Here is a 57,671-nt window from a genome sequence, read left to right as displayed (position 1 = left end):
CCTGCTTCATACGCGGGAACTTGCCCTTCGTATCCGCCAGACCGGCTTTATCCGTAACGCCAATCAGCGTACCGGAGGAGTCGAACAGGTTGACCAGCATGAATGAGAAAATCACCCCCGCCAGGCCAATATTAAACGAACCGGCCAGATCGACATGGCCAATAACGGACATCACGCTCGGTGGCGCAGAGACGATACCGTTGTAATGCACATCGCCCAGCATCCAGCCCAGTAACGTGGTCACAATGATGGAGATCAGCACCGCCGCATGAATGTTGCGTGACGCCAGAATCGCGATGATAAAGAAGCCCAGAATACCGAGCAGCACGCTGTGAGACGTCAGGTTGCCGATGGACACCAGCGTGTCTTTGTTCGCCACGATAACACCAGCGTTTTTCAGCCCCATCATGCCGATGAACAGACCAATACCGCTGGTGATCCCCACGCGCAGGCTAACCGGGATATTTGCAATCATCCAATAACGTACGCGGAAAATTGTCAGCAGCAGCAAACCTACCGCGCCCCAGAAGATAGCGCCCATACCAATCTGCCAGGAGAGGCCCATCGCGCCGACGACCACGAAAGCAAAGAATGCGTTCAGGCCCATAGCAGGCGCAAGTGCGACCGGCAGGTTGGCAAACAGGCCCATCAGGATGCTACCAAAAGCAGCAATAAGACAGGTGGTAACAAAGACGGCGCTGGTATCCATGCCAGCTACGCCAAGAATTTGCGGGTTAACAAAAACGATATACACCATCGTCAGGAAGGTCGTTAAACCGGCGATCACTTCGGTCCGTGCCGTCGTGCCATGTTCGCGCAGTTTGAACACGCGTTCCAGCATCCCCTGGCCAGAAGCCTGGGTTGTGTGTTGTTGACTCATTATCAATTTCCGAACAAGGAGGGAAAATTCGTCGCTATCCTATACCAAAATGCGACAATAGGGTTGGGTTATGAGCAACTTTTTTCATTGATTTTGCTTATACGGCAACGATTGCGTGGCCCAATAATGCATTTCGAAAACGTTAAACTTGTTAAAATGGAAATGACATGTCCCAGATAGAAGCCGTATTTTTTGACTGTGACGGTACCCTTGTCGACAGTGAAGTGATTTGTTCTCGCGCGTATGTCAGCATGTTCCAGGCGTTCGGCATTACGCTCGATCTTGAAGAAATTTTTAAACGCTTCAAAGGGGTAAAGCTGTACGAGATCATCGACATTATCAACGAAGAGCACGGTGTCGAACTGGCAAGAGCTGATTTAGAACCGGTTTACCGCGCTGAGGTCGCACGTCTGTTCGATACGGAACTGGAGGTGATCGCTGGCGCTAATGCGCTACTGGATAGTATGACAGTGCCCATGTGCGTAGTCTCTAACGGTCCGGTCAGTAAAATGCAGCATTCGCTGGGTAAGCTGGGCATGTTGCACCATTTTCCTGATTTATTGTTCAGCGGTTACGATATCCAACGCTGGAAGCCCGATCCGGACCTGATGTTCCATGCGGCAACAGCGATGGACGTCAACGTTGAGAACTGCATTCTGGTCGATGATTCCAGTGCTGGCGCGCAGGCGGGGATTGCGGCGGGAATGGAAGTATTCTATTTCTGCGCCGATCCGCACAACAAACCGATCGATCATCCAAAAGTGACGACTTTTACCGATTTGGCCCAGTTGCCGGAATTGTGGAAAGCGCGCGGATGGAATATTACGCGTTAACTGAAATGCCGGATGGCGCTGACGCTCATCCGGCCTGTTTTCTACGTTTTTATTACTCTTTCGGATCTTTCCCCGCCAGCAGCTTATCCAGCTCATCACCACCTACATGACGGAAATCTTGTCCCTTCACGAAGTAGAAAATGTATTCGCAGATATTCTGGCAACGGTCACCGATACGCTCGATGGAACGGGCGCAAAACAGCGCGGTAAGCACGCTTGGGATAGTACGCGGGTCTTCCATCATATAGGTCATCAGCTGACGCACGATGCCTTCATATTCCTGGTCAACTTTCTTATCTTCACGATAAATACGTACCGCTTCGTCCAGATCCATACGCGCAAACGCATCCAGCACGTCATGCAGCATCTGCACAGTGTGGCGGCCCAGTGATTCCAGGCTGACCAGCAGCGGCTGATGCTGATGCGAGAATTTCTCCAGCGCGGTGCGACAAATTTTGTCCGCCACGTCGCCAATACGCTCCAGCTCAGCGATGGTTTTGATAATCGCCATCACCAGGCGCAGGTCGCTGGCGGTCGGCTGACGTTTGGCAATAATACGCACGCAGGCTTCGTCGATCGCCACTTCCATCATGTTGACGTTCTTATCGCCTTCAATGACGCGCTTCGCCAGCTCGCTGTCCTGGTTATGCATGGCGGTAATCGCATCAGAAAGCTGCTGCTCCACCATGCCGCCCATGGTCATCACCTGGGTACGGATGCTTTCCAGTTCGGCGTTGAACTGGCCGGAAATATGTTTATTTAGGTTAAGGTTATCCACAACAAGCTCCTGAATCAGCCGTAACGACCGGTGATGTAGTCTTCAGTTTGTTTCTTCGCGGGCTTGGTGAACAGATCGTCCGTGTTGCTGAACTCAATCAACTCGCCCAGGTACATAAATGCCGTGTGATCGGAACAACGTGCCGCCTGCTGCATGTTGTGGGTCACGATAACAACGGTGTAATCCTCTTTCAGCTCGGTGATCAGCTCTTCGATACGCCCGGTAGAGATCGGGTCGAGCGCTGAACATGGCTCATCCAGCAGAAGCACTTCCGGGCGAATGGCGATGCCACGCGCAATGCACAGACGCTGCTGCTGACCACCAGAGAGAGAGTACCCACTCTGGTGTAATTTATCTTTGGTTTCGTTCCACAATGCGGCCTTAGTCAATGCCCACTGCACACGCTCGTCCATATCCGCACGAGAGAGTTTCTCAAACAGACGTACGCCAAACGCGATGTTGTCGTAGATGGACATCGGGAACGGCGTCGGCTTCTGGAATACCATCCCCACTTTGGCACGCAGCAGCGCGATATCCTGGGTATTGGTGAGAATATTGTCGCCATCCAGCAGGATTTCACCTTCCGCACGCTGTTCCGGGTACAGCTCAAACATTTTGTTGAACGTACGAAGCAGCGTCGATTTACCACAGCCTGACGGCCCGATAAACGCCGTAACCTGGTTTTTAGCAATATCCAGGTTGATGTTCTTCAGGGCATGGAATTTGCCATAGTAGAAGTTCAAATCACGAACCTGAATCTTACCCGGGGCAGTATCAACCATACTCATTTCAATCTATTCCTCATCCGGCGCCGCATCAGCCACGCCGTAAAAATTAACCGTGTTTCTTCTTCGCGAAAATAACGCGCGCCAGAATGTTCAGCAGCAGTACGCACAGGGTAATAATCAGTACCCCAGCCCAGGCCAGTTGCTGCCACTCAGCAAACGGGCTCATCGCAAACTTAAAGATAGTGACCGGCAGGTTGGCGATAGGCTGCATCATGTCGGTGCTCCAGAACTGATTCGAGAGCGATGTAAACAGCAGCGGAGCCGTTTCACCGGCAATACGCGCAATAGCCAGCAGGACACCTGTAATAATGCCCGAGACAGATGCCTTCAGGGTGATCGCAGAAATCATCTTCCACTTCGGCGTACCCAGCGCATAGGCAGCTTCACGCAGGCTGTCCGGCACCAGTTTGAGCATGTTCTCTGTAGTACGAATAACAATGGGCACCTGCAGCAGCGCCAGCGCGATAACGCCCGCCCAGCCGGAGAAGTGCTCCATTTTTGCTACCACAATGGTGTAAACGAACAGACCGACCACGATTGATGGCGCAGAAAGCAGGATGTCATTGATAAAGCGGATGACCTCAGCCAACCAGGACTTACGTCCGTACTCAGCCAGGTAGATGCCCGCCATAATACCCAGCGGGGTACCAAACACGGTCGCCCACAGGATCAACAGTCCGCTACCGGCCAGAGCATTCGCCAGACCACCACCAGCCGTATTCGGCGGCGGCGTCATTTCGGTGAATAGCGCCAGCGACATACCGTCGATACCACGGGTAATCGTGGACATCAGGATCCAGATAAGCCAGAACAGACCGAACGCCATGGTCGCCATAGAGAGCGTCAGGGCGATACGGTTCTTCAGGCGGCGGCGCGCCTGCATTTTACGGCGGGATTCCGCAAGCGCAGTGGTGTTTTGCATTTCAAGCGTAGCCATTAGCGTGCCCCCTCGTTCTTCGCAAGGCGCATGATCATGAACTTAGACGCAGCCAGTACGATGAAGGTGATCACAAACAGAATCAGGCCCAACTCCATCAACGCGGCAACGTGCAGACCTGATTCCGCTTCGGCAAATTCATTCGCCAACGCAGAGGTAATACTGTTGCCCGGCATATACAGCGATGCACTGTCGAGCTGATAGGTGTTACCGATGATAAAGGTCACCGCCATGGTCTCGCCAAGTGCGCGACCCAGACCCAACATCACGCCGCCGATCACGCCATTTTTGGTGAACGGGAGGACGATGCGCCAGATAACTTCCCAGGTGGTACAACCGATGCCGTAGGCTGACTCTTTCATCAGCACCGGCGTTTGTTCGAACACATCGCGCATAACCGCCGCAATGTAAGGAATAATCATAATGGCGAGGATCACGCCCGCAGCCAGAATCCCAATACCAAACGCCGGACCAGCAAACAACGCGCCAACAAACGGAATGTTGGAAAGGATGTTACCGACCGGTTCCTGGAAATAAGTCGCAAACAACGGAGCAAAGATAAACAGGCCCCACATGCCGTACACGATACTTGGAATTGCCGCCAGCAGCTCAATAGCGATACCCAGCGGGCGACGCAGCCAGCCGGGCGCAAGTTCAGTCAGGAACAAAGCAATGCCGAAACTCACCGGAACGGCAATCAGCAGTGCGATAAGCGAGGTGACCAGCGTACCGTAAATCGGGACTAATGCACCGTAGATATCGTTTGGCGCATCCCATTCTTTAGTCCACAGGAAGGAAAAACCAAATTTCTGAATGCTTGGCCAGGAGGAGATAACCAGAGAGACAATGATGCCACCCAACATCAATAGCACAATCAGCGCAGCCAGTTTTACCAGCGCGCTGAATATCATGTCACCCTTTTTACCCGGTGGGTTAAAAGCAGGCTTTGTTGCAGCCATAAATCACTCTTTAAGTTAAACGCGTTTACTAAGTTGCCCATGCCGGATGGCGCTACGCTTATCCGGCCTACACTCAGGGCCTACGGTAGAAACCGTAGGGCGGATAAGCGTAGCGCCATCCGCCAATTCGTCAAAGATATTCTATTAGTACAGCGCTTTACCGCTGCTGTCTTTCACGTTGGTTTTCCATGCAGCACGAACCTGCTCAACCACGCTGTCCGGCAGGCTGGCATAATCCAGGTCATTAGCCTGTTTGCCGCCATTTTTGTACGCCCAGTCGAAGAACTTCAGCACTTCAGCGCCCTGCTCAGGTTTCTTCTGCTCTTTATGCACCAGGATGAAGGTGGTGGAAGTGATTGGCCACGCATCGTCACCTTTCTGGTTGGTTAGATCCTGAGCGAAGGTTTTGCTCCAGTCAGCGCCTTTCGCGGCGTTAGCAAAGTTCTCTTCGGTCGGGCTTACCGGTTTGCCATCAGCAGAGACCAGCCTGGTGTACGCCAGATTGTTCTGTTTAGCGTAAGCGTACTCAACGTAGCCGATTGAACCAGGCAGACGTTGGACGAATGCGGCGATACCGTCGTTACCTTTACCGCCCAGACCGGTCGGCCAGTTAACGGTAGAACCGGAACCAATTTTAGATTTCCACTCTTCGTTCACTTTTGCCAGGTAGCTGGTGAAGACGAAGGAAGTACCGGAACCGTCAGCACGACGCACAACGGCGATGTTCTGCGAAGGCAGTTTCAGACCCGGATTCAGTTTGGTGATGGCTTCATCATCCCACTTCTTAATTTTACCCAGGTAGATGTCGCCCAGCGTTTTACCGTCAAGCACCAGCTCGCCGGATTTCAGGCCAGGGATATTCACCGCCAGCACCACACCGCCGATCACGGTCGGGAACTGGAACAAGCCTTCTTGATTGAGTTTTTCGTCAGACAGCGGCGCATCTGAGGCACCGAAATCAACGGTATTCGCAGTGATTTGTTTTACACCACCGGAGGAGCCGATACCCTGGTAGTTTACTTTGCTACCAGTCTCTTTCTGATAGGTATCTGCCCATTTGGCATACACTGGCGCAGGAAAAGTTGCACCTGCACCTGTCAGGCTCGCTGCGGCAAAGGCAGAGAACGCGCTCATGGATAAGGTCGCGGCGACAACAGTTGCGACAGTGGTACGCATAACTTTCATAATGTCTCCTGCACGGTTTTCGTAAATTGTTGTTTGAGTTGCTACTGTGAGCAAAATAGGACAAACAGGTGACAGTTAAATGTACGAAATATGACAGTTTTATGACAATGAAAAATAATGCGCCAGGAACAATTAAAAACAAAATAAAAACAAAAGGTTAACCGATTATGTGACAATCATATTTCGGCAAAATTTTCTTTTTATGACACTGAAAACAGTAGCTGAAGATGACGGTTTGTCACATAAAACAGGCGGGATAATTGATTAAAAACAGAACAAGCTTAAAAAAATGCCCCGCTTTAAGCAGGGCATTTTCAGTTCAGCGTGGTTCGGCTTATTCCACGGTAACCGACTTCGCCAGGTTACGCGGCTGGTCCACGTCGGTACCTTTAATCAGCGCCACGTGATACGCCAGCAGCTGCAGCGGAACGGTGTAGAAGATCGGTGCAATCACCTCTTCCACATGCGGCATCTCGATGATGTGCATGTTTTCGCTACTGGTAAAGCCAGCATCCTGATCGGCAAAGACGTACAGCTGACCGCCGCGGGCACGCACTTCTTCAATGTTGGATTTCAGTTTTTCCAGCAGTTCGTTGTTCGGTGCGACCACGATAACCGGCATATCGGCATCGATCAGCGCCAGCGGACCGTGCTTCAGTTCGCCTGCGGCATAAGCTTCAGCGTGAATATAAGAGATCTCTTTCAGCTTCAGCGCGCCTTCCAGCGCAATCGGATACTGATCGCCACGGCCCAGGAATAGCGCATGGTGCTTATCAGAGAAACCTTCCGCCAGAGCGGCAATGCGTTTGTCCTGGGAGAGCATCTGCTCAATACGGCTCGGCAGCGCCTGCAGACCATGAACGATCTCTTGCTCAATAGACGCATCCAGACCTTTCAGACGAGACAGCTTAGCCACCAGCATCAGCAGAACGGTCAACTGAGTGGTAAAGGCTTTCGTCGAGGCCACACCGATTTCGGTACCGGCATTGGTCATCATCGCCAGGTCGGATTCACGCACCAGAGAGGACCCCGGTACGTTACAGATAGCCAGCGAGCCCAGATAGCCCAGCTCTTTAGACAAACGCAGACCCGCCAGGGTATCCGCCGTTTCACCAGACTGGGAAAGGGTGATCATCAGGCTGTTACGACGCACGGCAGATTTGCGATAGCGGAATTCAGAAGCAATTTCGACATCACAAGGAATACCGGCCAGCGACTCAAACCAGTAGCGGGACACCATACCGGAGTTGTATGACGTGCCACAGGCGATAATCTGGATATGCTCAACCTGAGACAGCAGCTCATTAGCACGCGAACCCAGCTCGCTTAAATCCACTTCACCGTGGCTAATGCGCCCGGTCAGTGTATTTTTAATCGCATTCGGTTGTTCGTAGATCTCTTTCTGCATGTAGTGGCGATAAATACCTTTTTCGCCCGCGTCATATTGCAGATTCGATTCGATATCCTGACGTTTCACTTCCGCGCCAGACTTGTCGAAAATAGAGACCGAACGACGGGTCACTTCCGCGATGTCACCCTCTTCCAGGAAGATAAAGCGACGGGTTACCGGCAGCAGCGCCAGCTGATCGGAAGCAATAAAGTTTTCACCCATACCCAGACCAATCACCAGCGGGCTACCAGAACGAGCCGCCAGCAGCGTTTCCGGGCTACGGGTATCCATGATCACCGTCCCGTAGGCACCGCGCAGTTGCGGAATAGTACGCAGTACGGCTTCACGCAGCGTACCACCCTGTTCCAGCTCCCAGTGCACCAGGTGAGCAATCACTTCGGTATCGGTTTCAGAAACAAAGGTGTAACCACGCGTTTTCAGCAGTTCACGCAGCGGTTCATGGTTTTCAATGATGCCGTTATGCACCACGACAATGTGTTCAGAAACATGGGGATGCGCGTTCGCTTCTGAAGGTTCTCCGTGGGTCGCCCAACGGGTATGAGCGATACCGGTACCGCCATGCAGCGGATGTTCTTCCGCTGCAGCAGTCAGCATCTGCACTTTACCCAGACGACGCAGGCGAGTCATATTGCCTTCAGCATCGACAACGGCCAGACCAGCAGAGTCATAACCACGATATTCCAGACGACGTAAACCTTCGAGAAGGATTTCAGCTACATCACGCTGCGCGATAGCGCCAACAATTCCACACATATTTTTTGATTCCGAATTTAGGCATTGTGCCTGTCGTTGTCGCTGACCTGTATTTGCCCTTTCCGGGCGCCCCGAGCCTTGTAGAGAGTGGGGTTATTTTTATGGTACTGCCTGTTGAGCGGAGGATTATGTTATCCCCTCGTCTCTGGTCTGCCTGATGGCGCTCACGCTTATCAGGCCTACAGAACGTCACCGCACGCAGGCCGCCATCCGGCAAAAACTGAATTACTTTTTCTTCACCGGGCGCTGCCAGCCTTGTTTATGGACCTGAGGCACACGGCTTAATACCAGTTCGTTATCGGCAACATCGCGAGTTACGGTCGTCCCCGCCGCGATGGTGGCGCCTTTACCCACGGTGACAGGTGCCACCAGCTGAGTATCGGAACCGACAAACACATCATCGCCAATAATGGTTTTAAATTTATTCGCGCCATCGTAGTTGCAGGTGATCGTACCGGCGCCGATGTTTACGTTATCGCCAATTTCCGCATCGCCCAGATAGGTCAGGTGACCCGCTTTAGAGCCTTTACCCAGACGCGCTTTTTTCATTTCGACGAAGTTACCCACGTGTGCGCCTTCCTGCAGCTCTGCACCCGGGCGCAGACGCGCGAAAGGACCGATGGTGCATGCTGCTTCCAGATGCGCATCTTCCACCACGCTGTACGGACTTAGCTCACAACCATCACCAATCACGCTGTTTTTGATGATGCAGCCAGCGCCAATCTTGACGCGATCCCCAACGGTTACGTTACCTTCAATGATAACGTTAGTATCAATTTCGACATCGCGCCCGTGAATAAGCGTACCGCGAAGATCAAAACGTGCCGGATCGCGCAGCATCACGCCCGCCAGCAGCAGTTTTTCTGCCTGCTCGGACTGATAAACACGCTCCAGACGAGAGAGCTGAAGACGGTTGTTCACCCCTTCCGTTTCACTGATTCGTGCCGGATGTACCGCAGCAATTTCGCGCCCTTCCTGATATGCCATCGCAATGATATCGGTGATGTAGTATTCACCCTGCACGTTGTTGTTGGTCAGTTTGGACAGCCAGCGCTTCAGGTCTGCGCCATTGGCAATCAGGATGCCGGTGTTGATTTCCTGGATTTGACGCTGCTCGTCAGTGGCATCCTTATGTTCAACAATGCCTGTGACTTTACCGTTATCACGCGTAATTCGCCCATAACCCGATGGGTCGTCCAGGTTTACCGTTAACAAGCCGATTCCACCCTGCGGTTTAGCATCACGCAGGCGACGTAGTGTTTCGGTGGAGATCAGCGGCACATCGCCATAGAGCATTAAAATGTCTTCGTCATCACTAAAGAATGGTGCTGCCTGTTGCATTGCATGACCGGTACCCAACTGCTCGGCCTGCAGTACCCAGTTCAGGTTGCCATCTTTCAGCGTCTGCTTAAGCAAATCACCACCGTGTCCGTAGACCAGATGTACGTGAGTCGCGCCTAATTCATTAGCGGCATCAATGACATGCTGCACCATCGGTTTTCCTGCGAGGGTATGCAGCACTTTAGGGAGATCGGAATACATACGCGTGCCTTTGCCTGCGGCAAGGATCACGACGCTCATAGCATTATTCAACATACACGTCCTGACTGTAATTTGAGAACGAATTTATACCGTTTCACATTGAAAATACTACATTTTTTTCATCGTGAAATGGACCGAAGATAAAACGTTCAATCGGGGAAATTCCCCATCTGATAACTGTCTATTTTCGTCTATATCTACGTGTTTTGTCTCCCCAAAACCAGCTGTCTGCTCTTATTAAAGCCTTAGGTGGATGTTTTTGCTATTTTTTTGCCGCATAAATAAAGAATGACATTAGCGAAGGTATGATTTTAGGCATGCAATTCAGTGGGAAGCAGAAAAGGTAAACACGACAATACAATGTGAAAGAAAAGAGCAGGAGGGGGGGAATTTAACAAATGGCGCTAGCTGATAAACTGCATTACGCATCGCGCCACAGAACAGGCAGGGAAGACTAAAAACTCATATTGCTGAACAGGGCGATGATTTTGTTGATCAATTTCATGTTGGTATCTCTTTTTTATCTGAGTTTATTATGTGATATACATCACAAAAAAGAGTCTACGCCTCAATTTTTGACCAATCAATATTTTTTTGATCTAAATCACGAAATAATAAAACTGCTTTTTATTTCCATTTTTCCTGAAACAAAGCGAAAAAAAAGCCAGCCTGGAAACCAGACTGGCCTTGTGTTTTCAAGCCGGTGTTACATCGCTTTTTTGGTCAACTCGATAACGCGTAGTTTCGCGATCGCTTTGGCCAGTTCCGCAGATGCCTGAGCGTAATCCACGTCACCATGAGAGCTCTTGATATGCTCTTCAGCCTTACGCTTCGCTTCCAGGGCTCTCGCTTCATCGAGATCCTGTCCGCGAATCGCGGTGTCAGCCAGTACGGTCACGCTGCCAGGCTGCACTTCGAGAATGCCGCCGGACAGGTAGATAAACTCTTCATGACCGAACTGTTTAACGATGCGGATCATACCAGGCTTAATGGCGGTGAGCAGCGGAGCGTGACCCGGGAAAATACCCAGTTCACCTTCACTACCCGTTACCTGGATTTTTTCGACCAGACCAGAGAACATTTGTTGCTCTGCGCTGACGACGTCCAGGTGGTAAGTCATTGCCATATCACCCTCCGATTAAGGCGTTAAAGTTTTTTGGCTTTTTCCACAGCTTCTTCGATGGAACCAACCATGTAGAACGCCTGCTCTGGCAGGTGGTCGTATTCGCCTTCCATGATGCCTTTAAAGCCACGGATGGTGTCTTTCAGGGAAACGTATTTACCTGGAGAACCGGTGAATACTTCCGCAACGAAGAACGGCTGGGACAGGAAGCGCTGGATCTTACGCGCACGTGCTACCACCAGTTTATCTTCTTCAGACAATTCATCCATACCCAGGATGGCGATGATGTCTTTCAGTTCCTGATAACGCTGCAGCAGGGACTGTACGCCACGCGCGGTGTCGTAGTGTTCCTGACCAACAACCAGCGGATCCAGCTGACGGCTGGTGGAATCCAGCGGGTCAACGGCCGGGTAGATACCCAGGGATGCGATCTGACGGCTCAGTACCACGGTTGCATCCAGGTGAGCAAAGGTGGTTGCTGGGGATGGGTCAGTCAAGTCATCCGCAGGTACGTATACCGCCTGAACGGAGGTGATAGAACCGGTTTTGGTAGAGGTGATACGTTCCTGCAGAACACCCATCTCTTCCGCCAGGGTCGGCTGGTAGCCTACCGCTGATGGCATACGACCCAGCAGTGCAGATACTTCAGTACCGGCCAGGGTGTAACGGTAGATGTTATCAACGAACAGCAGAACGTCACGACCTTCGTCACGGAACTTCTCAGCCATGGTCAGACCGGTCAGAGCAACGCGCAGACGGTTTCCCGGCGGCTCGTTCATCTGGCCATATACCAGGGATACTTTGTCCAGAACGTTGGAGTCGGTCATTTCGTGATAGAAGTCGTTACCCTCACGAGTACGTTCACCAACGCCCGCAAACACTGAGTAACCGGAGTGTTCGATCGCGATGTTACGGATCAGCTCCATCATGTTTACGGTTTTACCTACACCCGCACCACCGAACAGACCAACTTTACCGCCCTTCGCGAACGGACACATCAGGTCGATAACTTTGATGCCGGTTTCCAGCAGTTCCTGAGAACTGGACAGTTCTTCATAGGTAGGCGCTGCGCGGTGGATAGCCCAACGCTCTTCTTCACCGATATCGCCTTTCATGTCGATCGGGTGACCCAGGACGTTCATGATACGACCCAGGGTTGCTTTACCTACCGGGACTTCGATCGGGTGCTCAAGGTCTTTAACTTCCAGACCACGACGCAGACCGTCGGAAGAACCCATGGCGATGGTACGTACGATACCGCCGCCGAGCTGCTGCTGAACTTCCAGCACCAGGCTCTCTTTACCATTCATAACCTCAAGAGCATCGTACACGCGCGGTACGGCATCCTGAGGGAATTCGACGTCAACCACGGCGCCGATTACCTGGACAATTTTTCCAGTAGCCATCTTGAATCCTCTACGAATTAACCTGGTTATACCGCGGATGCACCACCGACGATCTCGGTGAGTTCCTGAGTAATGCTGGCCTGACGAGCTTTGTTGTATACCAACTGCAGCTCTTTAATCAGGCTGCCGCCATTGTCGGTCGCGGCTTTCATCGCCACCATACGTGCGGCCTGCTCGCTGGCCAGGTTTTCTACCACGCCCTGATAAACCTGAGACTCGACATAACGACGCAGCAGGGTATCCAGCAGCGCTTTCGGGTCTGGCTCATACAGGTAATCCCAGGATTTACGCTTCAATTCATCATCATCTGATGCCGGCAGAGGCAGCAGTTGGGTGATGGTTGGCGTCTGAGACATGGTGTTAATAAATTTGTTGCTGACAACGTACAATTTGTCCAGACGACCTTCGTCGTAGGCCTGCAGCATCACTTTAACCGGACCGATCAGTTCGGACAGGGAAGGGTTATCCCCCATACCGGTTACCTGAGCAATCACATTACCGCCAACGGAGTTAAAGAAAGACACGCCCTTAGAGCCGATCATTGCGATATCGCACTGAACGCCTTTATCGGACCATGTTTTCATATCCGCCAGCAGCTTTTTGAACAGGTTAATGTTCAAGCCACCGCACAGACCACGGTCGGTCGACACCACCAGGTAGCCCACGCGTTTAACGTCGCGTTCTTCCAGGTAAGGGTGCTTATATTCCAGATTACCATTCGCAAGGTGACCAATCACTTTGCGCATGGTCTCTGCATAAGGACGGCTGGCCGCCATGCGATCCTGCGATTTACGCATTTTGGAAGCGGCGACCATCTCCATCGCTTTAGTGATCTTCTGCGTGTTCTGGACGCTTGCGATCTTACTACGTATCTCTTTTGCGCCGGCCATGAGCTTCTCCTCAATGCCTTGCGGTCCGTCCTAAGACAGACCGCCAGACGTTACCAGGACTGGGTTGCCTTGAAGGAATCGAGGATAGCTTTCAGCTTGCCTTCGATTTCATCGTTATAGCCACCGGACTGGTTGATCTCTTGCATCAGCGGAGCGTGGTCACGGTCGACGTAAGCCAGCAGAGCGGCTTCGAAGCTACCGATTTTCGCCAGTTCCACATCTTCGAGGTAACCGCGTTCAGCCGCAAACAGCACCACACCCTGCTGTGCAACAGACATTGGCGCATACTGTTTCTGCTTCAGCAGTTCAGTTACTTTCTGACCGTGGCTCAGCTGCTTACGCGTAGCTTCATCCAGGTCGGAAGCGAACTGAGAAAACGCGGCCAGTTCACGATACTGCGCCAGCGCGGTACGAATACCACCGGACAGTTTCTTGATGATCTTGGTCTGCGCTGCGCCACCTACACGAGATACGGAGATACCCGGGTTAACTGCCGGACGAATACCGGAGTTGAACAGGTTGGTTTCCAGGAAGATCTGACCATCGGTAATAGAAATTACGTTGGTCGGAACGAACGCAGAAACGTCACCCGCCTGGGTTTCGATAATCGGCAGAGCGGTCAGGGAGCCGGTTTTACCTTTAACTTCACCATTGGTGAACTTCTCTACGTATTCCGCGTTTACGCGGGATGCGCGTTCCAGCAGACGGGAGTGGAGGTAAAATACGTCGCCCGGGAATGCTTCACGTCCTGGCGGACGACGGAGCAGCAGGGAAACCTGACGGTAAGCAACAGCCTGTTTAGACAGGTCATCGTAAACGATCAGTGCATCTTCACCGCGGTCACGGAAGTATTCGCCCATTGCGCAACCGGCATATGGCGCCAGGTATTGCAGTGCAGCAGATTCAGATGCGGTCGCCACCACAACGATGGTGTTGGACAGTGCGCCGTGTTCTTCCAGTTTACGAACCACGTTAGAAATGGTGGACGCTTTCTGGCCGATAGCCACGTACACACATTTGATGCCGGAATCACGCTGGTTGATGATGGCATCGATAGCCATCGCGGTTTTACCGGTCTGACGGTCACCGATGATCAGCTCACGCTGGCCACGTCCGATTGGGATCATGGCATCAACAGATTTATAACCGGTCTGCACTGGCTGGTCGACGGACTGACGTTCGATTACGCCCGGTGCGATAACTTCGATTGGCGAGAAGCCATCGTTATCAACCGGACCTTTACCGTCAATCGGGGAACCCAGAGTGTTCACCACACGACCCAGCAGGCCACGGCCAACCGGAACTTCCAGAATACGACCCGTACACTTAACCTTCATGCCTTCGGCGAGGTCAGCGTATGGCCCCATCACAACAGCACCTACGGAGTCGCGCTCCAGGTTCAGTGCGATAGCGTAACGGTTACCCGGCAGGGAAATCATCTCACCCTGCATACAATCGGCCAGGCCGTGAATGCGGATAACACCGTCACTTACAGAAACAATAGTACCTTCGTTGTGAGCTTCGCTCACAACATTGAACTGAGCAATGCGCTGCTTGATCAGTTCGCTGATTTCGGTGGAATTCAGTTGCATGCTCCAGTCCCCTTAAGACTGCAAGACGTCTGCAAGGCGCTCAAGACGGCCGCGTACGCTGCCATCAATGACCATATCACCCGCTCGGATGATTACGCCTGCCATTACAGACTTATCGATTTTGCAATTCAGCTTAACTTTGCGTGACAGACGTTTTTCCATCGCTGCACTAATCTTCGTAAGCTGTTCATCACTCAGTGCATTGGCAGAAGTGACTTCTACCTCAGAGATAGCCTCACTGGCTGCACGCAGATGAATAAACTGCTCAAGAACATCCGGGAGCGCATTCAGACGGTTATTTTCAGCCATTACCCTAATCAGGTTTTGGCCGCTTTCGTCCAGCTGCTCACCGCACACGGCGATAAACGACTCAGCGAGCGTTTCTGGCGCCAATGCGCCAGAGAGAAGCTCTGCCATTTGTTCGTTTTTCGTCACCTCAGCGGCGAAAGTCAGCATATCCTGCCAACGGTCTACGCTTTGGTGCTCAACGGCAAAGTCAAAAGCTGCTTTGGCGTAGGGGCGAGCTACCGTAATAAATTCAGACATCAGCCCCTCCCTCCTTACAGTTCAGCGACAAGTTTGTCCACGATGTCGCTATTAGCAGCTTCATCCACGGAACGTTCGATGATCTTCTCGGCGCCAGCAACAGCCAGGATAGCAACTTGCTTACGCAGCTCTTCGCGAGCACGTTTACGCTCGGCTTCAATTTCCGCCTGCGCCTGTGCCACGATTTTAGTACGTTCCTGCTCTGCTTCAGTTTTAGCTTCGTCCAGGATCTGAGCACGACGTTTGTTCGCCTGCTCGATGATTACCTGAGCTTCCGCCTTCGCTTTTTTCAGCTGGTCGGTCGCGCTGGCCTTTGCAAGGTCAAGATCCTTATGTGCTCGTTCTGCAGAAGCAAGGCCGTCAGCAATTTCTTTTTGACGTTTTTCGATGGCAGCCATTAACGGCGGCCATACGTACTTCATGCAGAACAGAACGAACAGGACAAACGCGATGGCCTGGCCGAGGATTGTTGCGTTAAGATTCACAGCACAATGCCTCTATCTAGTTAACGTTCTGATATTGCTCTTAATTCAAGCAACGCTTACTACGCGACAGCAAACATCACGTACAGACCCAGACCTACAGCGATCATTGGGATTGCATCCACCAGACCCATAACGATAAAGAACTGAGTACGCAGCAGAGGAATCAGATCCGGTTGACGCGCTGCGCCTTCCAGGAATTTACCCCCGAGGATGCCGATACCGATCGCAGCACCGATTGCCGCCAGACCCATCATCACAGCGGCAGCAATGTACAGCAGATCCATATTCAGGTTTTCCATGACAGTCTCCAGTTTGTTTCAGTTAAAACGTAGTAGTGTTGGTAAATTAATGCTCTTCAGATGCCATCGACAGATAGACAATCGTCAGAACCATAAATATGAAGGCTTGCAGCGTGATAATCAGTATGTGGAAAATGGCCCACGGCACATTCAGAATCCACTGTGACCACCACGGCAACAGACCAGCAATCAGAATGAAAATCAGCTCACCAGCGTACATGTTACCGAACAGTCGCAGACCAAGAGAGATTGGTTTGGACAGCAGGCTTACCCCTTCAAGGATTAAGTTGATAGGGATGAACGCCCAGTGATTGAACGGCTGCAGCGTCAACTCTTTCGCGAAGCCACCGATGCCTTTCATTTTGATGCTGTAGAACAGAATGAGGATAAATACGCCCAGCGCCATCGACAGGGTGATGTTCACGTCAGCGGACGGAACCACACGCAGAGCCGGCAGACCAAAGATATGCTCACCGATGTACGGCAGCAGGTCGATAGGCAGCAAATCCATAAAGTTCATCAGGAATACCCAGACGAAAATCGTCAGGGCCAGCGGAGCAATCAGCTTGCTTTTGCCATGGTACATGTCTTTCACGCTGCCATGCACAAAGCCGATTACCAGCTCAATCGCGGTCTGAAATTTACCTGGAACGCCGCTGGTCGCCTTTTTGGCAACGCTACGGAACATTAACAGGAACAACAGACCCAGAACCACCGAGAAGAAAATGGAGTCAATATTGAGCGTCCAGAAGGTGGCTGGGGGGTTGTGCGGATCCACCAGCGAGAATGTACGTAGGTCCAACTGAAGGTTATTCAGATGGTGTCCTATGTAATCCTGCGGCGTCATATTTTCTGAAGCCATGATGCCTTTACCCTTTGTTGTTAATTACAGCCGGCGCCAGTATCTGAACCACCAGCACCAAAACCCACGTAACGATCAGCGGCACGAATACCGCTTTCAAAACAGCCAACGCCACAACCAGCAACACCAGCATCGCTAACACCTTGAAGGCTTCGCCGAAAGCGAACGTCCAGGCTACCCGACCTTTCGCTGGTGTATGCGCCTGGTGACGCCAGGCGAATATCATAAACAACACATTGGGCAGTAACACTGCCAATCCCCCGCACAGTGCGGAGATGCCCCAGAAGGGGTCTTTGAGGCTAAACAGCAATCCACTTGCTATTACCGCCAGAAGCTGTGTGAGCAAAAGCTTACGAGCAACGTTTCGACTCAAGAGCGACATAGACATCACGTGTTTACTCCTGCTCCCTTCGAGGTATGCCGCGTGTCGTATAAAACGTTCTTTATGGCTTAGAGTCAAGCATCAAAAAGCGGACAAATTATACGGTGCGCCTTCGTGATTTCAAACAATAAGTAGCTAAAAAGTGAATAAATGTTTAAATATTTTTCGTTGTCCCACATTTATTACTTTTTGGCAAACTGTGAACGATCATGCAAAACTGCAAATGCCGCGAAAACACTGGCGTTAAAGCGTGCACCAGATCACATATTGAACATATTCCCCTTCGCATAATTTATTTACGTGGCAAATGGTGCCATTTCATCTTTTTGATATTTAAGCGTAAAAAGCGCCACTATTTCAAAAACAACGCCTAACAACAAAAGAACCATCGATTGACATTTATAATAAAAAATTAACACAAGCGGTGATTCTTAGGTTCTATTTTTAGCAGACTGATATTTTCACAGTTGACTTGTTTCGCTTTTAACAAAAAACGGTACGTTATAGTTATGATGCAAAACCGTAAGGTAGAGGTGAAATGCAACAGCATTTCACCTCACTACTCTCTATAACTTTTAACACCGGGGTAGCCGTTTTTTCTCTATTTTTTTTGATAAAAATTAAATTTTGTTTGGTTTAATAACCACCAAATGACGTTCACCATCCAGTTGTGGAACGCGTAATTTTTCGACTGACTCGACGCTGAATTCTGCAGGCAACGAGGCGATTTCCTCTTCAGGCAATTGACCTTTGAGCGCATAAAAGCGTCCGTTCTGGCCCGGCAAGTGATGACACCAGCTCACCATATCATTGAGGGACGCGAATGCACGGCTGATCACCCCATCAAATGGCGGCTCTGAAGGAAATTCTTCAACCCGACTTTGCACAGGCGTAATGTTAGTAAGACCAAGCTCATGCTGCACCTGACGTAAGAAACGGATGCGTTTTCCCAGGCTATCCAACAGTGTGAAATGCGCTTTAGGCCGCACGATAGAAAGTGGAATTCCCGGCAGACCCGGTCCCGTGCCAACATCAATAAAGCGCTCGCCCTTCAGATAAGGCGCGACAACAATGCTGTCCAGAATATGGCGCACCAACATTTCGTTGGGATCCCGCACCGACGTCAGGTTGTATGCTTTATTCCATTTGTGCAGCATATCGACATACGCAATCAGCTGATTTTTCTGGTGATCGGTAAGAGAAATACCGGCATCAGCCAGCAGGCGAGAGAGTTTGTTGAGCACGGTCGTTACCTGTTAATAATCAAATGCCCGATGCGTTATCGCTTATCGGGCCAACAAATTTGTAGGGCGGACAAGCGAAGCGCTCCCGCCAAATTAGTGTTATCAAGCGCTGCGGCGCAGCATACCTTGTTTTTTCAGCCATACCAGCAGAATGGAGATGGCGGCAGGCGTTACGCCAGAAATGCGCGATGCCTGGCCGATCGATACCGGTTTGTGATCGTTCAGTTTGGCGATGACTTCATTCGACAAGCCCGAGACCTGGCGATAATCCAGCGTTGCAGGCAACAGGGTATTCTCATTACGCTGTTGTCTTTCGATTTCTTCCTGCTGACGAGCGATATATCCTTCGTATTTCACCTGAATCTCAACCTGTTCCGCGGCCTGAGCATCATCTAGCGCCGGCGCGAATGCAGATAAAGAGGTCAACTGAGCATAGGTCATATCCGGGCGACGCAGGAGATCTTCACCGCTGGCCTCACGAGATAAAGGTGTTGCCAGGTGAGCGTTCACTTCGGCTGCAGATTCCGCTAACGGGTTTACCCAGGTTGATTTGAGACGCTGACGTTCTTGTTCGATGCGCTCCAGCTTCTCGTTGAAGCGAGCCCAACGCTCATCGTCTACCAGACCCAGTTCACGCCCAATTTCGGTCAGACGCAGGTCGGCGTTATCTTCACGCAGCATCAAGCGGTATTCAGCACGTGAGGTAAACATGCGGTACGGTTCTTTGGTTCCCAGCGTGCACAGATCGTCGACCAGCACGCCAAGGTAAGCCTGATCGCGACGCGGCGCCCAGCCGTCTTTCTCAGCAGACAAGCGTGCGGCGTTGAGACCTGCCAGCATCCCTTGGGCGGCGGCTTCTTCGTAACCGGTTGTACCGTTAATCTGGCCTGCAAAGAACAGGCCCTGGATGAATTTGCTTTCCAGAGTGGGTTTCAGGTCACGCGGATCGAAGAAATCGTACTCAATCGCATAGCCAGGGCGAACGATACGGGCGTTTTCCATCCCCTGCATGGATCGGACAATTTGCATCTGTACATCGAACGGCAGGCTGGTGGAGATGCCGTTCGGGTAAATTTCGTTAGAGGTCAGTCCTTCCGGTTCGAGGAAGATCTGATGCTGGTTGCGATCGGCAAAGCGCATCACTTTGTCTTCGATCGACGGGCAGTAGCGCGGGCCGATACCTTCGATTACGCCGGCATACATTGGGCTACGATCGAGGTTATTGCGGATCACGTCATGGGTTTTCTCATTGGTATGCGTGATGTAACACGGCATCTGGCGCGGATGCTGGGAAGCGTCGCCCAGGAATGAGAAGACCGGCATCGGGTTGTCGCTGTTTTGTTGACCCAGTACGCTGAAATCGATAGTACGTGCATCAATACGCGGTGGCGTACCGGTTTTCAGGCGGCTGACGCGCAGCGGTAGTTCACGCAGACGGCGTGACAGCGGAATAGACGGCGGATCGCCAGCACGGCCGCCGCTGTAGTTGTCCAGACCAATATGGATTTTGCCGTCGAGGAAAGTCCCCACGGTTAATACGACCGCTTTGGCACGGAACTTCAGTCCCATTTGGGTTACGGCACCCACGACACGATCGTTTTCAACAATCAGATCTTCAACCGCCTGCTGGAAGATCATCAGGTTGGGTTGATTCTCCAGCGCGGTGCGTACTGCCTGACGATAGAGCACACGATCGGCCTGAGCTCGGGTAGCGCGAACGGCTGGCCCTTTGCTTGCGTTTAGTATCCTAAACTGGATACCTGCGTGGTCGATCGCTTTTGCCATCAATCCACCAAGCGCATCCACTTCTTTTACCAGGTGTCCCTTCCCAATACCGCCAATCGCCGGGTTGCAGCTCATCTGCCCCAGTGTGTCGATATTGTGTGTCAAAAGCAGGGTCTGTTGTCCCATTCGCGCCGCGGCCATTGCGGCCTCGGTGCCTGCATGACCCCCGCCAATGATGATGACGTCAAAAGGATCCTGATAAAACATGGTAATTGCCTCGCATAACGCGGTGTGAAAATGGATTGAAGCCCGGGCCGTGGATTCTACTCAACTTTAGTCGATCGAGAAAGACCTGGGATCCTGGGTATTAAAAAGAAGATCTTTTTATTTAGAGATCTGTTTTATTGTGATCTCTTATTAGGATCGCCACTCTCTGTGGATAAGGACGATCCTTTGAATAAGATCAACAGGTTGCTGAGGATCATTAGCTGTGAATGATCGGTGATCCTGGTCCGTATAAGCTGGGATCAGAATGAAGGGTTATACACAACTCAAAAACTGAACAGCCGTTATTCTTTGGATAACTACCGGTTGATCCAAGCTTTTAACCAGAGTTATCCACATAAAAAAGTATGATCTTTACAAATCTCTGAGCAATGGATGCCAGGATCCCAGCCAAATTTCAGCCGGATCTTCCGGAATTTCATGTTCCAGCACGTTGATCTTAAGCGTTTCGCCGATCTGTTTTGCCCCACAGGCTTTCAGTTCTGCTTCCAGCTTGTCGATTGCGCCGCAAAAGGTGTCATATTCACGACTGCCGATGCCAATTGCGCCGAAGTTTACTTGCGACAGGTCCGGTTTTTGCTCTCGTAATGCGTCATATAAAGGCTGCAGGTTGTCAGGAATGTCTCCAGCACCGTGTGTGGAGCTGATAATCAGCCAGATCCCTTCAGCCGGAACCTCATCCAGCATTGGTCCATGCAGTATTTCGCTGGAAAAACCGGCGTCGTCCAGCTTTTCAGCCAGATGTTCTGCTACATATTCCGCACTGCCAAGCGTGCTGCCGCTGATAAGAGTGATGTCTGCCATGCTCGCCCACCTTTATAAAGAAGGCGCATTGTACGCTGTGAGCGAGCTGGGATCTACCTGTGGAAAAATGTGGGATTAAAAAAAATGATCATGGCTTGATGGTACGCATGATCGGGTTCTGCAGGACGATCAGGGTTTCAGTGGACTGAATTTCATCAATTGTTTGGATCTTGTTGATAAGTACCTGTTGCAGCGCGTCGATCGACTTGCACATCACCTTAATAAAGATACTGTAGTGGCCGGTGGTGTAATAGGCTTCGGTCACTTCGTCAAGGCTTTCCAGTCTGGCCAGCGCTGACGGATAGTCCTTCGCGCTTTTCAGAATGATGCCGATAAAGCAGCCGACGTCATAACCCAACTGTTTGGGACTGACATCAATACGCGCACCGGTGATGATCCCGGCCTGCTTCATCTTTTCTACGCGAACGTGAATTGTCCCCGGACTAACGCCAAACTGTTTGGCCAATTCTGCGTAGGCGGTGCGAGCATTTTCCATCAGGGCATCAAGAATGCCGCGGTCCAGATTGTCGATCTGATAATTTTCCATAGGTTTTTCTTATGTAGATTAATGTTTCTTTTTATTTTAGACGTTAATTTTAACGAATCAAAATCGAAGTCGGCTTTTTGTTTGTTGATTATTGAATATTACCTCCATTCTGTTGCTTAATCATAGGCAACAGGACACAGGAGTACACATAATGAAAACCGCTTACATTGTCAAACAACGTCAAATTAGCTTCGTAAAATCTCATTTTTCTCGTCAGCTGGAAGAGCGTTTAGGTCTGATCGAAGTTCAGGCTCCGATCCTCAGCCGCGTAGGAGATGGCACGCAAGATAACTTGTCGGGCTGTGAAAAAGCGGTGCAGGTGAAGGTTAAAGCATTGCCGGACGCTCAATTCGAAGTGGTTCATTCACTGGCGAAGTGGAAGCGTCAAACGTTAGGACAACACGACTTTAGCGCAGGCGAAGGGTTGTACACGCACATGAAGGCCCTGCGTCCCGATGAAGATCGCCTCTCCCCACTGCACTCAGTGTATGTTGACCAGTGGGACTGGGAGCGCGTGATGGGCGACGGCGAGCGTCAATTCTCCACTCTGAAAAGCACGGTAGAGGCTATCTGGGCGGGAATTAAGGCCACCGAGGCTGCGGTTAGTAAAGAGTTTGGTCTGGCACCGTTCCTGCCAGAGCAGATCCACTTTGTTCATAGCCAGGAGCTGTTATCTCGTTATCCGGATCTTGACGCGAAAGGTCGTGAACGTGCGATCGCGAAAGAACTGGGCGCAGTATTCCTGGTAGGGATCGGCGGCAAGCTCAGTGACGGTCACCGTCACGATGTACGCGCGCCGGATTATGATGACTGGAGTTCAGCGTCTGAGCTGGGTCACGCCGGTCTGAACGGTGATATTCTGGTGTGGAACCCGGTTCTGGAAGATGCGTTTGAGCTGTCTTCGATGGGGATCCGTGTGGATGCCGATACCCTTAAACACCAGCTTTCATTGACCGGTGATGAAGATCGCCTGAGTCTGGAATGGCACCAGGCGCTGCTGCGTGGTGAAATGCCGCAGACAATCGGTGGCGGCATTGGACAGTCGCGTTTGACCATGCTGCTGCTGCAATTACCGCACATTGGTCAGGTGCAGTGTGGCGTGTGGCCGGCACAGGTACGTGAAAGCGTTTCTTCCCTGCTGTAATAATTAACGCCGCCAGCGTCTGAGCAGGCGGCTTCGCATCCCGGTATCAAAGCGCCAGATATGATCGAAAATGCGCATGATGCCGGGTTTGCCGTGTGCTGACATCGCCACCGCATGAAAACGATGCTGGTGCACCCGCTGTAATTCACCCACTTTATTGACGACCTCATCGGGCAATCGCTGAGCGATAAAATCAGAGATCACCACCGCATCGGCATCAAACCATTCCCGGCCCTGCATGCGCTCAATAATGGCGCGAAAGCAGCTGGCAATATCGGTACCGCCGCGAAAACGCTGGCTTAAAAAACGGATCGCTTGTTCAATGCCTTCCGGACCAGACAGCTCATAGCGCACCACTTCTGTTGAAAACAGCATAATGAAACAGCGCCGGTTATCGGCCAGGGCGACGCGCATTAGCGCCAGGCAAAAGGCTTTTGCACATTGCTCATTAAAACCGCCCATTGATCCCGACGTATCAACGCAAACAATAAACGGTCCGCGCGGCTGCTCGTCAAAATCCTGATGCACCACCGGACGTTCCGTTACTTTCTCGCGCCATGCCTCGCCGTGCAGACGATAGGTCAACAGCTGCTTTTCCACCAGCCGTCGGTAGAACTCGTATTCCAGTTCAGTAATGCCCAGTGTGGCCAGTTCCGGCGGCAACAGGCGCAGGATGTCGTCGCTTTGCTGGATGCCATCCACCTGTTCCGGGACGGTGGCGGGTTCCCGCACAAGGGTACGGAAGGTCTCCATGGGTGCATCTTTACGCGGCACAGATTTGGCCTCTCTGGAACGGCCTAACTGTTCAGCCAGACGCTGGAGTTCGGGTTGTTGCGTCAGGAATTCGCCATATTTCACCATCAGTTGATAATCGCCGCGCTTGATTTGACCTGCGCTCATATCCCATAACCGGCCTGCGGCGTTGTCGTTTTCTGCCAGAACGGGTTCCAGTTGCCCGCTGAGGGTCATCCGTTCCTGAACTTCACTAAGTAAATGTTCACGCTCATCTTCCAGCAGTTGCTGATTCAGCGTTGTAGTTTGCACCACCAGACTCAGGCGCCAGCGCTGGAGAAAAAGCGTATGCAGGGCGGGCGTAAAGGTACTGTTGTCATCAACCAGTTGCTGCGCTTGCCCGGCCCACGGCGAATGTAGGCGGTGTAATAGCGCCAATATTTGCGGGAGCTGGACCATAAACTGCGCATGAGAGAGGAGCTGGCTTTGTTGGTAACAAATGACCTCTTCCGTCAACTCCGGCGGTACATGGGTATCTTTGAGGCGGCTGCGCAGTGACTCGCGCCAGCGGGGAATATCGTCAGTAATCGCTTTTTTAAGGCGAGGAAACTTTTTAAAAAACACCACCATCTTTGGAGAAGCCAGCAGGGCGACGATCATCTCTTCGATCATCGCCTCTTCACTGACTGCCAGCATGATATTGAGCGTATCAAGGGTTAGCATTGTTGCGCCTGGCGGATTTGTGCCCCGACATCCTGCAGGCTGGCCTCAATGCGGCCTAACCAGTCGCTATGAATAAACAGACATTTTTGCTGTTCGCTGAATGCACTGTGCTGCTGGTGCCACTCGTTATCAAGTGCTTCAAGCTGCTGTTTTATCTCATCAGGCATACTCTCTTGCGATGCACCGGGCAGCGCCAGACGAGAGCCTTGCAAACTGACGTCGCGCACAACCAGGTGCTGTGCGCTATCGACTTCCATGTTCAGCGTTTGGGCGAAGCCGATCCCGTTTAATTTTCCGCGGATCTCACCGCCTTTGGTTAGCCACTGTTCCAGCGCTCCCCGTTCGAAAGCAATATGGATAACTTCCATATCATGCAGTTTTAAGGGTTTTTGCAGCAGTAATGTCACGACTGAAGAAGTGGCTTCCGGCGGTAAATCATAATGAGGACGACGGCTGAACATGCCGCCCTGACGGATCACCGTGAATGCCGTTTTGTCGCTTTGCTGCTGCTGGAGCTGGATACGGCGCTGCACAATGCTGGCCAGACGCGTCAGCATGGCTTGCTGCTGCCAGGCGTGTCCGGTCATCAAAATTTCAAGCTGCTGTTGCATCAGATTCAGGCTTTGCGCGTCGTACCACAGGCAATCTTTCAACAGGATCAGGTCGATAGGCACGACCGCATCACGTCCGCTGAAGAAGGCGCTGGCCTGGAGTAAGCGGATAGCTTTTTTCCAGCGGCGATCGGATACATAGGGGGCATTCGGTAATGCGTCTAGCTGTTGGCGCAGTGTGAAAATAAGCTCAAAGACGCGATCGGGAAGCTTGATGGCGCCAATGTCCTTTTGCCACTGGTAATACTCTTCATCCGTCACCTGTAACGACGCCGGGACCGGGTTGTCACTTTCATCCTGCTGGCTTAACAGCATGGAGCGGAAGTTGGCCTTGTCCTGAACTTTATCCAGCCACAGGCGGATCAGCATACGGTCGTACAGGGCTTCCAGGCTGCTGTCTGCTTCAGGCAGTTCGTTGGAGGCTGCCACCAGCAGACGCATCGGGATTTTCTCTTCATGCGCGCCGTTACGAAAATGCCGTTCGTTAATAGCGGTCAACAGGGTGTTGAGAATGGCCGGGCCTGCTTTCCAGATTTCATCGAGAAAGACAATTTCAGCTTCGGGTAAATAGCCCGCCGTTAAGCGTTCATAGCGACCTTCGTCTTTCAGCGCCTGGATAGACAGCGGCCCAAACACCTCTTCCGGCGTAGAGAAGCGCGTCATCAGGTATTCGAAAGCGCGGGCGTTTTGAAAAGCAAACTTCAGTCGACGGGCAATTAAGCTTTTTGCGATCCCTGGAGGACCTAATAAGAATACGCTCTCACCGCTTAGAGCAGCCAGCAGGCAAAGGCGAATGGCGTGGCTACGTTCATAAAGTCCCTTTTCCAGCGCATTGCTCAGACGGGAAATTCTTTCCGCTAATAAATGTGGGTGAGCCATAATGAAGTGGCGTCCTTTCGCCAAATGTACTGCGTAAACTGCGAGTATAGATGCTTCACACCAGTGCAGTAATAGACTGAAGGTGCGCTTATTTTTCTTTGAGCCAGATTAATCTGGTCTCATTTAGGGGTACGATTTTATGATTAATCGTGCATACTGTGCGCCTTTTTGTGGGCCAAGGGACGACGCACACATTTCTTATATATACACCATATCAATCATACTGCACCAAGGCGGCAATGGAGTTTTCTTCTGGGATGGGGGGAATAACGAATGCAACCCACACGGAGTGGCTTGAATGATGATGTGTATAAACGAAAGACGAGTCTATGAGCACTGATAATAAACAATCATTGTCTGCGATTACCCTTGCGGCCATTGGGGTTGTCTACGGTGATATTGGTACCAGCCCACTTTATACGCTTCGTGAATGTTTGTCTGGCCAGTTTGGTTTTGGCGTTGAACGTGATGCTGTGTTTGGTTTTCTCTCGCTGATTTTCTGGCTGCTGATCTTTGTTGTCTCCATTAAATATCTGACGTTTGTCATGCGTGCGGATAACGCCGGGGAAGGTGGGATCCTGACGTTGATGTCATTGGCCGGGCGCAATACCTCGGCGCGAACAACCTCGATGCTGGTCATCATGGGGTTGATTGGCGGCAGCTTCTTCTATGGTGAAGTGGTGATTACGCCAGCCATTTCAGTGATGTCGGCGATTGAAGGTCTGGAGATTGTTGCACCGCAGCTGGATACCTGGATTGTTCCGCTCTCGATTATCGTGCTGACCCTGCTGTTTATGATTCAAAAACACGGTACCGGCATGGTTGGTAAACTGTTTGCGCCGATTATGCTGCTGTGGTTCCTGACGCTCGCGGTATTAGGCGTGCGCAGTATTATTGGTAACCCGGAGGTACTGCAGGCGCTAAATCCGTACTGGGCGGTGCATTTCTTCCTCGAATTCAAAACGTTGTCCTTTATTGCGCTGGGCGCTGTAGTGCTGTCGATTACCGGTGTTGAAGCACTGTATGCGGATATGGGGCACTTCGGGAAGTTGCCGATTAGACTGGCATGGTTCTCGGTGGTATTGCCTTCGCTGGTGCTGAACTATTTTGGTCAGGGGGCGCTGCTGTTAAAGCATCCTGAAGCGATCAAAAACCCGTTTTTCCTGCTGGCGCCGGACTGGGCATTGATACCACTCCTGATCCTTGCCGCACTGGCAACGGTTATCGCTTCGCAGGCGGTTATTTCCGGTGTCTTCTCGCTGACGCGTCAGGCCGTGCGTCTGGGGTATTTATCGCCGATGCGGATCATTCATACTTCGGAAATGGAATCGGGTCAGATCTACATTCCTTTCGTTAACTGGATGCTCTATTTTGCGGTGGTTATCGTGATTGTGAGCTTTGAACACTCCAGTAATCTGGCCGCGGCGTACGGGATTGCGGTAACGGGGACAATGGTACTGACATCTATTCTGTCTACCACCGTGGCGCGCAAAAACTGGCTCTGGAATAAATACTTCGTCTTCCTGATCCTGGTGGCGTTCTTGTGCGTCGATGTTCCGTTGTTCTCCGCGAACCTCGATAAACTGATTTCCGGCGGTTGGCTGCCTCTGACGCTGGGTCTGGTGATGTTCACCATCATGACCACGTGGAAAAGCGAGCGTTTCCGTCTGCTGCGTCGCATGCATGAGCACGGCAACTCTCTGGAGGCGATGATTGCCTCTCTGGAGAAATCCCCACCGGTACGCGTGCCGGGAACGGCGGTATATATGTCGCGTGCGCTGAACGTCATCCCGTTTGCGCTTCTGCATAACCTCAAGCATAACAAGGTGCTGCATGAACGCGTGATTCTGCTGACGCTGCGTACGGAAGATGCGCCATACGTGCACAACGTGCGTAGGGTGCAGATTGAGCAGTTATCGCCCACCTTCTGGCGCGTAGTGGCCAGCTACGGCTGGCGTGAAACGCCGAACGTTGAGGAAGTGTTCCATCGCTGCGGTCTGGAAGGCTTAAGCTGTCGGATGATGGAAACCTCCTTCTTTATGTCGCACGAGTCGCTGATTGTCGGCAAACGGCCATGGTATTTGCGTCTGCGCGGCAAGCTATATCTGCTGCTACAGCGCAATGCGCTGCGCGCGCCGGACCAGTTTGAAATCCCACCAAACCGGGTTATTGAGCTCGGTACTCAGGTAGAGATTTAAGGCAATCGACGCCCTCTTTCAACGCGAAAGGGGGCGTTTTGTTTTGTCCCTCCCAGTTTTCATTTCATCAAATGATAATCCTTGCGAAACGTTTCGATGGCGATCACATTTTCGTAACGTCGCGGTGGTTTTCTGTCCATTCTTCGCACTACACTTATCTTCAGCGAAACGTTTCGCTAGTGGGGAAAGAAAATGAAGAAAGGCACGGTACTCAACTCTGAAATTTCAACGGTGATCTCCCGTCTGGGACATACCGATACGCTGGTGGTGTGTGATGCCGGTTTACCCATCCCGAACAGCACAACGCGTATTGATATGGCATTAACCCAGGGCGTACCTTCTTTTATGCAGGTACTGGATGTGGTTACACGTGAAATGCAGGTCGAGGCGGCCATTCTCGCGACGGAAATTAAACAACATAATCCGCAACTCCACGAAACGTTGCTCAGCCACATTGAGCAACTGCAACAACACCAGGGAAACACCATAGAAATTCGTTACACCACGCATGAACAATTCAAAAAACAAACCGCAGACAGTCAGGCGGTAATTCGCAGCGGAGAGTGTTCTCCGTATGCGAATATCATTCTCTGTGCTGGCGTCACGTTCTGAGGCCATCATGAACGCATTACTGCAACTCAAAGGGATCGATAAAGCGTTCCCGGGCGTAAAAGCGCTATCCGGCGCTGCGCTGAATGTCTATCCAAGCCGCGTAATGGCGCTGGTGGGCGAAAACGGCGCGGGCAAATCCACCATGATGAAAGTGCTGACCGGGATCTACACCCGTGATGCTGGCTCTTTATTGTGGCTGGGGAAAGAGACCACCTTTAATGGCCCGAAATCCTCTCAGGAAGCCGGAATCGGTATCATCCACCAGGAATTGAACCTGATCCCGCAACTCACTATTGCTGAAAATATTTTTCTTGGCCGTGAGTTTGTGAATCGCTTTGGCAAAATTGACTGGAAGAAGATGTACGCCGAAGCCGATCTGCTGCTCGCCAAACTCAATCTGCGCTTTAAAAGCGACAGGCTGGTCGGTGAGTTGTCGATTGGCGATCAGCAAATGGTCGAAATTGCTAAAGTGCTGAGCTTTGAGTCGAAGGTCATCATTATGGATGAGCCGACGGATGCGCTCACCGATACCGAAACCGAATCCCTGTTCCGCGTTATCCGCGAGCTGAAATCGCAGGGGCGCGGCATTGTCTATATCTCCCACCGTATGAAAGAGATCTTCGAAATCTGTGATGACGTGACCGTCTTCCGTGACGGGCAGTTCATTGCCGAGCGTGAAGTCGCAACGCTGACGGAAGACTCACTGATTGAAATGATGGTGGGACGTAAGCTGGAAGATCAGTACCCGCGTCTGGAAAAAGCGCCGGGCAATATTCGCCTGAAGGTCGATAATCTGTGCGGCCCAGGGGTAAACGATGTTTCGTTCACGCTGCGTAAAGGCGAGATCCTTGGCGTATCGGGGCTGATGGGCGCCGGACGTACCGAGCTGATGAAAGTGTTGTATGGCGCATTGCCGCGCACCAGCGGCTACGTCACGCTTGATGGGCATGAAGTTGTCACCCGTTCGCCACAGGATGGCCTTGCAAACGGCATCGTCTATATTTCTGAAGACCGTAAACGTGATGGCTTAGTGCTGGGCATGTCGGTGAAAGAGAACATGTCACTGACCGCGCTGCGCTATTTCAGCCGCGCCGGTGGAAGCCTGAAGCATAAAGATGAGCAGCAGGCGGTAGGTGATTTTATTCGTCTGTTCAATGTTAAAACGCCATCGATGGAACAGGCTATCGGCCTGCTCTCGGGCGGTAACCAGCAGAAAGTGGCCATTGCGCGCGGTCTGATGACCCGACCAAAAGTCCTGATCCTCGATGAACCAACACGCGGCGTCGACGTTGGGGCTAAGAAAGAAATTTATCAGCTTATCAACCAGTTTAAGGCCGATGGGCTGAGCATCATTCTGGTCTCCTCTGAGATGCCAGAAGTATTGGGCATGAGCGATCGTATTATCGTTATGCATGAAGGGCATCTCGGCGGTGAATTCACTCGCGAGCAGGCCACTCAGGAAGTATTAATGGCTGCCGCTGTGGGCAAGCTTAATCGCGTGAATCAGGAGTAAAAAAGATGACTACCCAGGCTGTTTCTGGTCGCCGTTATTTCACTAAAGCATGGCTTCTGGAGCAAAAGTCGCTCATCGCTCTGTTAGTGCTGATCGCGATTGTTTCCACCATGAGCCCCAACTTTTTTACCGTTAATAATCTGTTCAACATTCTCCAGCAAACGTCGGTAAACGCCATCATGGCCGTCGGCATGACGTTGGTCATCCTGACGTCGGGTATCGATCTGTCCGTCGGTTCCTTGCTGGCGCTTACCGGTGCGGTGGCAGCGTCCATTGTCGGTATTGAAGTCAATGCGCTGGTGGCCGTTGCCGCTGCTTTGGCGCTCGGCGCTGCCATTGGCGCAGTAACCGGGGTCATTGTCGCGAAAGGCCGCGTGCAGGCGTTTATCGCCACGTTGGTGATGATGCTGCTGCTGCGCGGTGTGACCATGGTGTACACCAACGGCAGTCCGGTAAATACCGGGTTTACTGACAATGCCGATCTGTTTGGTTGGTTTGGTATTGGTCGTCCGTTAGGCGTGCCTACGCCTGTGTGGATCATGGGGATTGTCTTCCTGGCGGCGTGGTACATGCTGCACCATACGCGTCTGGGGCGTTATATCTATGCGCTGGGCGGTAACGAAGCGGCAACGCGTCTGTCCGGTATCAGCGTGAGTAAAATCAAAATTATCGTTTACTCCCTGTGCGGTCTGCTGGCATCGCTGGCGGGCATCATTGAAGTGGCTCGTCTCTCCTCTGCGCAGCCGACGGCAGGTACTGGCTATGAGCTGGATGCTATCGCTGCGGTGGTGTTAGGCGGTACCAGCCTGGCGGGCGGTAAAGGACGTATTGTTGGGACGCTGATCGGCGCATTAATTCTCGGTTTCCTCAATAATGGTTTGAATTTGTTAGGTGTATCCTCCTATTACCAGATGATCGTCAAAGCGGTGGTGATTTTGCTGGCGGTACTGGTAGACAACAAAAAGCAGTAACAACGATTACAGGACATCTTAAATATGAACATGAAAAAACTGGCTACCCTGGTTTCTGCTGTTGCGCTGAGCGCCACCGTGAGCGCGAATGCGATGGCGAAAGATACCATTGCGCTGGTGGTCTCCACCCTCAATAACCCGTTCTTTGTGTCTCTGAAGGATGGCGCGCAAAAAGAGGCGGATAAGCTGGGCTATAACCTGGTGATTCTGGATTCACAGAACAACCCGGCGAAAGAGCTGGCTAACGTTCAGGACTTAACGGTTCGTGGAACTAAAATACTGCTGATTAACCCGACTGACTCTGATGCCGTTGGTAACGCTGTGAAGATGGCTAATCAGGCGAAGATCCCGGTTATTACTCTGGATCGTCAGGCGACAAAAGGTGATGTGGTCAGCCACATTGCGTCTGATAACGTGCTGGGCGGTAAAATTGCGGGTGATTACATCGCGAAGAAAGCAGGTGAAGGCGCGAAAGTTATCGAACTACAGGGGATTGCCGGTACTTCAGCGGCGCGTGAGCGTGGCGAAGGTTTCCAGCAAGCCGTTGCGGCACACAAATTTAACGTACTGGCCAGCCAGCCGGCAGACTTCGACCGCACTAAGGGTCTGAACGTCATGCAGAACCTGCTGACTGCACATCCTGACGTGCAGGCCGTATTTGCCCAGAACGATGAAATGGCGCTGGGTGCGCTACGCGCACTGCAAACCGCGGGTAAATCTGATGTGATGGTGGTTGGATTTGACGGCACGCCAGATGGCGAAAAAGCAGTAAATGATGGCAAACTGGCTGCGACCATTGCTCAGTTGCCGGATCAGATCGGCGCGAAAGGCGTGGAAACTGCGGATAAGGTTCTGAAAGGCGAGAAGGTTCAGGCTAAATATCCGGTTGATCTGAAGCTGGTCATCAAGCAGTAACACCGATTCAGGTCGCTCGCGGCCTGATGGAGACATAAATACGCCATCCCAGGGCCTGGTTCTAAGGATGAAAGCGTAAAAAGAAAAGCAGGGCACGCGCCACCCTAACCCGGTGGCGCACTTTACTGGACACTCCGAACATGAAAACCGCAGGCAACCTCGTTGTTCTTGGCAGCATCAATGCCGATCACATCCTCAACCTCAAATCTTTCCCAACGCCTGGTGAAACCGTAACCGGTAGCCATTATCAGGTCGCATTTGGCGGAAAAGGCGCTAATCAGGCTGTTGCTGCGGGTCGTAGTGGCGCGAACATCGCGTTTATTGCCTGTACGGGTGACGACGATATTGGCGAAAGTGTGCGTAAACAGTTGGCCAAAGATAATATCGATATTGCGCCGATCAGCGTCATTTCGGGGGAATCGACCGGCGTGGCACTGATTTTTGTGAATGGTGATGGCGAGAACGTTATTGGCATTCACGCCGGAGCGAACGCAGCCCTTTCTCCTGCACTGGTGGAAGCGCAGCGCGACCGGATTGCGCATGCCTCCGCCTTACTGATGCAGTTAGAGTCGCCGATCGAAAGCGTGCTGGCTGCGGCAAAAATTGCGCAGCAAAATAAGACCACGGTCGCCCTTAACCCGGCTCCGGCGCGTGAACTTTCTGACGAACTGCTGGCGCTGGTAGATATTATTACCCCGAATGAAACCGAGGCTGAGAAGCTGACGGGGATCCGTGTTGAAAACGATGAAGATGCGGCCAAAGCGGCGCAGGCATTACACGCGAAAGGGATCCATACTGTATTGATTACTTTAGGTAGTCGCGGAGTGTGGGCCAGCGTGAATGGTGAAGGTCACCGAGTGCCTGGTTTTAAAGTGGACGCCGTTGATACCATCGCTGCCGGGGATACCTTTAACGGCGCGTTAATTACAGCGTTACTGGAAGAGACACCGCTGCCTGAAGCGATCCGTTTTGCCCATGCAGCTGCGGCGATTGCGGTTACCCGTAAAGGTGCGCAGCCTTCCGTTCCATGGCGCGAAGAAATAGAAGCGTTTTTAAGTCAACAGAGGTAACGCTTGGCTACAATGAAGGACGTCGCCCGCCTGGCGGGTGTTTCTACGTCGACGGTTTCTCACGTCATTAATAAAGATCGCTTTGTCAGTGAGTCTGTCACTGACAAAGTTGAAGCGGCAATTAAAGAGCTTAACTATGCGCCCTCCGCACTGGCGCGCAGTCTCAAGCTAAACCAGACCCGCACCATTGGCATGTTAATCACTGCCAGTACCAATCCTTTTTATTCCGAGCTGGTTCGTGGCGTTGAACGTAGCTGTTTTGAACGCGGTTACAGCCTGGTGTTATGCAATACCGAAGGCGATGAACAGCGAATGAACCGCAATCTGGAAACGCTGATGCAAAAACGGGTGGATGGCTTGCTGCTGCTCTGCACCGAAACGCACCAGCCTTCCAGAGAGATAATGCAACGCTATCCTTCTATTCCTACCGTAATGATGGACTGGTCGCCCTTTGATGGCGAAAGCGATTTGATTCAGGATAACTCTCTGTTAGGCGGGGACTTAGCCACTCAGCATCTTATCGATAAAGGTTTTACGCGCATAGCCTGTATTACCGGGCCGCTGGATAAAACACCGGCGCGTTTACGTCTGGAAGGATATCGGGCGGCCATGAAGCGAGCGGGCTTGCCGGTCCCGGAAGGTTACGAGATCACCGGTGACTTTGAGTTCGGCGGTGGTTTTGAAGCTATGCAAACGTTGTTGTCACATAAACAGCGACCACAGGCCGTTTTCACCGGGAACGACGCAATGGCCGTCGGAGCGTATCAGGCATTGTATCAGTCAGGATTGCGCATTCCGCAGGATATGGCGGTGGTGGGTTATGATGATATCGAACTGGCACGCTATATGACGCCGCCGCTGACGACCATCCATCAACCCAAAGATGAATTGGGCGAGCTGGCCATCGATGTGTTAATCCACCGGATGGCGCAGCCCGCATTGCAGCAACAACGCCTGCAACTTACTCCTGTTTTGATGGCGCGGGGGTCGGTTTAGGCTTGTGCCGATCTTTGATCAGGTTACGTCCGTCTTTGGCTTTTAGCAGCATAAACATCAGCGCAGAGACAATAGTGATCGCGCCCATGGTTATAAAGGTGTAATGGAACTGTTCAACCGTATTAGTACCTTCCATACCTTCATAGATACGCAGGACGGCGGCGCTGATAGCGACCCCTAAACTGATCGACAGTTGCTGCGTAACGGCCAGCACGCTGTTACCGCTGCTGGCGTTCTCATCGGTCAGGTCCGCCAGAGTGATGGTATTCATTGAGGTAAACTGGGTGGACATCGCCATACCTAAAATAAACAACGGCAGGATCAGCATCCAGACCGGCATAGCAGGGGATTGCAAAGCGAATTGCGCAATCATCAGGCCGATAAACACCGTAACACCCACCAGTGTCGTTCTGTAGCCGAGTCGGCGTAGCACCTGCGTCACCATTGATTTTGCCAGTATTGATCCCAGCGCCGTTGGCGCCATCATGCAACCCGCAATTAACGCCGGATATCCAAAGCCTACCTGTAGCATCAGCGGCATTAAGAACGGCACACATCCTGTACCCAGACGCGTGGCAAGGTTTCCAGCGATCCCAACGGAAAAGGTTCTGGTCTTAAATATGGGAAGCGATATCAGCGGCGTTGGGTGACGACGCGCGTGACGAATGTAGGCAAGTAGCAACAGAATACTGGTCACAATAATGCTGAGTGCGACCCAGGTAGCGACAAGCTTCTCACCAAACAGCTCAACACCACTGGAAAACAACACCAGACTCAGGCCAAAGAGGAAGAAACCTGTCATATCAAAGCCGCGGCGCGGCGTGGTGAAGTTCGGCATATATTTGCGTGCATAGAAGATACCCGCCACGCCTATGGGAATATTAATCAGGAAAATCCAGTGCCAACTGGCCCACGTGACCAGAACCCCGCCCAATACCGGACCTAAAATCGGGCCCACAAGCCCAGGCATGGTCACGAAGTTAAGCACAGGGAGTAATTCGCTGCGCGGGTAAGCTCGCAATAAAGCCAGACGGGCAACAGGCATCATCATCGCGCCGCCGATGCCTTGGATGACGCGGAAAACTACCAGTTCACTTAAGGAACTGGATAGCGCACAAGCCAGCGAACCCAGCGTAAACAGGCTTACGGCAATCATAAAGACGCGTCGGGTACCGAACCTGTCTGCCAGCCATCCACTCACCGGGATCAGCATGGCGACCGTCAGGGTATAGCTGATAATAGCCGACTGCATGGCGAGTGGAGAGCGGTTAAGGCTGTGCGCTATTGCGGGTAAAGCGGTATTGAGGATAGTGGCGTCTAATGCCTGCATAAAAAAGGCCATGGCTGCTATCCATGGCAGCCCGGCCATACTGCGAGATTTCTTTTCTGACATATTATTTATCCGGTAGCACGTTCGGTGCTATCAGCAATGCCTGACAGGCGGTGAAGGCGCGATCGCCATCGCTATCTTCTATCGCATCGACAATGGCCTGATGCAAATCCAGCTTCACCACATCGTTATAGGTAATAGAGGTAAAGTAGGTCTGGTAGACGGAATGGAACAGTGATGCAAAGGAGATAAGGAACGGATTCGCACTCATTTCATAGATGTGCTCATGCCAGGCGATATCAACTTCTATCCAACGCTCGCGCCGGAAATTTCTTTTCAGCTCGACCATCTCTTCCATCAGTGTATTGAGATGCGCTTTTTGTTCTGCCGTACCGATAGTCGCCGCCAGTAAACAGGCCTGAGGCTCCAGACTGATGCGCATCACCAGAAAATGTTTTATGACCTGAGGGAAATTATCTTCCGTCATCCACCAGGTAAGCAGCTCCTGGTCGAGGAAGTTCCAGTTTGCCTGAGGCATGACGCGAGTGCCAATACGCGGGCGCGGTAATACCATACCTTTTGCCGTTAACGTTTTTACCGCTTCTCTTACTGCGGTACGACTCACGCCAAACTGATCGCCCAGCTCTATTTCACCGGGCAGGATAGCTCCCGGCGCATATTCACCTTTTAAGATTCGCTGAGCTAACTTTTCGGCCAGAACGTAGGACAGATTCTTCTGTGCGGCTAGCTGTTGGGCATTTAAAGGCATGAATGTTATTCCTTACTCTTTCTCTTATTCATTAGTATGCCACCAGGTAGTGTGATTGCGGCTGCAAAAACGGCAAATTGCTTATTTTATGGCATGTTAATGGTTGTTTTGGTGAAAAAATGTGCATTCGGAAAGTTATTTTGAATTTCCCCTTGTCAGCCTGAAATAACTCCCTATAATGCGCCTCCACTGACACGGAACAACGGATTACACGCCGCCGGGTCAGCGGAGAAAAGCGTAAATAAACGCTTGACTCTGAAGCGGGATAGCGTAATATGCACACCCCGCGCCGCTGAGAAAAAGCGAAGCGGCACTGCTCTTTAATAATTTATCAGACAATCTGTGTGGGCACTCGAGGATACGGATTCTTAACGTCGCAAGACGAAAAATGAATACCAAGTCTCTGAGTGAACACGTAATTCATTACGAAGTTTAATTCACGAGCATCAAACTTAAATTGAAGAGTTTGATCATGGCTCAGATTGAACGCTGGCGGCAGGCCTAACACATGCAAGTCGAACGGTAGCACAGAGAGCTTGCTCTCGGGTGACGAGTGGCGGACGGGTGAGTAATGTCTGGGAAACTGCCCGATGGAGGGGGATAACTACTGGAAACGGTAGCTAATACCGCATAATGTCGCAAGACCAAAGAGGGGGACCTTCGGGCCTCTTGCCATCGGATGTGCCCAGATGGGATTAGCTAGTAGGTGGGGTAACGGCTCACCTAGGCGACGATCCCTAGCTGGTCTGAGAGGATGACCAGCCACACTGGAACTGAGACACGGTCCAGACTCCTACGGGAGGCAGCAGTGGGGAATATTGCACAATGGGCGCAAGCCTGATGCAGCCATGCCGCGTGTATGAAGAAGGCCTTCGGGTTGTAAAGTACTTTCAGCGAGGAGGAAGGCGTTGTGGTTAATAACCACAGCGATTGACGTTACTCGCAGAAGAAGCACCGGCTAACTCCGTGCCAGCAGCCGCGGTAATACGGAGGGTGCAAGCGTTAATCGGAATTACTGGGCGTAAAGCGCACGCAGGCGGTCTGTCAAGTCGGATGTGAAATCCCCGGGCTCAACCTGGGAACTGCATCCGAAACTGGCAGGCTAGAGTCTTGTAGAGGGGGGTAGAATTCCAGGTGTAGCGGTGAAATGCGTAGAGATCTGGAGGAATACCGGTGGCGAAGGCGGCCCCCTGGACAAAGACTGACGCTCAGGTGCGAAAGCGTGGGGAGCAAACAGGATTAGATACCCTGGTAGTCCACGCCGTAAACGATGTCGACTTGGAGGTTGTGCCCTTGAGGCGTGGCTTCCGGAGCTAACGCGTTAAGTCGACCGCCTGGGGAGTACGGCCGCAAGGTTAAAACTCAAATGAATTGACGGGGGCCCGCACAAGCGGTGGAGCATGTGGTTTAATTCGATGCAACGCGAAGAACCTTACCTACTCTTGACATCCAGAGAACTTAGCAGAGATGCTTTGGTGCCTTCGGGAACTCTGAGACAGGTGCTGCATGGCTGTCGTCAGCTCGTGTTGTGAAATGTTGGGTTAAGTCCCGCAACGAGCGCAACCCTTATCCTTTGTTGCCAGCGGTCCGGCCGGGAACTCAAAGGAGACTGCCAGTGATAAACTGGAGGAAGGTGGGGATGACGTCAAGTCATCATGGCCCTTACGAGTAGGGCTACACACGTGCTACAATGGCATATACAAAGAGAAGCGACCTCGCGAGAGCAAGCGGACCTCATAAAGTATGTCGTAGTCCGGATTGGAGTCTGCAACTCGACTCCATGAAGTCGGAATCGCTAGTAATCGTGGATCAGAATGCCACGGTGAATACGTTCCCGGGCCTTGTACACACCGCCCGTCACACCATGGGAGTGGGTTGCAAAAGAAGTAGGTAGCTTAACCTTCGGGAGGGCGCTTACCACTTTGTGATTCATGACTGGGGTGAAGTCGTAACAAGGTAACCGTAGGGGAACCTGCGGTTGGATCACCTCCTTACCTTAAAGAAACGTTCTTTGCAGTGCTCACACAGATTGTCTGATGAAAAGTGAATAGCAAGGCGTCTTGCGATTGAGACTTCAGTGTCCCCTTCGTCTAGAGGCCCAGGACACCGCCCTTTCACGGCGGTAACAGGGGTTCGAATCCCCTAGGGGACGCCACTTGCTGGTTCGTGAGTGAAAGACGCGTACCCTGATATCTCAAAACTGACTTGCGAGTCATGTTTGAGATATTTGCTCTTTAAAAATCTGGATCAAGCTGAAAATTGAAACGACACACTGTGTCTGTTCTCCGTAATAAGAACAGATAAATGGTGTGTTCGAGTCTCTCAAATTTTCGCAATCAGAAGTGAAACATCTTCGGGTTGTGAGGTTAAGCGACTAAGCGTACACGGTGGATGCCCTGGCAGTCAGAGGCGATGAAGGACGTGCTAATCTGCGATAAGCGCCGGTAAGGTGATATGAACCGTTATAACCGGCGATTTCCGAATGGGGAAACCCAGTGTGATTCGTCACACTATCGTTAACTGAATACATAGGTTAACGAAGCGAACCGGGGGAACTGAAACATCTAAGTACCCCGAGGAAAAGAAATCAACCGAGATTCCCCCAGTAGCGGCGAGCGAACGGGGAGCAGCCCAGAGTCTGAATCAGCATGTGTGTTAGTGGAACGGTCTGGAAAGTCCGACGGTACAGGGTGATAGTCCCGTACACAAAAATGCACAGGTTGTGAACTCGAAGAGTAGGGCGGGACACGTGGTATCCTGTCTGAATATGGGGGGACCATCCTCCAAGGCTAAATACTCCTGACTGACCGATAGTGAACCAGTACCGTGAGGGAAAGGCGAAAAGAACCCCGGCGAGGGGAGTGAAAAAGAACCTGAAACCGTGTACGTACAAGCAGTGGGAGCACCTTCGGGTGTGACTGCGTACCTTTTGTATAATGGGTCAGCGACTTATATTCTGTAGCAAGGTTAACCGTATAGGGGAGCCGAAGGGAAACCGAGTCTTAACTGGGCGTTAAGTTGCAGGGTATAGACCCGAAACCCGGTGATCTAGCCATGGGCAGGTTGAAGGTTGGGTAACACTAACTGGAGGACCGAACCGACTAATGTTGAAAAATTAGCGGATGACTTGTGGCTGGGGGTGAAAGGCCAATCAAACCGGGAGATAGCTGGTTCTCCCCGAAAGCTATTTAGGTAGCGCCTCGTGAATTCATCTTCGGGGGTAGAGCACTGTTTCGGCTAGGGGGTCATCCCGACTTACCAACCCGATGCAAACTGCGAATACCGAAGAATGTTATCACGGGAGACACACGGCGGGTGCTAACGTCCGTCGTGAAGAGGGAAACAACCCAGACCGCCAGCTAAGGTCCCAAAGTCATGGTTAAGTGGGAAACGATGTGGGAAGGCACAGACAGCCAGGATGTTGGCTTAGAAGCAGCCATCATTTAAAGAAAGCGTAATAGCTCACTGGTCGAGTCGGCCTGCGCGGAAGATGTAACGGGGCTAAACCATGCACCGAAGCTGCGGCAGCGACACTATGTGTTGTTGGGTAGGGGAGCGTTCTGTAAGCCGTTGAAGGTGGCCTGTGAGGGTTGCTGGAGGTATCAGAAGTGCGAATGCTGACATAAGTAACGATAATGCGGGTGAAAAACCCGCACGCCGGAAGACCAAGGGTTCCTGTCCAACGTTAATCGGGGCAGGGTGAGTCGACCCCTAAGGCGAGGCCGAAAGGCGTAGTCGATGGGAAACAGGTTAATATTCCTGTACTTGGTGTTACTGCGAAGGGGGGACGGAGAAGGCTATGTCGGCCGGGCGACGGTTGTCCCGGTTTAAGCATGTAGGCGGAGGTTCCAGGTAAATCCGGTACCTTTTAACGCTGAGGTGTGATGACGAGGCACTACGGTGCTGAAGTGACAAATGCCCTGCTTCCAGGAAAAGCCTCTAAGCATCAGGTAACATCAAATCGTACCCCAAACCGACACAGGTGGTCAGGTAGAGAATACCAAGGCGCTTGAGAGAACTCGGGTGAAGGAACTAGGCAAAATGGTGCCGTAACTTCGGGAGAAGGCACGCTGATAGGTAGGTGAAGTGATTTACTCATGGAGCTGAAATCAGTCGAAGATACCAGCTGGCTGCAACTGTTTATTAAAAACACAGCACTGTGCAAACACGAAAGTGGACGTATACGGTGTGACGCCTGCCCGGTGCCGGAAGGTTAATTGATGGGGTTATCCGTAAGGAGAAGCTCTTGATCGAAGCCCCGGTAAACGGCGGCCGTAACTATAACGGTCCTAAGGTAGCGAAATTCCTTGTCGGGTAAGTTCCGACCTGCACGAATGGCGTAATGATGGCCAGGCTGTCTCCACCCGAGACTCAGTGAAATTGAACTCGCTGTGAAGATGCAGTGTACCCGCGGCAAGACGGAAAGACCCCGTGAACCTTTACTATAGCTTGACACTGAACACTGGTCCTTGATGTGTAGGATAGGTGGGAGGCTTTGAAGTGTGGACGCCAGTCTGCATGGAGCCGTCCTTGAAATACCACCCTTTAATGGCTGGTGTTCTAACGTGGGCCCGTAATCCGGGTTGCGGACAGTGTCTGGTGGGTAGTTTGACTGGGGCGGTCTCCTCCCAAAGAGTAACGGAGGAGCACGAAGGTTAGCTAATCCTGGTCGGACATCAGGAGGTTAGTGCAAAGGCATAAGCTAGCTTGACTGCGAGAGTGACGGCTCGAGCAGGTGCGAAAGCAGGTCTTAGTGATCCGGTGGTTCTGAATGGAAGGGCCATCGCTCAACGGATAAAAGGTACTCCGGGGATAACAGGCTGATACCGCCCAAGAGTTCATATCGACGGCGGTGTTTGGCACCTCGATGTCGGCTCATCACATCCTGGGGCTGAAGTAGGTCCCAAGGGTATGGCTGTTCGCCATTTAAAGTGGTACGCGAGCTGGGTTTAGAACGTCGTGAGACAGTTCGGTCCCTATCTGCCGTGGGCGCTGGAGAATTGAGGGGGGCTGCTCCTAGTACGAGAGGACCGGAGTGGACGCATCACTGGTGTTCGGGTTGTCATGCCAATGGCACTGCCCGGTAGCTAAATGCGGAAGAGATAAGTGCTGAAAGCATCTAAGCACGAAACTTGCCCCGAGATGAGTTCTCCCTGAGACTTAGAGTCTCCTGAAGGAACGTTGAAGACGACGACGTTGATAGGTCGGGTGTGTAAGTGTAGCGATACATTGAGCTAACCGATACTAATGAACCGTGAGGCTTAACCTTACAACGCCGAAGGTGTTTTGGCGGATTTGAGAAGACAGATTTTCAGCCTGATACAGATAAGATTAACCGGCAAAAAGCGGGTTAATAAACAGAATTTGCCTGGCGGCTGTAGCGCGGTGGTCCCACCTGACCCCATGCCGAACTCAGAAGTGAAACGCCGTAGCGCCGATGGTAGTGTGAGGTCTCCCCATGCGAGAGTAGGGAACTGCCAGGCATCAAATTGCAGTAAACCGGGATGAAAATCCGGGTGGTGACAAAGAAATTCGGTGGAGCGGTAGTTCAGTTGGTTAGAATACCTGCCTGTCACGCAGGGGGTCGCGGGTTCGAGTCCCGTCCGTTCCGCCACTTATTAGAAAATTAAGCCTGCTATTAAGCAGGCTTAATGATAAAAAAATTTAGGGGCGTAGCTCAGTTGGTAGAGCACCGGTCTCCAAAACCGGGTGTCGCGAGTTCGAGTCTCTCCGCCCCTGCCAGAAACAATCCTTAGCATCCTTGCTAAGGATTTTTTTTATCTGCAATTTGAGCTGTGCCTTTCTGCTGTATTACTTCCGGCATCCTTGCCAGTGCTTTCTTTAATCTTCCAGAATACTTGTTCTTAGCAGATCGCAAATAAGTGCATGTTTGTCGCTGTTTTGCAGCCAGACGGCATATAAAGGACGTGACAGCGTTGTGCTGTCGGTAACCGTGTGTAGATCGCTTTTGGCTTTAGCCCAGTTAACGGGCAACCAACTAAAGCCCTTAAGGACAGAAAGTTGCTGCCTGGCCAGTTCTGCCGAACTGGTGGTAAGTACCGGCACTTCATCCCCCGCGATCAGTCCTGCTTCGTGTTGTTGAAAATCGGGTCCCCATTCCAGGCGTAGGTAATTCAGTTCATCTTTGGTTTGTGAAGGTGAACTGCAATAGAGCGCCAGCGTAAAATATCCCAACAGTTGGCTGCTAAATTCGTCCATTTTGGGCGTTTCGGTGGTGATCAGCAGATCAAGCTGTCGTTCATGTAGCTGCTTTACTAACGACTGCCGTTGAGCGATTCTCGCTTCAAACTGCAGGCTGGTTTGTGGTTCCTGTGACTGATACAAACGCCTTAACCAGTCATTAAGCATACATTCCCAAAGGGATGCGCTGGCACCAATTGAAAACTCGTTATGCCGCGAGGTATTCGCGACCTCCTTGCGCGCTGCTTGCCATGTGTTCATCAGCGTTTCAGCGTAAGGCAATAATTTCTCACCCGCCGCGGTTAAACGGATATTGTTTCTGTGTCGGGTGAATAGATTTACACCCAATTGATTTTCCAGTTGTCTGATCCGAAAACTAACCGCCGATTGGGTCAAATAGAGCGCTTCAGCAGCCCTGCCAAAGTGGCGTGTCCGGCTAACCTCCAGGAAAGTTTTTAACAATTCCGTATCCACAACTCGCTCCATAAAATTATTTGTCGTGATGATTTAAATCTTTTGTTTGACGCTCTGTCAAGCGTAACTAATACTCCGCGCCATAAATAGCTCGGCCAAAGAATTAGGAGCGTGCAGGATGGCGGAAAGCTTTACGACGACTAATCGATATTTCGACAATAAATATTATCCCCGCGGATTCTCCCGTCATGGTGATTTCACCATTAAAGAAGCACAACTGCTTGAGCGTCACGGTTATGCTTTCAACGAGCTGGATCTGGGCAAACGTGAGCCGGTAACGGAAGAAGAAAAACTGTTTGTTGCGGTTTGCCGTGGTGAACGTGAACCGGTTACCGAAGCCGAACGCGTGTGGTCTAAGTATATGACGCGTATTAAGCGTCCAAAACGTTTCCATACGTTGTCTGGTGGGAAACCTCAGGTGGAAGGTGCAGAAGACTACACCGAATCTGATGATTAATAAAAAAAGGGCGAAAGCCCTTTTTTTATGTCAGTAGTTTCTGCAAATGAATGAGTAACCTGTCTATCGCCCTATACCCAACGGCCTCCTGCAAGTGCTGACGGGTAATATGATCACATTGCTCGAGATCCGCGATGGTTCGGGCGACCTTTATCAATCGCAGCCAGGCGCGGATAGACAATCCGAGATGCGCTAATGTCTCTTCAAGCCACTGCGCATCATCACTGCGAAGTCGGCAATATTCATGTATATCCTGACTGTCCAGATGCGCGTTTAACTTATTTTGCCGCCGATACTGACGCTCTTGTGCGGCGATAACGCGTTGCTTCACCGTTGCGCTATCTTCCCCTTTCATCGCACTCTGGCTGAGTATGCCGGGCGGAGGCAAAGGGATTTCGAGGGAGAGATCGAAACGGTCAAGAAACGGTCCTGATAATCGATTGAGGTAACGCAGCGTCTGCTCTGGGGTGCAGCGGTTATGGTTCCCCTGATAATGACCCGTTGGGCTTGGATTCATTGCAGCAATGAGTTGAAAGCGTGCAGGGTAGGTTATTTTAGCCCGAGTGCGGGATAAATGGATCTGCCCGGACTCGATAGGTTCACGCAGGGCATCCAACGTGCGTCGCTCAAACTCAGGTAATTCATCCAGAAATAGTATGCCGTTATGCGCCAGAGAGATCTCTCCCGGCGCAGGAATAGACCCGCCACCTACCATGGCGGTTAATGAAGCACTGTGATGCGGTGAGCGAAAGGGGCGCTGCTTCCATTGTTTTTGTATCGTAGTGGAATTGACCAGGCTGAGTATCGCAGCACTTTCTAGTGCCTCATCGTTGCTGAGCGGCGGAAGTAGTCCTCTGAGGCGACTGGCCAGCATGGTCTTTCCCGTCCCCGGAGGGCCGATAAGCAGCAGGTTGTGACCGCCAGCCGCAGTGAGCTCCAACCCGCGTTTGCCTTGTTCCTGACCGATGACATCGCTCAGATCATCGGCTAATGGCTCTGGCGTGAAGTCTGCAGATAACGGTCTGTCTAAATCATGCTTCCCTTCGAGAAATGCGCATACGGACTGTAGGTGATCGGCAATCAGACACCCTTCACCATGTATCAGTCCAACTTCAGCGGCATTCTCTTTTGCGACAATAATTCTCCTGCCTGCTCGTATGGCTTCGGTTGCGCTTGAAATCGCTCCTGGAACGCCGCGTAGCGTGCCTGTAAGCGCTAATTCGCCTACCAGCTCGTAGGTATCGAGATTATGGGCTGTAAGCTGCTCAGAAGCGGCCAGAAGCGCAACTGCGATAGGTAAATCATATCGCCCTCCTTCTTTGGGAAGATCGGCAGGAGCGAGGTTAATGGTTATCTTCTTCGCCGGGAATTCATACCCACTATTAATAATCGCACTGCGAACCCGATCGCGGGCCTCTTTCACCGTTGTTTCTGGCAATCCCACCATGGTTAAACCAGGTAGACCATTGCTGATATGTACCTCAATGGTAATGGCTGGCGCATTCACGCCAAGCGCGGCGCGTGTATGAACAATCGATAGTGACATAACCCCTCCTGATGAAGGCATTATGCGGTAATGCATCACGGCAAAATTTAACTTTATCGCGGATTTTAGGTGCTGATTCACGTATTTTTCTGCAAATTAAATCTTTTGCATGAAACCAGGGATAACGCTCGCAAACGTATTTATGAGGTGTTGTCGCGGGGGAGTGTGTGCTCAAGCATGACCTGAAACGTGAAATATTTTCATTTTTTAATTTTTTATATAAAAAACAAGGCGATTTATCAAAACCGTTACCGGGGTCAGAAAAACGAATAAAAAAAATTCTTGTGTTATTTGCAAATTCTATGGTAACTCTTTAGGTATTCCTTCGAACAAGATGCAAGAAAATATAAAAATGACAGCCCTTCTACGAGTGATTAGCCTGGTCGTGATTAGCGTGGTGGTGATTATTATCCCACCGTGCGGGGCTGCACTTGGACGAGGAAAGGCTTAGAAAACAAGCCTTAACGAACTAAGACCCCCGCACCGAAAGGTCCGGGGGTTTTTTTTGACCTTAAAAACATACACGAGGAGCAGAAAGTGAACGGTAGCATAAAATTCTGTTTCTCAAGATTTACGGCGGGGATGTAACTATGAATGGGGCACAGTGGGTGGTACATGCGTTGCGTGCACAAGGGGTTCAAACCGTCTTTGGTTATCCCGGTGGCGCAATTATGCCGGTTTATGATGCGTTATATGACGGCGGCGTAGAACACCTGTTGTGTCGACATGAGCAGGGCGCGGCGATGGCGGCGATTGGTTATGCTCGTGCTACGGGTAAAACCGGTGTTTGTATCGCTACGTCCGGCCCAGGCGCGACCAACCTGATCACCGGTCTTGCCGATGCGCTGTTAGATTCTGTCCCCGTTGTGGCGATCACCGGCCAGGTTGCATCACCTTTCATCGGAACGGATGCGTTCCAGGAAGTGGACGTTCTCGGTATGTCTCTGTCTTGCACCAAGCACAGTTTCCTGGTGCAGTCACTGGAGGAACTGCCGCGCATCATGGCAGAAGCTTTCGACGTGGCGAACTCTGGTCGTCCGGGCCCCGTTCTGGTCGATATCCCAAAAGATATCCAGTTAGCCAGCGGTACGCTGGAACCGTATTTCACGACCGTCGGAAACGTAGAGACTTTCCCACATGCTGACGTTGAGCAGGCGCGTAAAATGCTGGCTCAGGCGCAAAAACCCATCCTGTACGTAGGTGGTGGCGTGGGTATGGCGCAGGCGGTCTCTGCCCTGCGTGAGTTTATCGCGCTTACCCAAATACCGGTCGCTTGCACGCTGAAAGGCCTGGGCGCAGTAAACGCGGACTACCCGTACTATTTGGGCATGCTGGGAATGCACGGTACTAAGGCGGCGAATTTCGCGGTGCAAGAGAGTGATTTACTGATCGCAGTGGGCGCACGTTTTGATGACCGGGTAACCGGTAAGCTGAATACTTTCGCGCCTAACGCCAGCGTCATCCATATGGATATCGACCCGGCAGAAATGAATAAGCTGCGTCAGGCACACGTCGCGTTGCAGGGCGATTTAAATTCGCTGTTGCCGGCATTACAACAACCGCTGAAGATCGACGCATGGCGTCAGTCCTGTGCAGAGCTGCGCGCAGAACATGCCTGGCGCTATGATCATCCGGGTGACGCTATCTACGCGCCGCTGTTGTTAAAACAGCTGTCTGAACGCAAACCAGCAGATAGCGTGGTGACGACGGATGTTGGTCAGCATCAAATGTGGTCCGCGCAGCATATGACCTACACCCGCCCGGAAAATTTCATCACCTCCAGCGGTTTGGGTACGATGGGCTTTGGCCTGCCAGCTGCTGTTGGCGCGCAGGTGGCTCGTCCGAATGATACGGTAATCTGTATCTCCGGTGACGGTTCTTTCATGATGAATGTACAAGAACTGGGCACCGTAAAACGCAGGCAGTTGCCGCTGAAGATAGTCTTACTCGACAACCAGCGCTTGGGCATGGTGCGACAATGGCAGCAGCTGTTTTTCCAGGAACGTTATAGCGAAACCACCCTTACCGATAACCCCGATTTTCTCATGTTGGCCAGCGCCTTCGGCATACCTGGTCAGCACATCACCCGTAAAGACCAGGTTGAAGCGGCACTCGACACCATGCTGAACAGCGAGGGGCCATACCTGCTTCATGTCTCAATCGACGAACTTGAGAATGTCTGGCCTCTGGTGCCGCCTGGCGCCAGTAACTCAGAAATGCTGGAGAAATTATCATGATGCAACATCAGGTCGCCGTTGAGGCTCGTTTCAATCCGGAAACGTTAGAACGTGTTTTACGCGTGGTACGCCATCGTGGTTTTCAGGTGTGCTCCATGAATATGGCAGCCGCCAGCGATGCGCAGAATATAAATATCGAATTGACCGTTGCCAGCCCCCGGTCGGTCGACTTACTGTTTAGTCAGTTAAGTAAGCTGGTAGACGTTGCACATGTTGCTATCTGCCAGAGCACAACCACATCACAACAAATCCGCGCCTGAGCGCAAAAGGAAGAAAAATGACGACGAAAAAAGCTGATTACATTTGGTCTAATGGCGAGATGATTCGTTGGGAAGACGCGAAGGTTCACGTGATGTCCCACGCTCTGCACTACGGTACTTCTGTATTTGAAGGCATCCGTTGCTACGATTCTCACAAAGGGCCGGTGGTGTTCCGTCATCGTGAACATATGCAGCGTCTGCGTGATTCAGCCAAGATCTACCGTTTTCCGGTCTCTCAGAGCGTTGATGAGCTGATGGAAGCCTGCCGCGAAGTGATCCGCAAAAACAACCTGACCAGCGCCTATATTCGTCCGCTGGTATTTGTTGGCGATGTCGGGATGGGCGTTAACCCGCCAGCGGGTTACACCACTGATGTGATCATCGCCGCGTTCCCGTGGGGGGCATACCTCGGCGCAGAAGCGCTGGAACAGGGGATCGATGCGATGGTTTCTTCCTGGAACCGCGTTGCGCCGAACACCATCCCTACGGCTGCTAAAGCGGGCGGTAACTATCTGTCTTCGCTGCTGGTGGGTAGCGAAGCGCGTCGTCATGGTTATCAGGAAGGTATTGCGCTGGACGTGAATGGCTACATTTCCGAAGGCGCGGGCGAGAACCTGTTTGAAGTTAAAGATGGCATTCTGTTTACCCCGCCATTTACCTCTTCCGCGCTGCCGGGTATCACCCGTGATGCCATCATTAAACTGGCGAAAGATCTTGATATCGAAGTGCGTGAGCAGGTGCTGTCCCGTGAATCGCTGTACCTGGCCGACGAAGTGTTTATGTCCGGTACCGCGGCGGAAATCACGCCAGTACGCAGCGTAGATGGTATTCAGGTAGGCGAAGGCCGCTGCGGTCCGGTCACCAAACGCATCCAGCAGGCCTTCTTCGGCCTCTTTACCGGTGAAACGGAAGACAAATACGGCTGGTTGGATTCAGTAAACCAATAACAATATTAATATTTCCCCAAAATAATTCACGTTGCAGGAAGACGGCAACGCAGCAAGTCCCAGGAGCTTATTGTAGTAAGTGACTGGGGTGAGCGAGGCAGCCAACGCACCTGCGGCGTGAAGTATGCAGGGGAAAGACAGACGGGAGTTAAACAAGCATGCCTAAGTATCGTTCTGCCACCACCACCCACGGCCGCAATATGGCGGGTGCCCGCGCACTGTGGCGCGCCACCGGGATGACCGACGCCGACTTCGGTAAGCCGATTATCGCTGTGGTGAACTCCTTTACCCAGTTCGTGCCGGGTCACGTACACCTGCGCGATCTCGGTAAGCTGGTTGCCGAACAAATCGAAGCCTCAGGCGGTGTGGCGAAAGAGTTCAACACCATCGCGGTGGATGACGGTATCGCTATGGGCCACGGGGGCATGCTTTATTCACTGCCGTCCCGCGAACTGATCGCCGACTCCGTTGAGTACATGGTTAACGCCCACTGTGCCGACGCGATGGTCTGCATCTCCAACTGCGACAAAATCACCCCCGGGATGTTAATGGCCTCGCTGCGTCTTAATATTCCAGTGATCTTCGTCTCTGGCGGTCCGATGGAAGCCGGGAAAACCAAGCTTTCCGACAAAATCATCAAGCTCGACCTGGTTGACGCGATGATTCAGGGCGCAGACCCGAAAGTCTCCGACTCGCAGAGCGAGCAGGTTGAACGTTCCGCCTGTCCGACCTGCGGCTCCTGCTCCGGGATGTTCACCGCCAACTCGATGAACTGTCTGACCGAAGCGCTGGGCCTGTCACAACCGGGCAACGGCTCGCTATTGGCCACTCACGCCGACCGTAAAGAGCTGTTCCTCACCGCAGGTCAACGCATCGTTGAGCTGACCAAACGTTATTACGAGCAGGATGATGCCTCGGCGTTGCCGCGCAACATTGCCAGCAAAGCAGCGTTTGAGAATGCCATGACGCTGGATATCGCGATGGGTGGTTCCACTAACACCGTTCTGCATCTGCTGGCGGCGGCGCAGGAAGCGGAAATCGACTTCACCATGAGTGATATCGACAAGCTGTCTCGTAAAGTGCCGCAGCTGTGTAAAGTGGCGCCAAGTACGCAGAAATACCATATGGAAGACGTTCACCGCGCCGGCGGCGTCTTGGGCATTTTAGGTGAGCTGGATCGTGCTGGGCTGCTGAACCGCAACGTGAAAAACGTCCTTGGTCTCTCTCTGCCGCAGACGCTGGAGCAGTACGACATCGCCGTGACCCAGGATGAGGCGGTCAAAAAAATGTTCCGCGCTGGTCCGGCGGGTATCCGCACCACCCAGGCGTTCTCGCAGGATTGCCGTTGGGATACGCTGGATGACGATCGCGCCGAAGGCTGTATCCGCTCGCTGGAGCACGCTTACAGCAAGGATGGCGGTCTGGCGGTGCTGTACGGCAACTTCGCGGAAAATGGCTGTATCGTAAAAACCGCAGGTGTTGACGACAGTATTCTCAAATTTACCGGCCCGGCGAAAGTCTACGAAAGCCAGGACGAGGCGGTTGAGGCTATCCTCGGCGGTAAAGTGGTCGAAGGCGACGTGGTGGTGATTCGCTACGAAGGGCCGAAAGGCGGGCCGGGCATGCAGGAAATGCTCTACCCAACCACGTTCCTGAAATCAATGGGCCTCGGTAAAGCCTGTGCGCTGATCACCGATGGCCGCTTCTCCGGCGGCACCTCCGGCCTGTCTATCGGCCACGTTTCCCCGGAAGCGGCCAGCGGCGGCAACATCGCGATCATCGAAGACGGCGATATGATTGCTATCGATATCCCGAATCGCGGTATTCAACTGCAACTGAGTGATGCGGAAATCGCCGCCCGTCGTGAAGCGCAGGAAGCCCGCGGCGATCAGGCGTGGACGCCGAAGAACCGTGAGCGTCAGGTCTCCTTTGCCCTTCGCGCCTATGCCAGCCTGGCTACCAGTGCCGACAAAGGCGCGGTGCGCGATAAATCGAAACTGGGAGGTTAATGACCATGGCGGATTCACAACCCCTGTCCGGTGCCCCTGAGGGCGCCGAGTATCTCAGAGCGGTGCTGCGTGCGCCGGTATACGAAGCGGCGCAGGTAACGCCGCTACAAAAAATGGAAAAACTCTCTTCGCGCCTCGATAACGTGATTCTGGTCAAGCGCGAAGACAGACAGCCGGTGCACAGCTTCAAGCTGCGCGGGGCCTACGCGATGATGGCAGGCCTGACTGAAGAGCAAAAAGCGCATGGCGTCATTACCGCATCGGCAGGTAATCACGCCCAGGGTGTGGCTTTCTCCTCTGCGCGATTAGGCGTGAAGGCGCTGATTGTGATGCCGGTGGCGACCGCGGATATCAAAGTCGACGCCGTTCGCGGCTTCGGCGGTGAAGTTCTGCTGCACGGCGCGAATTTTGATGAAGCTAAAGCCAAAGCGATTGAGCTTTCCCGGCAGCAGGGCTTTACCTGGGTACCGCCGTTTGATCACCCGATGGTGATTGCCGGGCAGGGCACGCTGGCGCTGGAGTTACTTCAGCAGGATGCTCATCTTGACCGCGTCTTTGTGCCGGTGGGCGGTGGCGGGTTAGCGGCGGGCGTGGCGGTGCTGATTAAACAGCTGATGCCGCAGATCAAAGTGATCGCTGTCGAAGCCGAAGATTCAGCCTGCCTGAAAGCGGCGCTGGATGCCGGTCATCCGGTGGATCTGCCACGCGTAGGTCTCTTTGCTGAAGGTGTGGCGGTCAAACGCATCGGCGATGAAACCTTCCGTCTGTGCCAGGAGTATCTCGACGACATTATCACAGTCGATAGCGACGCTATCTGCGCGGCAATGAAAGACCTGTTTGAAGATGTACGCGCGGTGGCGGAACCTTCCGGGGCGCTGGCGCTGGCGGGGATGAAGAAATACATCGCCCAGCACAATATTCGCGGCGAACGTCTGGCGCATGTGCTGTCCGGCGCTAATGTGAACTTCCATGGTCTGCGCTACGTTTCCGAACGCTGCGAGCTGGGCGAACAGCGCGAGGCGCTACTGGCGGTGACGATTCCGGAAGAGAAGGGCAGCTTCCTAAAGTTCTGCCAACTGCTGGGCGGGCGTTCGGTGACCGAGTTCAACTACCGCTTTGCCGACGCCAAAGATGCCTGCATCTTCGTGGGCGTGCGGCTGAGCCGTGGCGTTGAGGAGCGCAAGGAAATCCTTAGCCTACTCAAAGACGGCGGTTACAGCGTAGTGGATCTGTCAGACGATGAAATGGCCAAGTTGCATGTGCGCTATATGGTCGGCGGCCGTCCTTCTAAGCCGTTGCAAGAGCGCCTTTATAGCTTTGAGTTCCCGGAATCGCCGGGCGCGCTGCTGAAGTTCCTCTACACCCTGGGAACGCACTGGAATATCTCGCTATTCCACTACCGTAGCCACGGTACCGACTATGGCCGTGTACTGGCGGCGTTTGAACTGGGCGAGAATGAACCGGACTTTGAAACCCGGCTCAATGAACTGGGCTATGAGTGCCACGACGAGACGAATAACCCGGCGTTCCGCTTCTTCCTCGCGGGCTAACGGCGGCCATAAAAAAAGGGTTCATGGAGACATGAACCCTTTTTTATATCTGAATCAGAGTATTACAGCGTGATGACTTCGAATTCGACTTCGGTGTTCACGTCCGCATCGTAATCCACACCGTCGAGGGCAAAACCGAACAGGTTCAGGAATTCCTGCTTGTAACCTGCATAGTCAGTTTCCTGCGTCAGGTTTTCGGTGGTGATCAGCGGCCACAGGTCGCGGCAGGCTTGCTGAATATCGTCACGCAGTTCCCAGTCATCCATACGGATGCGTTGATTGTCATCCAGCGCCACTTTATCGCCGTACAGGCTGGTGGTCATCAGACGGTTGATCTGCTCGATGCAACCTTCGTGAATGCCTTGCTCTTTCATCAGCTTGAAGACCATGGAGATGTACAGCGGCATCACCGGAATAGCAGAAGATGCCTGCGTGATAACCGATTTCAGGACGGCAACGTTAGCGGAACCGTTGAGCGGTGCCAGCTGCTTACGCAGTTCACCCGCCGCGCGGTCGAGGTCTTCTTTCGCTTTGCCCAGCGCGCCGTGCCAGTAGATTGGCCAGGTCAGGTCGGTACCGATGTAGGAATAAGCCACGGTTTTCACGCCGTCAGCCAGCACGCCTGCTTCGCTCAGCGCACCCATCCACAGTTCCCAGTCTTCGCCGCCCATGACGGTAACGGTGTTCTGAACTTCTTCTTCGGTTGCCGGCTCAATGCTGGCGGTGATGATCTGATCTTTGTTGGTATCAATCGCTTTAGAGGTGTAAACCTCGCCGATCGGCTTCAGCGCAGAACGAACGATTTCGCCTGTTTTCGGCATTTTACGCACCGGGGACGCCAGTGAGTAAACCACCAGGTCGATCTGGCCCAGATCTTCTTTGATCAGTTTGATAACTTCATCGCGGCACTCGTCAGAGAACGCGTCGCCGTTGATGCTTTTGGAGTACAGACCTTCACGCTTAGCGGCTTCATCGAAGGCGGCAGAGTTATACCAGCCCGCGGAACCTGGTTTGGTTTCCGTGCCCGGTTTTTCAAAAAATACGCCGATAGTGGCGGCACCGCTGCCAAAGGCGGCGGAAATTCTGGATGCCAGGCCGTAACCGGTGGAAGCACCGATCACCAGCACGCGGGAAGGACCGTTCTCAATTTTCCCGTTTTGCTTAACGTACTCGATCTGTTTTTCCACATTGACTTTGCAGCCAGTCGGATGGGTCGTTGTACAGATGAATCCACGAATTTTTGGTTTGATTATCATAATGATGGCTAATTAAGTTTGTATTTTCGCTGTCAAGTGCGCAATGACACCGTCTGTTCTGGCTTGCTTAACGACATGGTTAACAAGCCCCCCACATCTATTATGGCACGGGACATTATACAGAAAAGGAGTGCCAATACTGAATCTACCACTGATTTTAGGCCAGACGCTGGCGCTACTCGGCGATTTTGCGCTCCAGCACAATCTTCCAGAAGGCATCGATCAGCGGCTCATGCAGCCGCTTTTTCGGCGCGCAGACGCCCAGTTCAAACGGCGTTTTTTCGTCGCTGCGCTCTAAAATCATCACGCGATTGCGCACCGGTTCCGGGCTGTTTTCCAGCACCACTTCCGGCAGCAGCGCCACGCCGCAGCCTAGCGCCACCATCGAGACCATCGCTTCATGGCCGCCGACGGTGGCGTAAATCTGCGGGTTACTGATTTTGTGGCGACGGAACCACAGCTCAATGCGACGGCGCACCGGCCCCTGGTCGGCCATGATAAACGGCACGGTTGACCAGTCGGGCTTATCAACCGAAACCTGATTACGCACCGGGCAGGGCAGCGCCGGGGCGATCAGCACCACCGCCAGATTCTCCAGCATGGAAAACGCCACCGCGCCGGGCAGCGTTTCCGGCTTACCGGCAATCGCCAGATCGGCCTCGCCGGTGACCACTTTGTCCATGGCGTCGGCGGCGTCGCCGGTGGTGAGCTTAATTTCGACGGAGGGATGCTCGGCGCGAAAACGATCGAGGATCGGCGGCAGATGGCTATAAGCCGCCGTCACCGAACAGAAAATGTGCAGTTCACCAGAAAGTGATGGCCCCTGCTGATCGAGGGTGTGGCGCAGTTGCTGATACTGCAACAACGTTTGCTGGGCAAATACCCGCAGTTCTTCCCCTGCTTCGGTCAGCGTGACCGTGCGGTTATCACGCACAAACAGCGCCTGACCGAGGTCCTCTTCCAGCCGCTGAATTTGCCGGGAGAGCGTGGAGGGGCTGACGTGCATCGCCCGCGCGCTGCGGCCAAAGTGGCGGCTTTCCGCCAGATGCAGGAAGGTTTTCAGATCGCGTAAATCCACCTATTTCACCTCACGGTTCTATATTGCATAAATTGCAACGTAACGTTGTGAATATATCAATTTCCGCAATAAATTTCCTGTTGTAATGTGGGTACATTCTCGCTGAAACGCGAACCGAACAATATACTCGTCGTCTTTCAAGTTGCAGGCACGTTAGCTGCGTCAGCTCACCCCAGTCACTTACTTGAGTAAGCTCCCGGGGAATCGCTGTCTTGCCGCCTTCCTGTAACTCGAAATCCATAGAGTAACGACACACAACATCACGGAGTACACCATCATGGCTAACTACTTTAATACACTGAATCTGCGCCAGCAGCTGGCGCAGCTGGGTAAATGCCGCTTTATGGGCCGCGACGAATTCGCCGACGGCGCGAGCTACCTTCAGGGTAAAAAAGTGGTCATCGTCGGCTGTGGCGCTCAGGGTCTCAACCAGGGCCTGAACATGCGTGACTCCGGTCTGGATATCGCCTACGCCCTGCGTAAAGAAGCCATTGCTGAGAAGCGTGCTTCCTGGCGTAAAGCGACCGAAAACGGTTTTAAAGTGGGGACCTACGAAGAGCTGATCCCGCAGGCGGACCTGGTGGTTAACCTGACGCCGGACAAACAGCACTCTGACGTGGTGCGTTCCGTACAGCCGCTGATGAAAGATGGCGCGGCGCTGGGTTACTCTCACGGCTTCAACATCGTCGAAGTAGGCGAGCAGATCCGTAAAGATATCACCGTAGTGATGGTGGCGCCGAAATGCCCGGGTACCGAAGTGCGCGAAGAGTACAAACGTGGTTTCGGTGTTCCGACGCTGATCGCCGTTCACCCGGAAAACGATCCGAAAGGCGAAGGTATGGCGATTGCTAAAGCCTGGGCTGCGGCCACTGGCGGTCACCGTGCGGGCGTACTGGAATCTTCTTTCGTGGCGGAAGTGAAATCTGACCTGATGGGCGAGCAGACCATCCTGTGCGGCATGCTGCAGGCCGGTTCTCTGCTGTGCTTCGACAAGCTGGTGGCAGAAGGCACCGACCCGGCATACGCCGAAAAACTGATTCAGTTCGGCTGGGAAACTATCACCGAAGCGCTGAAGCAGGGTGGTATCACCCTGATGATGGACCGTCTGTCTAACCCGGCGAAACTGCGTGCTTACGCGCTGTCTGAACAGCTGAAAGAGATCATGGCGCCGCTGTTCCAGAAGCATATGGATGACATCATCTCCGGCGAATTCTCTTCCGGCATGATGGCTGACTGGGCCAACGACGATAAGAAACTGCTGACCTGGCGTGAAGAGACCGGCAAAACCGCGTTCGAAACCGCGCCGCAGTATGAAGGTAAAATCGGCGAGCAGGAGTACTTCGATAAAGGCGTGCTGATGATTGCGATGGTGAAAGCGGGCGTTGAGCTGGCGTTCGAAACCATGGTCGATTCCGGCATCATCGAAGAATCTGCTTACTACGAATCACTGCACGAACTGCCGCTGATTGCCAACACCATCGCCCGTAAGCGCCTGTATGAAATGAACGTCGTTATCTCCGATACCGCAGAATACGGTAACTACCTGTTCTCTTACGCTTGCGTACCGCTGCTGAAAGAGTTCATGACCACGCTGCAGACCGGCGATCTGGGCAAAGCGATTGCCGAAGGCGCGGTAGACAACGCGCAGCTGCGCGACGTGAACGACGCAATTCGCGGTCATGCTATCGAGAAAGTGGGCCAGAAACTGCGTGGCTACATGACTGATATGAAGCGCATTGCAGTAGCTGGATAAGAGGCTTCTGGAATCGCCGGATGGCGGCGTGAACGCCTTATCCGGCCTACAATAAAGTGACCATTATGTAGGCTGGATAAGCGTAGCGCCATCCGATAAAAAAGCCCGGTGTTTAAACACCGGGCTTTTTATTAGTTGCGGTACAGCACTTTAATGATGTGGTAACCGAACTGGGTGTGCAGCGGGCCGGTTGGCTCCAGCACCGGGCAGGAGAAGACCACTTTGTCGAACGCCGGCACCATCTGGCCCTGACGGAATTCACCTAAATCGCCGCCGCGTTTGCCCGATGGGCAGATGGAATGCTTCTTAGCCAGTTTGCCGAAGTCGGCGCCGTTTTTAATCTGCTCCAGAAGATCCAGTGCCAGTTTCTCTTCTTTTACAAGGATATGCACTGCTGCTGCTGTTTTTGCCATGATCGTGCCTTCAAAAGGGAATATATAAGGCTGGCGATTTTAGCATGGCTTATCGGCGATACAGCACCTTGATGATGTGATAGCCGAATTTGGTTTTGACCGGCCCGTAAGGTTTAAGCAGTGGGCAGCTAAACACGGCGGCATCAAATGGCCCGACCATCATCCCCTGTTTGAACTCACCCAAATCGCCGCCGTTGCGCCCGGATGGGCAGCGAGAGTAGCGTTTTGCCAGGTGATCGAAGCTAATACCGCGATCCAGCTTGCTCAGGATCTCCAGAGCAAGTTTTTCTTCTTTTACCAGGATGTGCAGGGCTGCCGCGCTCTTAGCCATTATTTTGTTCTCATGTCTCAAAGATATCTCGTTACTTTATCATCCGCCTTCGCCGTGAACATATACTCTTCGCCATCACGGGACAGATGTCTCGCCTGATGTATGGAAGCGAGAGATGAGCGACATTTTTATCTGTCCTGTTCCTTCTTGTCACGGACAGCCGTCCTGTCCCTACCGCTGTGGAGCGAGATAACATGGATACAATGAAAAAACCTGAATTTTCAGTCGGCTGGCTTTCCGGGCTTAGTGATATTGTTCGCGATCCACAGCTTTATGAATTACTGAAATATTGCCCTCTGGAAATCATGCAGCAATGGCGCTTTGAAGAGATCCCGCGTGGAGACTTTATTTGCCGGCAGGGGGAAATATGTCAGCGCTTTTCGCTGATTATTGCCGGCGAAGTGGATGTGTTCTATGAGGCTGAAGATGGACGTCGTTAT

The 57,671-nt window shown here is 52.4% G+C and carries 49 protein-coding genes, 3 tRNA genes and 3 rRNA genes (2 of these 55 cut by a window edge); 24 read left to right on the top strand and 31 right to left on the bottom strand.

Annotated elements, in window-relative coordinates:
• Positions 1-880 carry the 5' portion of an adenine permease AdeP gene (gene adeP / locus ICA20_RS24565; RefSeq protein WP_038635749.1) on the bottom strand. 458 nt of this gene lie to the left of the window's left edge, so only the first 880 of its 1,338 coding nucleotides appear in the window; its start codon is at positions 878-880; its stop codon lies off the left edge, out of view.
• A gap of 167 nt (positions 881-1,047) precedes the next feature.
• Here adeP and yieH point away from each other — a divergent pair, with 167 nt between their 5' ends.
• On the top strand, positions 1,048-1,713 hold the full coding sequence (gene yieH / locus ICA20_RS24560) for a 6-phosphogluconate phosphatase (RefSeq protein WP_038635752.1): 666 nt from the start codon (positions 1,048-1,050) through the stop codon (positions 1,711-1,713).
• Between the two features lie 52 nt (positions 1,714-1,765).
• On the opposite strand, the gene phoU is transcribed toward yieH, so the two are convergent.
• The 20 genes from phoU to asnC form a co-directional block, all read right to left on the bottom strand.
• Positions 1,766-2,491: a phosphate signaling complex protein PhoU gene (gene phoU / locus ICA20_RS24555; protein WP_038635754.1), complete on the bottom strand. Its 726-nt coding sequence runs from the start codon at positions 2,489-2,491 to the stop codon at positions 1,766-1,768.
• Between the two features lie 14 nt (positions 2,492-2,505).
• Positions 2,506-3,279: a phosphate ABC transporter ATP-binding protein PstB gene (gene pstB, locus ICA20_RS24550; RefSeq protein ID WP_003023821.1), complete on the bottom strand. Its 774-nt coding sequence runs from the start codon at positions 3,277-3,279 to the stop codon at positions 2,506-2,508.
• 46 nt (positions 3,280-3,325) lie between these two features.
• Positions 3,326-4,216 (bottom strand): phosphate ABC transporter permease PstA, encoded by an 891-nt coding sequence (gene pstA / locus ICA20_RS24545; RefSeq protein ID WP_003827037.1) that lies wholly within the window; start codon positions 4,214-4,216, stop codon positions 3,326-3,328.
• Positions 4,216-5,175, bottom strand: a complete 960-nt coding sequence (pstC, locus tag ICA20_RS24540; protein ID WP_038635761.1) for a phosphate ABC transporter permease PstC — start codon at positions 5,173-5,175, stop codon at positions 4,216-4,218. The genes pstA and pstC overlap by 1 nt, the downstream gene beginning before the upstream one ends.
• Before the next feature lie 144 nt (positions 5,176-5,319).
• Positions 5,320-6,360: a phosphate ABC transporter substrate-binding protein PstS gene (pstS, locus tag ICA20_RS24535; protein ID WP_038635764.1), complete on the bottom strand. Its 1,041-nt coding sequence runs from the start codon at positions 6,358-6,360 to the stop codon at positions 5,320-5,322.
• A gap of 334 nt (positions 6,361-6,694) precedes the next feature.
• Positions 6,695-8,524, bottom strand: coding sequence for a glutamine--fructose-6-phosphate transaminase (isomerizing) (glmS, locus tag ICA20_RS24530; RefSeq protein ID WP_038635767.1), 1,830 nt, complete (start codon positions 8,522-8,524; stop codon positions 6,695-6,697).
• 225 nt (positions 8,525-8,749) lie between these two features.
• Positions 8,750-10,120 (bottom strand): bifunctional UDP-N-acetylglucosamine diphosphorylase/glucosamine-1-phosphate N-acetyltransferase GlmU, encoded by a 1,371-nt coding sequence (gene glmU, locus ICA20_RS24525; RefSeq protein WP_038635769.1) that lies wholly within the window; start codon positions 10,118-10,120, stop codon positions 8,750-8,752.
• A gap of 652 nt (positions 10,121-10,772) precedes the next feature.
• Positions 10,773-11,192 carry a F0F1 ATP synthase subunit epsilon gene (locus ICA20_RS24520; RefSeq protein WP_003023809.1) on the bottom strand — a complete coding sequence of 140 codons (420 nt, stop codon included), beginning with the start codon at positions 11,190-11,192 and terminating at the stop codon, positions 10,773-10,775.
• Between the two features lie 20 nt (positions 11,193-11,212).
• Positions 11,213-12,595 (bottom strand): F0F1 ATP synthase subunit beta, encoded by a 1,383-nt coding sequence (atpD, locus tag ICA20_RS24515; RefSeq protein ID WP_006687764.1) that lies wholly within the window; start codon positions 12,593-12,595, stop codon positions 11,213-11,215.
• Between the two features lie 26 nt (positions 12,596-12,621).
• Positions 12,622-13,485 (bottom strand): F0F1 ATP synthase subunit gamma, encoded by an 864-nt coding sequence (gene atpG / locus ICA20_RS24510; protein WP_006687765.1) that lies wholly within the window; start codon positions 13,483-13,485, stop codon positions 12,622-12,624.
• A 50-nt stretch (positions 13,486-13,535) separates the two neighbouring features.
• The gene (gene atpA / locus ICA20_RS24505) at positions 13,536-15,077 is read right to left on the bottom strand and encodes a F0F1 ATP synthase subunit alpha (RefSeq protein WP_003023802.1); all 1,542 of its coding nucleotides are present in this window, start codon (positions 15,075-15,077) and stop codon (positions 13,536-13,538) included.
• A gap of 12 nt (positions 15,078-15,089) precedes the next feature.
• Positions 15,090-15,623, bottom strand: a complete 534-nt coding sequence (gene atpH, locus ICA20_RS24500; protein ID WP_006687767.1) for a F0F1 ATP synthase subunit delta — start codon at positions 15,621-15,623, stop codon at positions 15,090-15,092.
• 14 nt (positions 15,624-15,637) lie between these two features.
• Positions 15,638-16,108, bottom strand: a complete 471-nt coding sequence (gene atpF / locus ICA20_RS24495; protein ID WP_003023796.1) for a F0F1 ATP synthase subunit B — start codon at positions 16,106-16,108, stop codon at positions 15,638-15,640.
• Between the two features lie 59 nt (positions 16,109-16,167).
• Positions 16,168-16,407, bottom strand: a complete 240-nt coding sequence (gene atpE, locus ICA20_RS24490) for a F0F1 ATP synthase subunit C (protein ID WP_003023794.1) — start codon at positions 16,405-16,407, stop codon at positions 16,168-16,170.
• Positions 16,408-16,453: 46 nt separating this feature from the next.
• Complete coding sequence (gene atpB / locus ICA20_RS24485; protein ID WP_006687768.1) at positions 16,454-17,269, bottom strand: F0F1 ATP synthase subunit A; 816 nt, start codon at positions 17,267-17,269, stop codon at positions 16,454-16,456.
• A 7-nt stretch (positions 17,270-17,276) separates the two neighbouring features.
• Entirely contained in the window at positions 17,277-17,657 is a 381-nt protein-coding gene (atpI, locus tag ICA20_RS24480) for a F0F1 ATP synthase subunit I (RefSeq protein WP_038635775.1), read from the bottom strand.
• Between the two features lie 614 nt (positions 17,658-18,271).
• Positions 18,272-18,895, bottom strand: a complete 624-nt coding sequence (rsmG, locus tag ICA20_RS24475) for a 16S rRNA (guanine(527)-N(7))-methyltransferase RsmG (protein WP_038635778.1) — start codon at positions 18,893-18,895, stop codon at positions 18,272-18,274.
• Positions 18,896-18,997: 102 nt separating this feature from the next.
• Entirely contained in the window at positions 18,998-20,887 is a 1,890-nt protein-coding gene (gene mnmG, locus ICA20_RS24470) for a tRNA uridine-5-carboxymethylaminomethyl(34) synthesis enzyme MnmG (protein ID WP_038635780.1), read from the bottom strand.
• Positions 20,888-21,259: 372 nt separating this feature from the next.
• Positions 21,260-21,709: an FMN-binding protein MioC gene (gene mioC, locus ICA20_RS24465; protein WP_038635783.1), complete on the bottom strand. Its 450-nt coding sequence runs from the start codon at positions 21,707-21,709 to the stop codon at positions 21,260-21,262.
• A gap of 88 nt (positions 21,710-21,797) precedes the next feature.
• Positions 21,798-22,256 (bottom strand): transcriptional regulator AsnC, encoded by a 459-nt coding sequence (asnC, locus tag ICA20_RS24460; RefSeq protein ID WP_003023780.1) that lies wholly within the window; start codon positions 22,254-22,256, stop codon positions 21,798-21,800.
• A 151-nt stretch (positions 22,257-22,407) separates the two neighbouring features.
• Between asnC and asnA the strand changes: the two genes are divergently transcribed.
• Positions 22,408-23,400, top strand: coding sequence for an aspartate--ammonia ligase (gene asnA / locus ICA20_RS24455; protein WP_038635786.1), 993 nt, complete (start codon positions 22,408-22,410; stop codon positions 23,398-23,400).
• 3 nt (positions 23,401-23,403) lie between these two features.
• On the opposite strand, the gene viaA is transcribed toward asnA, so the two are convergent.
• Both viaA and ravA read right to left on the bottom strand, forming a co-directional pair.
• On the bottom strand, positions 23,404-24,855 hold the full coding sequence (gene viaA / locus ICA20_RS24450) for an ATPase RavA stimulator ViaA (protein ID WP_038635789.1): 1,452 nt from the start codon (positions 24,853-24,855) through the stop codon (positions 23,404-23,406).
• A complete protein-coding gene (gene ravA / locus ICA20_RS24445) occupies positions 24,849-26,345 on the bottom strand; it encodes an ATPase RavA (protein ID WP_038635792.1) in 1,497 nt (498 codons plus the stop codon). Before ravA ends, viaA begins: the two co-directional genes overlap by 7 nt.
• Positions 26,346-26,674: 329 nt before the next feature.
• Between ravA and kup the strand changes: the two genes are divergently transcribed.
• The 7 genes from kup (at position 26,675) to rbsR (ending at position 34,620) form a co-directional block, all read left to right on the top strand.
• Positions 26,675-28,543, top strand: coding sequence for a low affinity potassium transporter Kup (gene kup / locus ICA20_RS24440; protein WP_038635795.1), 1,869 nt, complete (start codon positions 26,675-26,677; stop codon positions 28,541-28,543).
• Positions 28,544-28,735: 192 nt separating this feature from the next.
• Complete coding sequence (rbsD, locus tag ICA20_RS24435) at positions 28,736-29,155, top strand: D-ribose pyranase (protein WP_038635798.1); 420 nt, start codon at positions 28,736-28,738, stop codon at positions 29,153-29,155.
• Between the two features lie 7 nt (positions 29,156-29,162).
• Complete coding sequence (gene rbsA / locus ICA20_RS24430) at positions 29,163-30,668, top strand: ribose ABC transporter ATP-binding protein RbsA (protein ID WP_038635801.1); 1,506 nt, start codon at positions 29,163-29,165, stop codon at positions 30,666-30,668.
• Between the two features lie 5 nt (positions 30,669-30,673).
• Positions 30,674-31,639, top strand: coding sequence for a ribose ABC transporter permease (gene rbsC, locus ICA20_RS24425; RefSeq protein WP_003023762.1), 966 nt, complete (start codon positions 30,674-30,676; stop codon positions 31,637-31,639).
• Positions 31,640-31,663: 24 nt separating this feature from the next.
• The gene (gene rbsB, locus ICA20_RS24420) at positions 31,664-32,554 is read left to right on the top strand and encodes a ribose ABC transporter substrate-binding protein RbsB (RefSeq protein WP_006687780.1); all 891 of its coding nucleotides are present in this window, start codon (positions 31,664-31,666) and stop codon (positions 32,552-32,554) included.
• A 140-nt stretch (positions 32,555-32,694) separates the two neighbouring features.
• Positions 32,695-33,624, top strand: coding sequence for a ribokinase (rbsK, locus tag ICA20_RS24415; protein ID WP_038635803.1), 930 nt, complete (start codon positions 32,695-32,697; stop codon positions 33,622-33,624).
• A 3-nt stretch (positions 33,625-33,627) separates the two neighbouring features.
• Positions 33,628-34,620, top strand: coding sequence for a ribose operon transcriptional repressor RbsR (gene rbsR / locus ICA20_RS24410; protein WP_087857265.1), 993 nt, complete (start codon positions 33,628-33,630; stop codon positions 34,618-34,620).
• Here rbsR and mdtD read toward each other — a convergent pair.
• The gene (gene mdtD, locus ICA20_RS24405) at positions 34,586-36,013 is read right to left on the bottom strand and encodes a multidrug transporter subunit MdtD (protein ID WP_038635809.1); all 1,428 of its coding nucleotides are present in this window, start codon (positions 36,011-36,013) and stop codon (positions 34,586-34,588) included. The two genes, rbsR and mdtD, sit on opposite strands and share 35 nt — an antisense overlap.
• A gap of 1 nt (position 36,014) precedes the next feature.
• The gene (locus ICA20_RS24400) at positions 36,015-36,719 is read right to left on the bottom strand and encodes a FadR/GntR family transcriptional regulator (RefSeq protein ID WP_038635812.1); all 705 of its coding nucleotides are present in this window, start codon (positions 36,717-36,719) and stop codon (positions 36,015-36,017) included.
• A gap of 454 nt (positions 36,720-37,173) precedes the next feature.
• Between ICA20_RS24400 and ICA20_RS24395 the strand changes: the two genes are divergently transcribed.
• From ICA20_RS24395 to ICA20_RS24370, 6 genes are all read left to right on the top strand, one after another.
• A 16S ribosomal RNA gene (locus ICA20_RS24395) occupies positions 37,174-38,713 on the top strand.
• A gap of 85 nt (positions 38,714-38,798) precedes the next feature.
• A tRNA-Glu gene (locus ICA20_RS24390) sits at positions 38,799-38,874 on the top strand.
• A 209-nt stretch (positions 38,875-39,083) separates the two neighbouring features.
• Positions 39,084-41,988 (top strand): 23S ribosomal RNA (locus ICA20_RS24385).
• A 98-nt stretch (positions 41,989-42,086) separates the two neighbouring features.
• Positions 42,087-42,202: ribosomal RNA gene (gene rrf / locus ICA20_RS24380) — 5S ribosomal RNA — on the top strand.
• Together the 16S, 23S and 5S rRNA genes with 3 tRNA genes alongside form the textbook arrangement of a ribosomal RNA operon.
• A 54-nt stretch (positions 42,203-42,256) precedes the next feature.
• Positions 42,257-42,333: transfer RNA gene (locus ICA20_RS24375), tRNA-Asp, on the top strand.
• Between the two features lie 52 nt (positions 42,334-42,385).
• Positions 42,386-42,461, top strand: a tRNA-Trp gene (locus ICA20_RS24370).
• A 99-nt stretch (positions 42,462-42,560) separates the two neighbouring features.
• Here the strand turns inward: ICA20_RS24370 and hdfR are convergent.
• Positions 42,561-43,406 carry an HTH-type transcriptional regulator HdfR gene (gene hdfR / locus ICA20_RS24365; protein WP_087856748.1) on the bottom strand — a complete coding sequence of 282 codons (846 nt, stop codon included), beginning with the start codon at positions 43,404-43,406 and terminating at the stop codon, positions 42,561-42,563.
• 106 nt (positions 43,407-43,512) lie between these two features.
• Between hdfR and maoP the strand changes: the two genes are divergently transcribed.
• Positions 43,513-43,851, top strand: coding sequence for a macrodomain Ori organization protein MaoP (gene maoP / locus ICA20_RS24360; protein WP_003018025.1), 339 nt, complete (start codon positions 43,513-43,515; stop codon positions 43,849-43,851).
• Positions 43,852-43,876: 25 nt separating this feature from the next.
• Here maoP and ICA20_RS24355 read toward each other — a convergent pair whose 3' ends face one another.
• Entirely contained in the window at positions 43,877-45,397 is a 1,521-nt protein-coding gene (locus ICA20_RS24355; protein ID WP_038634615.1) for a YifB family Mg chelatase-like AAA ATPase, read from the bottom strand.
• A gap of 352 nt (positions 45,398-45,749) precedes the next feature.
• Between ICA20_RS24355 and ilvL the strand changes: the two genes are divergently transcribed.
• The 6 genes from ilvL to ilvA all read left to right on the top strand — a co-directional run bounded on the left by ilvL (position 45,750) and on the right by ilvA (position 52,400).
• Positions 45,750-45,848: an ilv operon leader peptide gene (ilvL, locus tag ICA20_RS24350; protein WP_001311244.1), complete on the top strand. Its 99-nt coding sequence runs from the start codon at positions 45,750-45,752 to the stop codon at positions 45,846-45,848.
• Between the two features lie 139 nt (positions 45,849-45,987).
• On the top strand, positions 45,988-47,634 hold the full coding sequence (ilvG, locus tag ICA20_RS24345; RefSeq protein WP_038634612.1) for an acetolactate synthase 2 catalytic subunit: 1,647 nt from the start codon (positions 45,988-45,990) through the stop codon (positions 47,632-47,634).
• Entirely contained in the window at positions 47,631-47,894 is a 264-nt protein-coding gene (gene ilvM, locus ICA20_RS24340) for an acetolactate synthase 2 small subunit (protein WP_038634609.1), read from the top strand. Before ilvG ends, ilvM begins: the two co-directional genes overlap by 4 nt.
• A gap of 17 nt (positions 47,895-47,911) precedes the next feature.
• Positions 47,912-48,841 (top strand): branched-chain amino acid transaminase, encoded by a 930-nt coding sequence (locus tag ICA20_RS24335; protein WP_003829030.1) that lies wholly within the window; start codon positions 47,912-47,914, stop codon positions 48,839-48,841.
• A 158-nt stretch (positions 48,842-48,999) separates the two neighbouring features.
• Entirely contained in the window at positions 49,000-50,850 is a 1,851-nt protein-coding gene (gene ilvD, locus ICA20_RS24330) for a dihydroxy-acid dehydratase (protein ID WP_038634606.1), read from the top strand.
• A gap of 5 nt (positions 50,851-50,855) precedes the next feature.
• Positions 50,856-52,400 (top strand): threonine ammonia-lyase, biosynthetic, encoded by a 1,545-nt coding sequence (gene ilvA, locus ICA20_RS24325; protein ID WP_038642902.1) that lies wholly within the window; start codon positions 50,856-50,858, stop codon positions 52,398-52,400.
• A gap of 62 nt (positions 52,401-52,462) precedes the next feature.
• On the opposite strand, the gene fabV is transcribed toward ilvA, so the two are convergent.
• Positions 52,463-53,656: an enoyl-ACP reductase FabV gene (gene fabV, locus ICA20_RS24320; protein ID WP_038634603.1), complete on the bottom strand. Its 1,194-nt coding sequence runs from the start codon at positions 53,654-53,656 to the stop codon at positions 52,463-52,465.
• A gap of 175 nt (positions 53,657-53,831) precedes the next feature.
• Positions 53,832-54,734 (bottom strand): HTH-type transcriptional activator IlvY, encoded by a 903-nt coding sequence (gene ilvY / locus ICA20_RS24315; RefSeq protein ID WP_038634600.1) that lies wholly within the window; start codon positions 54,732-54,734, stop codon positions 53,832-53,834.
• 277 nt (positions 54,735-55,011) lie between these two features.
• Here ilvY and ilvC point away from each other — a divergent pair, with 277 nt between their 5' ends.
• Positions 55,012-56,487, top strand: a complete 1,476-nt coding sequence (ilvC, locus tag ICA20_RS24310; protein WP_038634598.1) for a ketol-acid reductoisomerase — start codon at positions 55,012-55,014, stop codon at positions 56,485-56,487.
• Positions 56,488-56,618: 131 nt separating this feature from the next.
• Here ilvC and ppiC (ICA20_RS24305) read toward each other — a convergent pair whose 3' ends face one another.
• Positions 56,619-56,900 (bottom strand): peptidylprolyl isomerase PpiC, encoded by a 282-nt coding sequence (gene ppiC / locus ICA20_RS24305; protein ID WP_003017999.1) that lies wholly within the window; start codon positions 56,898-56,900, stop codon positions 56,619-56,621.
• A gap of 49 nt (positions 56,901-56,949) precedes the next feature.
• Positions 56,950-57,231: a peptidylprolyl isomerase PpiC gene (ppiC, locus tag ICA20_RS24300; RefSeq protein ID WP_038634595.1), complete on the bottom strand. Its 282-nt coding sequence runs from the start codon at positions 57,229-57,231 to the stop codon at positions 56,950-56,952.
• Positions 57,232-57,425: 194 nt separating this feature from the next.
• On the opposite strand from ppiC (ICA20_RS24300), the gene ICA20_RS24295 reads away from it, so the two are divergent.
• On the top strand, positions 57,426-57,671 hold the start of the coding sequence (locus tag ICA20_RS24295) for a Crp/Fnr family transcriptional regulator (protein ID WP_038634592.1). It continues 459 nt past the right edge of the window; the window shows 246 of its 705 coding nt (coding positions 1-246); it begins with the start codon at positions 57,426-57,428; the stop codon falls past the right edge of the window.

This window comes from Citrobacter sp. C5_2 (assembly GCF_014596845.2).
In the GTDB taxonomy this organism is placed as follows: domain Bacteria; phylum Pseudomonadota; class Gammaproteobacteria; order Enterobacterales; family Enterobacteriaceae; genus Citrobacter; species Citrobacter werkmanii.
The sequence above is the reverse complement of the archived record's forward strand: the minus strand, read 5'-3'. Positions and strand labels throughout refer to the sequence as shown.

Coding starts and splice junctions, on each gene's coding strand:
- ravA (WP_038635792.1), bottom strand. CDS start 26,345: ATGGCTCACCCACATTTATTAGCGGAAAGAATTTCCCGTCTGAGCAAT.
- rbsD (WP_038635798.1), top strand. CDS start 28,736: ATGAAGAAAGGCACGGTACTCAACTCTGAAATTTCAACGGTGATCTCC.
- pstA (WP_003827037.1), bottom strand. CDS start 4,216: ATGGCTACGCTTGAAATGCAAAACACCACTGCGCTTGCGGAATCCCGC.
- mioC (WP_038635783.1), bottom strand. CDS start 21,709: ATGGCAGACATCACTCTTATCAGCGGCAGCACGCTTGGCAGTGCGGAA.
- atpH (WP_006687767.1), bottom strand. CDS start 15,623: ATGTCTGAATTTATTACGGTAGCTCGCCCCTACGCCAAAGCAGCTTTT.
- rbsC (WP_003023762.1), top strand. CDS start 30,674: ATGACTACCCAGGCTGTTTCTGGTCGCCGTTATTTCACTAAAGCATGG.
- ilvA (WP_038642902.1), top strand. CDS start 50,856: ATGGCGGATTCACAACCCCTGTCCGGTGCCCCTGAGGGCGCCGAGTAT.
- pstB (WP_003023821.1), bottom strand. CDS start 3,279: ATGAGTATGGTTGATACTGCCCCGGGTAAGATTCAGGTTCGTGATTTG.
- glmS (WP_038635767.1), bottom strand. CDS start 8,524: ATGTGTGGAATTGTTGGCGCTATCGCGCAGCGTGATGTAGCTGAAATC.
- ppiC (WP_003017999.1), bottom strand. CDS start 56,900: ATGGCAAAAACAGCAGCAGCAGTGCATATCCTTGTAAAAGAAGAGAAA.
- rbsK (WP_038635803.1), top strand. CDS start 32,695: ATGAAAACCGCAGGCAACCTCGTTGTTCTTGGCAGCATCAATGCCGAT.
- fabV (WP_038634603.1), bottom strand. CDS start 53,656: ATGATAATCAAACCAAAAATTCGTGGATTCATCTGTACAACGACCCAT.
- ilvM (WP_038634609.1), top strand. CDS start 47,631: ATGATGCAACATCAGGTCGCCGTTGAGGCTCGTTTCAATCCGGAAACG.
- ICA20_RS24355 (WP_038634615.1), bottom strand. CDS start 45,397: ATGTCACTATCGATTGTTCATACACGCGCCGCGCTTGGCGTGAATGCG.
- ilvG (WP_038634612.1), top strand. CDS start 45,988: ATGAATGGGGCACAGTGGGTGGTACATGCGTTGCGTGCACAAGGGGTT.
- pstC (WP_038635761.1), bottom strand. CDS start 5,175: ATGGCTGCAACAAAGCCTGCTTTTAACCCACCGGGTAAAAAGGGTGAC.
- atpE (WP_003023794.1), bottom strand. CDS start 16,407: ATGGAAAACCTGAATATGGATCTGCTGTACATTGCTGCCGCTGTGATG.
- atpD (WP_006687764.1), bottom strand. CDS start 12,595: ATGGCTACTGGAAAAATTGTCCAGGTAATCGGCGCCGTGGTTGACGTC.
- atpB (WP_006687768.1), bottom strand. CDS start 17,269: ATGGCTTCAGAAAATATGACGCCGCAGGATTACATAGGACACCATCTG.
- rbsA (WP_038635801.1), top strand. CDS start 29,163: ATGAACGCATTACTGCAACTCAAAGGGATCGATAAAGCGTTCCCGGGC.
- ICA20_RS24400 (WP_038635812.1), bottom strand. CDS start 36,719: ATGCCTTTAAATGCCCAACAGCTAGCCGCACAGAAGAATCTGTCCTAC.
- ICA20_RS24520 (WP_003023809.1), bottom strand. CDS start 11,192: ATGGCAATGACTTACCACCTGGACGTCGTCAGCGCAGAGCAACAAATG.
- hdfR (WP_087856748.1), bottom strand. CDS start 43,406: ATGGAGCGAGTTGTGGATACGGAATTGTTAAAAACTTTCCTGGAGGTT.
- mdtD (WP_038635809.1), bottom strand. CDS start 36,013: ATGTCAGAAAAGAAATCTCGCAGTATGGCCGGGCTGCCATGGATAGCA.
- maoP (WP_003018025.1), top strand. CDS start 43,513: ATGGCGGAAAGCTTTACGACGACTAATCGATATTTCGACAATAAATAT.
- atpA (WP_003023802.1), bottom strand. CDS start 15,077: ATGCAACTGAATTCCACCGAAATCAGCGAACTGATCAAGCAGCGCATT.
- viaA (WP_038635789.1), bottom strand. CDS start 24,855: ATGCTAACCCTTGATACGCTCAATATCATGCTGGCAGTCAGTGAAGAG.
- asnC (WP_003023780.1), bottom strand. CDS start 22,256: ATGGAAAATTATCAGATCGACAATCTGGACCGCGGCATTCTTGATGCC.
- ilvC (WP_038634598.1), top strand. CDS start 55,012: ATGGCTAACTACTTTAATACACTGAATCTGCGCCAGCAGCTGGCGCAG.
- ppiC (WP_038634595.1), bottom strand. CDS start 57,231: ATGGCTAAGAGCGCGGCAGCCCTGCACATCCTGGTAAAAGAAGAAAAA.
- kup (WP_038635795.1), top strand. CDS start 26,675: ATGAGCACTGATAATAAACAATCATTGTCTGCGATTACCCTTGCGGCC.
- ilvD (WP_038634606.1), top strand. CDS start 49,000: ATGCCTAAGTATCGTTCTGCCACCACCACCCACGGCCGCAATATGGCG.
- ilvL (WP_001311244.1), top strand. CDS start 45,750: ATGACAGCCCTTCTACGAGTGATTAGCCTGGTCGTGATTAGCGTGGTG.
- glmU (WP_038635769.1), bottom strand. CDS start 10,120: ATGTTGAATAATGCTATGAGCGTCGTGATCCTTGCCGCAGGCAAAGGC.
- ICA20_RS24335 (WP_003829030.1), top strand. CDS start 47,912: ATGACGACGAAAAAAGCTGATTACATTTGGTCTAATGGCGAGATGATT.
- mnmG (WP_038635780.1), bottom strand. CDS start 20,887: ATGTTTTATCAGGATCCTTTTGACGTCATCATCATTGGCGGGGGTCAT.
- rbsB (WP_006687780.1), top strand. CDS start 31,664: ATGAACATGAAAAAACTGGCTACCCTGGTTTCTGCTGTTGCGCTGAGC.
- yieH (WP_038635752.1), top strand. CDS start 1,048: ATGTCCCAGATAGAAGCCGTATTTTTTGACTGTGACGGTACCCTTGTC.
- asnA (WP_038635786.1), top strand. CDS start 22,408: ATGAAAACCGCTTACATTGTCAAACAACGTCAAATTAGCTTCGTAAAA.
- atpG (WP_006687765.1), bottom strand. CDS start 13,485: ATGGCCGGCGCAAAAGAGATACGTAGTAAGATCGCAAGCGTCCAGAAC.
- pstS (WP_038635764.1), bottom strand. CDS start 6,360: ATGAAAGTTATGCGTACCACTGTCGCAACTGTTGTCGCCGCGACCTTA.
- atpI (WP_038635775.1), bottom strand. CDS start 17,657: ATGTCTATGTCGCTCTTGAGTCGAAACGTTGCTCGTAAGCTTTTGCTC.